The sequence below is a fragment of the Massilia violaceinigra genome, assembly GCF_002752675.1.
In the GTDB taxonomy this organism is placed as follows: Bacteria; Pseudomonadota; Gammaproteobacteria; order Burkholderiales; family Burkholderiaceae_D; genus Telluria_A; species Telluria_A violaceinigra.
Genome location: NZ_CP024608.1, coordinates 6149050 through 6206462 on the forward strand (window position 1 = coordinate 6149050; position 57413 = coordinate 6206462).

Consider the following 57413-nt stretch of genomic DNA (forward strand, 5'->3'; position numbering starts at 1 on the left):
CCGGCCCGCTGATGACTTCGATGCGTTCGATGTCTTCCATCACCACGTCCTGGGTGTCCCAGAACACGCCGGAAAACAGCGGCGAGTACACGCTGCGCCCGTCGATCATCACCAGCAGCTTGTTTTCGATGGTGGAGGCAAAGCCGCGCGCGGCGATCGCGTAGGTGCCGCCATCGCTGCGCGCCACCTGCAGATTGGGCGCCAGGCGCAGCGCTTCGGGCAGGCTGCGCGCGCCGGCGCGGGCGATGTCGGCGCCGGCGATCACATACAGCGACACCGGCGCATCGGCCAGGCGGGCCGGCTGGCGCGACACCGAGCTGACCACGATGTCGGAGAGCTGTTCCAGCGAAAAATCGAGCAGGGACGTCTGATCCACATTTGCACGCGCGCCGGCGCCATGCAACAGGCCCGCGCATGCGATGAATTGGATCAGAAATAGCTGTTTACGCATGCTTGCTATCGTAGAACATTTTCTGTCATGAACAAAGCAGCGCACGTTAACAGCTATTTGCAAGCGTTGGTTTATTGTTGGTCGTGGCAGTTTGCCTACAACAAGTTGCGCCAGCGCGACGCAAAGCGCCTGCTAGACGCTAATGGCGTTATGTTAAGCCGTTTTCTAACCACAAACTTCAAAACCGTCATTCCCGCGCCAAGGCGGCACTCGGCGGGAATCCAATTCCGTAGCGCAGTCACAGGCGGCTCGACGAACTTGGATTCCCGCCTGCGCGGGAATGACGGAGCTTAAGTTAGCGGCATTACATGCTAGACGCCGAATTCGGCCGCGGCCTTGGCGGCCCACAAGGCTTCCTGATAGCTCGGGTAGGGAATGTCATAACTGTCGATCACCCCATCCTCGCCGATGAAACTGGTCCACCAGCCGTCGGCCGCCGCAGCGATGGCGATATCGCCCGGCTTGCAATGCTCGCCGATGGCTTCATCCTGTGCGAGCACGACGATGTTGACCTTCCTGTGCTTGACAATACTTGCCATGAATCACTCCTTGTTTATTATGAGCTATAAATAAAATAGATAACTGACATCACAAACATCAATTAGATTTATTTTCCGCGGTGCAGCATACTGCATCTGTCTCCTCTATTCTCCTCCAAGAAAATAGATTCAGCCCGCTCTCTGAGCGGGCTTTTTTTTGCCTGGAGACTCGAACCGATCGACCATTCCTGCCCTTCCCAACAGCGCCCAAGGACCGGCACAGCGTGCCACCAGGCCCATCCTATTGGTAAATTAGTGACGCTGGGCTAGTGACGCTGGGCGCGACGCGATCGACGCGCTCTCGCCAGGGTAGCCCTGCAAAAAGGCCGATTCCCGCCTGTTTGGTGTACGATTCGCTCATGTTTTCGTTTCCACAACTTCGCATCGTCAATTTTTCATGAAACAGGCTTCTCATGCACGAAACTGGTAACGCCGCCGGAGTGGCCAGCGCCGACTGGAGCACCACCGAGCTGGGCGATCCGCTCGCCTGGCCCGGCACCCTGCGCCTGTGCGTCGACATCGTCCTCAATACCCCGCTGCCGATGCTGCTGCTGTGGGGTCCGCGCCGCATCGTGGTATTCAATAATGCCTACGCCGACCTGGCCGGTCCGCGCCACCCGCGCGCTCCGGGCGGCCGGGTTCCCGCGGTCTGGCCCGCCCCGCTCGCGGCCAGTGCGGCGGCGCTCGAACGCGCGCTCGGCGGCGACGTGGTCCGGCTCGAGCGCCAGCGCCTGAGCTTTTTGCGCAACAGCGCCATGGAAAGCGCCGACTACGACCTGTTCTACACTCCTGTGCGCGATGGCGGCGCGGTCGGCGGCGTGCTGTGCGCGGTGGCGCCGAGCGCGCCCCCGGCCAGCATGCCGGCGCCCGCCGACGGCTTGCGCATCCTGGTGGTCGAGGACAATCTGGACTCGCAATACCTGGTGGTCGAGATGCTGCGCGCCTTCGGCCACGAAGCCGACGGCGTGGGCGACGCCGAAAACGCGCTGGCGCTGATGGCGCAGAACAGCTACAACGTGCTGTTCTCCGACGTCAGCCTGCCCGGCATGTCCGGGGTCGACATGGCGCGCGAAGCGCTGCGCCTGCAAGGCGGCCTGAACGTCATCTTCGCGTCCGGTTACGGCGATGCCCTGCTGCGCCACGTGGAGTTCGCCCACCAGTCGCTGCAAAAGCCCTATGAACTTGAACAGCTGCAAGCTGCACTCGCCGCAGTTTCCAAGCAGCTCGGTAGCGGAGTATGATCGGTTCAAGTGTGTGGTTCGATGCGGCGCCGGTCGGCTAGAATCGTCGTCGCGCCGCCCGCCGCAGTAGTGCGCAGGAGACGTCGCGGGGCTGTCCCCGCCCATTCCTTCACGATTGCCCAAAGCCAGATGATGATTCCCACCGAGCCAATCGGCAGCATTCCGCGCCCCCCAGCCCTGATGGCCGCGGTCGAAAACGGCAACCTCAGCGACAGCGAGCTCGACGCGCTGTACGAGGACGCCGTGCGCGATACCGTCGCCCGCATGGAAGCGACCGGCTCGACCGTCATCAGCGATGGCGAGCAGCGCAAGTACCATAACTTCCTGACCTACTGCGTGCACGGTTCGCACAATACCGCGCCGGACGGCTTCCAGATCCCGTTCGCTGACGGCCATATGCGCCGCATGCCGCGCCTGATGCGCGCTCCGTTCCACTACGAACGCTACGCCGACAGCTACCTGGCCGTGGCCCAGCGCTATGCCACGGTGGCGGTCAAGCAGGCCGTCATTTCGCCCTCGGCCCTGTCGCTCATGTACCCGCCCGAAGGTTTGCCCGGCTACTCGCGCGACCAGTTCATCGACGACCTGCTGGCCGAGCACGAAACCGAAATCCGGCGCTGCCTCGCGCAAGGGGCGCACAAGGTGCAGGTCGATTTCACCGAAGGCCGGCTGGCCGTCAAGCTCGACCCCAGCGGCGAGCTGCTGTCGAGCTTCATCGACCTGAACAATCTGGCCCTGAACCGCTTTTCCAGCGCCGAACGCGCGCTGATCGGCGTGCATACCTGCCCCGGCGCCGACCGCGATTCGACCCACAGCCTCGACGTCGACTACGCCGAGCTTCTGCCCAGCCTGTTTGAACTGCAGGTCGGCCATTTCTACATCGCGCTCGCGAGCGAACCGGACCCGGCGCGCGTACTGAAGATCATCGCCAGGCACCTCAAGCCCGGACAGCGCGTGTTCGTCGGCGTGATCGACCCCATCGATCCGGTCATCGAAACGCCGGAACTGGTGCGCGACCGGATCCTGCATGCGGCCCGGTTCATCGCCCCCGGCCAGCTCGGCAGCACCGACGATTGCGGCTTTTCGCCGTTCTGCGACGACCGCTCGACCAGCCGCGACACCGCCTTTGCCAAGATCGCCGCGCGCGTGGCCGGCACCGCGCTGGCCAGCGCCATTCTGCGGGAGCGTGCGTGAGCGAAGAACACGATGAAACAGAACTGATGCGCGCGGTGGCCCTGCGCAACGCCAACAGCGTGCTGGCGGCGCGCCAGCGCGCCCAGCAGGAACTGATGGAAACCAAGGATGCCTTGCGCCACGCCAACACGCGCATGGAAAACATGCTTGAAAGCCTGACCGATGGCTTTTGCGCGGTCGACCGCAGCTGGCGCATCACCTACATCAACGCGCGCGCGCTGCAACTGCTGTCGGCGCGCGGCAAAACCCGCGAAGCCCTGCTCGGCCGCATCATCTGGGATGAATTCCCCGAACTGCGCAACAGCGCCATGGAAGAGCAGTACCGGCGCGCCATGGATTCGCAGGAAACGGTCAGCTTCGAATTCTTTTACCCCAGCCTGGGCAGCTGGTTCGACCTGCGCGCCTACCCGTCCGACGGCGGCCTGACCGTCTACTTCCAGGACATCAGCAAGCGCAAGGCTGACGAACAGGCCCTGCTCGACGGCAGCAGCCGCCTCCAGGTGGCGCTCTCGGCCGGGCGCCTGGGCGACTGGCGCTGGGACGCCGGCGCCGACCGCGTGACCCTGGGGGCGCGCGCGGCCGAAATTTTCGGCTTGCCGCCTGAGACCCCGCTGCCCTGGGACAGCCTGCGCGAGCGCCTGCACGACGGCGACAAGGACATGGCGCGCACCGAATTCCTGCAGGCGTTCGCCCAGCACACCGACCTGAACATCGAGTGCCGGGTCGACCGGCCCGACGGCGAGCAGTGCTGGATCGGCGTGGTCGGCCGCGCCGATTACGACCGCGACGGCGCCGTGCTCGGCATGACCGGCGTGGTGCAGGACATCAGCACCCGCAAAAGCGCCGAAGACACCCTGCGCGAGAGCGAGGAAGTGCTGCGCGCGCTGGCCAATTCGATTCCCCAGCTGGCCTGGATGGCCCAGGCCGACGGCGCCATCGTCTGGTTCAACAAGCGCTGGTACGAGTACACCGGCACCACGCCCGACCAGATGGTCGGCTGGGGCTGGCAATCGACGCACGACCCGGACGTCCTGCCGCAAATGCTGCTGCGCTGGCATGAATCCATCCGCACCGGCAACCCGTTCGAGATGGAGTTTCCCATCCGCGGCGCCGACGGCGACTACCGCTGGTTCCTCACCCGCGTGAACGCCGTGCGCGACCGGCTCGGCCACGTGGTGCGCTGGTTCGGCACCAATACCGACGTCGACCAGGTCAAGCGCGTGCAGCAAGCCTTGCGCGACGAATCGAACGTGCTCGAATTGCTCAACAGCACCGGCAGCGCGCTCGCTTCCCAGCGCGACCTGCGCTCGCTGCTGCAAACCGTGACCGACGCCGCCACCGGCATCAGCGGCGCCCGCTTCGGCGCCTTCTTTTACCATGGCAAGGATGGCGATGGCGACCTGTTTACCCTGCACACCGTGGCCGGCGCCGCCCCGCCCGAGTTCGAGACCGACGGCGAGCTGCGCACCAGTGCGCTGTTCGGGCCGAATCTGCGCGCCGTCAGCGTGCTGCGCTCGGACGATATCGGCGCCGACCCGCGCTATGCGCCGCTGCACGCGCACGGCGCCACGCCCGACGACCAGAGCGGGGTGCGCAGCTACCTGGCGGTGCCGGTCATCGCGCGTTCCGGCGAAGTGCTGGGCAGCCTGTTCTTCAGCCACCCGGAAACCGGCATTTTCAGCGAACGCACCGAGCGCATCGTGGGCGGCATCGCGGCCCAGGCCGCCGTGGCGATCGACAATACGCGCCTGTACGAAGCGGCCCAGCACGCGGCCGAAGAGCGCAAGGTGCTGCTGGAAAGCGAACGCTCGGCGCGCGCCGAAGCCGAACGCACCAGCCAGATGAAGGATGAATTCCTGGCCACCCTGTCGCACGAACTGCGCACGCCGCTCTCGGCCATCCTGGGCTGGGCCCAGGTGCTGCGCCGCGGCAGCCGCGACCAGGCCGACCTGCAGCGCGGCCTGCAAACCATCGAGCGCAATGCGCGCGCCCAGGCCCAGCTGATCGAAGACTTGCTCGACATGAGCCGCATCACGTCCGGCAAGGTGCTGCTCGACATGCAGACCGTCGCGCCGGCCGGCTTCATCGACGCCGCCATCGAGACGGTGCGTCCGGCCGCCGACGCCAAGAACATCCGCCTCGAGAAATTCTACGCTCCGGGCGTGGGCATGATCGCCGGCGACCCGGCCCGCCTGCAGCAGGTGATCTGGAACCTGCTCTCGAACGCCATCAAGTTCACCGCGCGCGACGGCATGGTCTGCATTGCCCTGCGCAACGTCGACGGCCATGTCGAGATCGCCGTCAACGATACCGGGGTCGGCATCAAGCCCGAATTCATGGCCCACGTGTTCGAACGCTTCCGCCAGGGCGACGCCTCCACCACGCGCAAGCACGGCGGACTGGGGCTGGGGCTGTCGATCGTCAAGCACCTGATCGAGCAGCACGGCGGCACGGTGCGCGCCGACAGCCCCGGCGAGGGCCATGGCGCCACGTTCACGATCGAGCTGCCGGCGGCCAACCGCCAGAGCCAGGCGTCGCGCGCCGGCCGCCCCCCTTCTCTGCAGATGGCGCCGCTGACTCCCGAGATCCTGCTGCGCGACCTGTCGCACCTGAACGTGCTGGTGGTGGACGACGAACCGGACGCGCGCGACCTGATCCGGCGTATATTGTCCGATTGCAACGCCACCGTGCGTACGGCGGCCAGCGCGGCCGATGCCCTGGCCGAGTTCAGGACGGCGCCGCCGGACGTGCTGGTGAGCGACCTGGGCATGCCGGACGTGGACGGTTTCGAGCTGCTGGCGCAGGTGCGCGCGCTCGGCCATGCGGGCGGCGGCGACGTGCCGGCGGTGGCGCTGACGGCCTTTGCGCGCTCGGAAGACCGCCTGCGCGCGCTGGAAGCGGGATTCATGGCGCATATCGCCAAACCGGTCGAGCCTAGCGAGCTGATCGCTACGGTGGCATCGATGGGGGAGAGCCGGCCGCGCTGACATACAATGGGATTCCTACCGCCGCACGCGGCGCTGTCCTACAAGAAATGTTCGATACACTGTTACACTAGCAACACATTAAAATCGCGCGTGCGCTCTTTGCCGCACGCCCCTCCGCCTTGACCGAGACAACGCATGCCAAGCCGAGAAGACATACTGAACGCAAAAATCCTCGTCGTCGATGATTCGTCAGACAATATCGAACTGATGGAAGAGATATTGCGCGAAGAAGGCTACAACTGCGTCAGCTCGACCATGCTCCCGGAACAAGTCTGTCCGCTGCACCGCCAGCACTGCTACGACCTGATCCTGCTCGACCTGCAAATGCCCGGCATGAACGGCTTCCAAGTCATGAAGGGCCTGAAGGAAATTGAACAGGGTGGCTATCTGCCGGTGCTGGCGCTCACGGCCCAGCCGAGTTTCAAGATCGCCGCGCTCGAAGCCGGCGCGCGCGACTTCATCAGCAAACCGTTCGACCTGCTCGAAGTACACAAGCGCATCCATAACATGCTGGAAGTGCGCCTGCTGTACAAGGAGCTGGCGCAGTACAGCAAGGCCCAGCAAGAGCTGGCGCTGCACGATCCGCTGACCGGGCTGCCGAACCGGCGCCTGCTGGAAGACCGCATCGAAACCACCTTGCAGCACGCCAACCGGAATCACCACAAGGCCGCGATCATGTATCTCGACCTCGATGGCTTCAAGGCGATCAACGATACCTATGGCCATTCCTACGGCGACGAGGTGCTCAAGATTGTGGCGCAGCGCCTGGTGGCATCCTCGCGCAAGGAAGATACCGTGGCGCGCCTGGGTGGCGACGAATTCATGGTGGTGCTGGGAGAAGTGTCGGGCCTGGCCGATGCGCACGGGCCGGCGGCCAAGCTGGTCGAGGCCGTGTCCGAACCGTTTTTCATCAACGACCTGACCTTGCGGCTGTCGACCAGTATCGGCATCAGCATCTATCCGGATGACGCCGAGACGGTGGAAGCGCTGATCAGCATTGCCGATTACGCGCTGTACGAGGCCAAGCGCGGCGGTAAAAACCGCTTCTGCGCAACCTCGGCCACGCCAGCCGCACCGCTGGCGCAAGATGCGCTGGTCGTGGCGCCGCGGCGTTGAGATTGCATATTCATATGCAATCCCCAGGAAACCTCAGAGCCTGAAAAAAACCGTCGTTCACGCGCAGGCGGGAACGACGGCTTGGAACGACGGGTTCAGGTTACGAGCTACAAACCCGCACGAGGAAGGCGTCATGCCCTCCTCCGTGCCCTAATTACTTGGCGCCCTTGCCCGCCTGCTTGGTACTGGCCTCGATCGACTTCGCATGCTGGTGATCGGTGCTGGCGTTGACCATATCAGGCGGCACTTCAATGCGCGTGATGCCCGCATCGACCGAGATCGGATCGCTGGCCGGGAACGTCATCTCGACTGCATCGTCGAGCAAGGTTTCCTTGGCGGTCTGTTCGTCGGTATCGCACTCTTCGTCGGCCAGCACGTTGATCGCGCTGGCCCACTTGACGAACTTGAGGTTCGCCAGATCGCCGATGGTGGTGATATTAAAGGCTTCGTGCAGTGCCTTGGCGTCCTTGGTGCTCAGGCCACGCATGGCCGAAAGCGGCGCGTTGCGCAGGTCACGGAAGCATTTGCCGGTAAATTCGGCGTCGACGATGGTGTTGATATTCATGGCTTACCCTTTCAATGTGCCACGCCACGATGGTGGCGATGAACCGTGCCGCATAGACTTGCCATTCGGCAGCGGTTGTCCTGATGTCACTATCGCATACGCCCCCACTCAAGTATGTGCGTTAGCGTACCTTGTATTCTGAATGCCACCTATCCGCTTGCTTTTTGACATTGGATTACCCGATTGATATGATGAACACCGCCCCCTCAAGACAGCCGCGTTCGCTATTACCAGGGGCAAATTTCCGGTTCTGCTATCCTGTCGGCAGTAATGCTCCAGACGTGCTTCAACCACCACCGCAGCGCAGGAATGACGTGACAACAATAGAAAAACCGAAGATTCTCGTCGTTAACGATGACCCGGCCAGCCTGCTTGCATTGACCAGTCTGCTGGACCAGTGGGCCGACGAATCGGGCTATTCCGTCCTGTCGGCCCGCTCGGGCCAGGAAGCCTTGCGCCAGGTCCTCCTGCATGACTTCGCCGTGATCCTTCTCGACGTCAACATGCCCGGCATGGATGGCTTTGAAACGGCCGAAGCCATCCATCAGCGCGCGCGCTCGGCCGACATTCCGATCATCTTCGTCACCGCCTTCCTGGCCGACGAAATCGACCGCCTGAAAGCCTACCAGCGCGGCGCCGCCGATTTCCTGTTCACCCCGGTCATCCCGCAGATCCTGCATGCCAAGGTCCAGGTGTTCGTGGCGCTGGCCACCAAGAACGAGGAACTCAAGCGCCAGACGCACAAGCTGAGCCAGCGCACCACCGAGCTGACCGCCACCAACAAGCGCCTCACCCGCGAAATGGAAGAGCGCCAGGCGGCCGAAGCGAAAAGCCACGCCAAGGATGAATTCCTGGCCATGCTCGGGCACGAACTGCGCAACCCGCTGAGCGCCATCAGCAGCGCCGCCTCGCTGATCGGCCTGCCGGGCGCGCCCGCCGACACCGTCGGCCGCGCCAAGCAGATCATCCAGCGCCAGAGCCAGCACCTCTCGCGCATCGTCGACGACCTGCTCGACCTGTCGCGTGCCATGTCCGGCAAGATCTTGCTCGACAAGCAAACCCTGGACGTCTCCGCCCTCGTCTCCGCCTGCCTGGAAACGTTCAAGGCCACCGGCCGCACCGGCAATTACCTGGTCAATGTCGACATGGAACCGGGCTGGGTCGACGGCGACCCGACCCGCCTCGAACAGATCGCCACCAACCTGATCGACAACGCCCTCAAGTACACCCCGCCCGGCGGCACCATCGACATTGCGGTGACCGACAGCGGCCAGGAAATCGTGCTCGAAGTGCGCGATACGGGGGTGGGCATTTCGGCCGAACTGCTGCCCCATGTGTTCGACGTCTTCGTACAGGGCAGCATCACGCTCGACCGCGCGCAAGGCGGCCTGGGCATCGGCCTGGCCCTGGTGCGGCGCCTGGTCGAGCTGCACGGCGGCAAGGTTTCAGCCCACAGCGAGGGCGCCAGCGCCGGCTCCACCTTCGTCATCCGCCTGCCGCGCGCGGCTCCCGTGGCGCCAAGCGCCAGTCCGGCCCCGGCCGCCTTGCCGCTTGACAGCAAGCCCGCCATCCTGTTGATCGAAGACAACGACGACGGCCGCGAAATGATGGCCACCATGCTCGGCGCCTACGGCTACCCGGTGCGCCATGCGGCCGACGGCGTGCAGGGCGTGCAGATGGCGCGCAGCTTCCTGCCCGACGTCGCCCTGGTCGACATCGGCCTGCCCGGCATCGATGGCTATGAAGTGGCACGCCGCCTGCGCCAGGGCAGCGACACCCGCCACATCAAGCTGATCGCGCTGACCGGCTACGGCCTGGCCGACGACCAGCGGCGCGTGCTCGAAGCGGGCTTCGACAAGCACCTCGTCAAGCCGGTCGACATCGCCCACCTGCTCGACGCCATCGGCCAGTGCGCGGCCACTGCGGCCGAATAAATTCCGGCCAGGCGCGGCGGCAGCCCTACATGGTTGCCGCCACCTCATCCTCGCGCAGCGCCATTTCCTCGGCCAGGGCGGCCAGGTCCAGCTTGTTTTTCTTCGCCTTCGGAAACATTTCCTTCTCCTCTTCCTGGACGTGGTGCGCGATCTGTTCCGACAGCACCTTCACCTTGGCGTCGTACAGTTCGTCTTCCGGGTCCATTTCCTGCAGCTGCGCGATCAGGTCTTTCGCGCTGGCATGCTCGACGATGGCCTCATCGACCAGTTCTTCATTGTCGCCGCTGGCCTCGCGTACGGCCGGATAGAAAATCTCTTCCTCGATCGTGGCGTGCAGGGTCAGCGCGGTGCAAATCTGGTCGGCAATCTTTTTCTTGCGGTCATTGTCGTCCTCGCCCAGTGCCTCGTACTGCTTGAACAATTCTTCCACCTCGCGATGATCCTCGGTCAGCATTGCGATGGCATCCTTCTTTGTCGTGTTCATGGAAAACTCCCTCATCTGATGAAAAAAGTGGCAGACAACCGAAGCGCCAGATTGTCTAAAAAGCCGGGCCCCGTATGTGCGGCACTTCACCGTCCGGGCCCGCGCGACGCCGCGACAAGCGCGCGCAAGCTGTTGTATGATTTGGGAAACATTCTTAGAGCCCAGCATGACCTTACCGCCCTCCCCCCAGACCGACACCGGACCGGACCCCCAGCCTGACCGGCGCAGTGCCGACCTGACCGAACTGCTCGGCCACCTGACGACTTGCTGGGATGACGAACGACGCCTGCTGGCGCGCAAGCTGCACGACAGCCTGGGCTCATCGATGACGGCCCTGACCATGCACCTGGCCCTGCTGACCCAGCAACTGCCCAAGGAAAAGGCGCTGCAGGACCGCACCGCCCAGATGAAGCAGCTCCTGATGACCATCATCAACACCAACCGCGACATGCAGTTATCGCTGTGGAACGATAAGCTGGAGTTTCTTGGAATTAAATCGGCCATTGCCGAGCTGGTCAGCGATTTCGGCAAGGAGCACCACCTGGTGGCGCGCTGCAGCCTGCCCGACGACGATGAAACCTATCCGCGCGAGCATGGCGTGGCCCTGCTGCGCGCCCTGGAAGAAGGTTTGCGCAATATTGCCGCGCATGCGAGTGCGACCGAAATCGATGTCATTCTTGACGATGGCGGCGACGAGATCATGCTCACGGTGCGCGACAATGGCGTGGGACTGGGCGATCGCTCGGGCGAGTCGTCCGGCTGCCACGGACTGCGCCTGCTGCGCGAGCGGGCCGCCTATCTGGGTGGCGCGCTGTCGGTGATGCCGGCCCAGCAGCGCGGCACGGTCATGACCCTGACCCTGCCCAAGGCGCCGGTTCCGCAAACGGCCGTCAGCCGATGATGCCGTCAATTTGAGACGTGTCATTTTCGCCAGTGGCGGGAATGACAGGAACCGATGTTTAAACGCGTTCTTTTTGCGGGCGATAACCCTGTTACGCCTTGCGCGAGCGCCGACGTTTCGCCGCACCGAGCAGTGCAATGCCGGCGCCCATCATCAGCCAGGTTTGCGGTTCCGGAACGGCGCTGATGGCAAACTTGGTCTCAGGGGTAAAGTGATACGTGTACACGGCCCCTCCCTGCGACGACCAATCGTTTTCATACACGGAATAGAACGAGCCGCCAGCCCGGTACGAATGCGTCGTCCGCGACCACCCACTGCCGTATTGCCCATATTCAGTCACACTATAGGTGTCGAAAGCCAGTGCGGAACCGGGCGTAAAGGACACGTTGCTCAATCCACAGCGGCGAGCGCCTGTGCAATTCATGAAGGAACTGCCGTCAATGGTAAAGGAGGTCACTTCATTGCCGGAAAAGGTCCCGTTATGATCCAGATCCTCGGCGTAGAAGCGTCCCTTGAGCACGCGGTCTGGATCGAAGTCACCATATTGCGGATAGGGATTCATCTCGGTGGCGTAGGATGGCAGAAACCCCGAATACGCCCAGTCGAATCCCTGCACTTCGGCGTTAGCCGACAGCGCGCACCCCATCAAAGCCAACCCACACATCATTTTCTGAATCATTGCGTCGCTCTTTCTTCAGTTATTTTACAAGTTGCAATATTATTATTGAACAACGGAGACGTATTGACGTTTTTGCAGCAATGGTGCGGCAAGCCGGCAGAGGTAAGTTGCGGGAAGAAGGCTTGCACAATACGGCCACGCTCGCCGGCGCGACCGACATCAACCTGAGCCGATACTACCGTTGGCTTGAGACGTGTCATTTTCGCCACTGGCAGAAATGACGGGGAGCCGACCTGTAAACGGGACCTTTGTTGCGGCGTCTGCCCGATTATGCGTTACGGGAGCGGCGGCGTTTGGCCGCGCCGAGCAGCGCAATGCCGGCGCCCAGCATCAGCCAGGTTTGCGGTTCCGGAACAGCGCTGATGGCAAACTTGGTCTCGGACGTAAAGTTATGCCTGTAGACGGATCCTCCGTTCGGATTCCAATCGGTTTCGTACACAGAATAGAACGAATCGTTAGCGCGGTACGAATGCACCGTCTGTTCCCACCATCCGGTGCCCCATTGCCCGGTTTGAGTCACACTATAGGTGTCGAAATTCAACACGGAACCGGGCGTATACGAAAAGCCGCTCATTCCACAGCGGACCGAGCCTGTGCAGTTCAAGAAGGAGTTACCGTAAATGGTAAAGGAGATCAGTTCAGAGCCGGAAAAAGTTCCGTTGTGATCCCGATCCTCGGCGTAAAAGCGTCCCTTGAGCACGTAGTCCGGATCGAAAGGGCCATATTGTGGCTGAGGGCTACTCGCGGTAGAGAAAACCGGCACAAATCCCGAGTAGGACCAGTCGAATCCCTGCACTTGGGCGTGACTCGACAGGGCGCACCCCATCAGTGCCAAACCACACATCATTTTCTTCATCATTTCCATCCCTTGACATTTATTTTACAAATAGAAATCGTATCAATAAAAGAAAAGGCTGTAATGGCTTTTTTTGTAACATTGCAATGATGTGCGCGATGGACAGCCACGCCGCCCCCCCATGTTGGTACAGGACGATAACGCGCAGGCGCGCTTCGCGCCGCCTGGGGCCTGCCGCATGGCGGCGCCAGGCGCGACTTGCTGTATTACGCCTTGCGCGAGCGGCGTTTGGCCGCGCCGAGCAGCGCAATGCCCGCGCCCATCATCAGCCAGGTTTGCGGTTCCGGAACAGCGCTGATGGCAAACTTGGTCTGGGCGGTGACGCCATAGTCTTGCACCCTCCCGACAGACCAGTCGCTTTCGTAGGAAGTATAGAAGCGGCGGCCTGCCTCGAATCCGCGCGACGTACGCGACCAGCCCTCGCGCCATACGCCGTACTCGACGGAGTCGTAGGCGTAAAAGCTCAACGCGCCACCCGGCGTGAACGAAAACTCGCTCAGCCCACAGCGGCGCACACCCGTGCAGTTCATGAACGATTCACCGTAAATGGTGAAGGAGGTCACTTCCGCGGCGGAAAACACGCCATTCAGATCGCGGTCCTCGGCGAAGAAACGCCCCTTGAGCACGTGGTCGGGATTGAATTCGCCATACTTGGGCTCAGGATTCGTCTCCGACCCCCACGACGGTAAAAATCCGGTATACGCCCAGTCGAAGCCCTGCACCTCGGCATGGCTCGACAGCGCGCATCCCATCAGTGCCAGCCCACACATCAGTTTCTTGATCATTTGCATCCCTCGTTTGATTGATTTTACAAAATTGCAAGCGTATCAATAAAGCAAGGTGACTGCAATGGCTTTTCATGTGATAGTGCGACGCCCGTACGACAGCGCTTCAGGGCAGCGTTAGCTGGGGCGGTGGCAGGGACGGCATCAGGCCGACATTGCGCGAGAACGACCTGGGGCCTGGGGAAGAACCGGGCGCACCGTCCGGCCGCCACGGCCTGCACCTGCTGCGCGAGCGCGCCCGCGACTTGAGCGGGGCGCTGTCGGCGATGCCGGGCAGCCACGTGGCACGGCAATGACGCCCGGCCCGAGACGCGCCCGGCGGCAGGCAGGTCCGTTGACCTGCCCAGGAACGCAACTACCCGGTCACGCCTTGCGCGAGCGGCGCCGCTTTGCCGCGCCGAGCAGCGCAATGCCGGCACCCATCATCAGCCAGGTTTGCGGCTCCGGAACGGCGCTGATGGCACTGATGGCAAACTTGGTCTCGGGTTTAAACACATAGCTGTACGAGCGCGCCCCGGACATCGACCAATCGTTTTCGGTCACGGAATAGAATTCGGATCCAGTCCGGTACGAATTCGTATATCGCGACCACCCGCTGCCCCATTGCCCATATTCAGAGGTGTCAAAGGCATCGAAATTCAATACCGAACCGGGGGTATACGAAAACGTGGTCAGTCCGCAGCGTTCTGGCGCTTTGCAGTCCAGCTTGGATTGCCCGCCGATCGAAAAGGACGTCACTTCCGACAGTGAAAAACTGCCGTTCTTGTCGAGATCCTCGGCAAAGAAGCGCCCAGTGAACGTGGTGCTCGGATCAAAGTCGCCATCTTCTCCCCAAGGAGTCATCTCGCTGGACCAGTGCGGCGTAAAGCCCGAAAACGTCCAGTCGAATCCCTGCACCGCGGCCTGGCTCGACATCGCACATCCCATCAACGCCAGCCCGCACATCAGTTTCTTCACCATTTTCATCCCTATATCTACCGTTATTTTACAAAGTTGTAATTATATCAATATAAGAGAAAAGATACAATGGCGCTTTTTTTAACAGCGGCGCGCTGCGCCGCCACGGCTTCAGCGCCGCTTCCCGTGAGGCGCTGGGCGCAACGACATCATGCCGGGACCTTGCGCGGCAACGGCAGGCGCTACCGGCGATGCCGGCCCGGCAAGACCCTGTCAAACCTTGCGCGAGCGGCGGCGTTTTACCGCACCGAGCAGCGCAATGCCGGCACCGAGCATCAGCCAGGTTTGCGGTTCCGGAACCGCGCTGATGGCAAATTTGGTCTGCTCGGTGATGTGATGGGAGTACCCGTCCGCGCCCGACCCGCTTTCGCGGTAGGTGTAGAAGCCTCTAGCTGTCCGGAAACCGCGCGTGGTGATGCTTCGTACGCCGTTGTCGTGCCGGTAGTCAACGGTGTCGAAGGCCGAAAAGGTCAACGCGCCACCAAGGGTGAACGAAAAATTGTCGACGAAACATGTGCGCTCACCCGTGCAGTCCATGAACGATTGACCGTCAATGGTAAAGGAAGTAAGTTCCGCGACCGAAAAAACGCCATTCTTATCGCGGTCGTCGGCGAGGAATCGGCCCTTGAGCACGAGATTGGGATCGAATTCGCCATACTCGGGCTGAGGATTGGACGACGACGAATACGATGGCAAGAAGCCGGTATACGACCAGTCGAATCCCTGTACTTCGGCCTGGCTCGACAGCGCGCATCCCATGAGCGCAAGTCCACACATCATTTTCTTGATCATTTGCATTCCTTTATTTTCAACGATTTAACAAAGTTACAAACATATCAACCAAACAATGGCGGCGCCATGGCTTTTCGCACAATGTTACGGGCGTTATGCCGCAGCGCTTCAGTGCAGCTTGACTTGAGGCGTGCTGCGCTTGATCAGGAAGCGCGCCAGCGCCAGCACGCCGGTCCGCACATGACCGAGCACGGCTGCGTGATGCATCAGGTGCAGGCTCACATACATCATGCGCGCAAAAAAGCCTTCGACGAACCAGCTCAAGCCCTTGAGCGAGCCCATCAGACTGCCCACGGTGGTGGTCTGGCCGAACGACACCAGCGAGCCGTAATCCTTGTATTCGTAGGGCTTCGTTTGCGGCGCCTTGCCGGCCTGCTGGCGCAGGAAAGTCGCGAGCAGATAGTCGGCCTGCTGGTGCGCTGCCTGCGCGCGCGGCGGCACCATCTTGCCCTCGGCATCGACGCAGGCGGCGCAGTCGCCCATGGCGTAGATGCCGGGCGCATCCTTCACGCGCAGGAAGCCGTCGACCTCGATCTGCCCGCCCTTGGCCAGCGGCAAGCCGAGCGTGGCCAGGAATTCCGGCGCGCGGATGCCGGCCGCCCACACGCACAGGTCGGACGGGTACACATTGCCGTTCTTGTCGGTCACCTGGCCGGGCGCGATGCCCGTCACGCGGCATTCGTTGACCACCTTGATGCCGCGTTCGTGCAGCAGCTTGAGGGCCGCGCTGGACACCCTTTCGGGCAGCGGAGCGAGAATGCGCGGCGCGCCTTCGAGCAAGGTGATGCGCACGTCCTGCTGCGGTTTGAGGTGCTGGAAGCCGTAAGTGGTGTACACCGCGCTCGCTTCGCGCAGCTCGGCCGCCAGTTCGACGCCGGTGGCGCCGCCGCCGATGATGACGATATCGACCCCGGCCGCCGGCTCGACTGCCTTGCGCGCGTCGGCCCGGGCCAGCAGTTTGAGCAACTGCAGGCGGAAGCGCTCGGCGTCTTCGGTCGCGTTCAGGGAAATCGTGTATTCCTTGGCCCCGGGCACGCCGAAATAATTCGAGGTGCTGCCGACGGCGATCACCAGCGAGCCGAACTCGAGCGTGCGCTCGGGCAGGACTTCCTCGTCCTGGGGCGTGCGGATGGGGCCGATGGTCAGGCGCCTGGCGGCGGCATCGAGTCCGGTCAGGGCGCCGTAGACGAAGCTGAAGCCGTTATCGTGGGCCAGCATCTGGTAGGACAAGCCTTCCTGGTGGATATCGAGGGTGCCGGCGGCGACTTCATGCAGCGAGGGCTTCCAGATGTGCGACAAGCGGCTATCGACGAGAAAGACCTTGGACGGGCCCAGCTTGCGGCCCAGTTTGCTGGCCAGTTCCAGGCCGCCCGCCCCACCACCGACAATCACTATTTCGCCGCGCAAGAGTACCTCCCTGGATTAATTGACACCGCCAGTTTACCGCGATCCGGCGTGGCATGCCCACGCGGCATGGCTGGTGACCGGCGCGTCGCAGAAAACCAGGCGCGTGCTGCTTGAGGCTCGGTGGCGCTTATTGAGGCTTATTGGTGCCTATTTGTGTTTGTCGTGCTTGTCGTGCTTACTGTGTTTCTCGTGCTTATCGTGCTTGTCATGTTTCTCGTGCTTGTCATGTTTCTCGTGCTTATCGCGCCCGTGACCATTGCCATGCTCGCGCTCCTGCCCGTGCTCCCGCTCGCGCCCGCCGCCGCGCATCTCGCGGTAACGCGGCGCATAGGTATTGGTGTACCAGTCGTCGCGCACGAAATACACCTGGCGTCCGCATGCGTCGTAGCGCGCGCAATGCTTGCTCCATTTTTTCATGTGCCCTGGCGGCACCCGCAAATACATCGGCTCCGGCGCCGCGCGCACATGCCGTTCGACCAGCACCGGCTGCGTATAGACCACGGGCGGCCGACCGAAATCGCCCAGCTCGATGCGTCCGTAATACGCCGGTTGCCCGATATGGATGCTGATATTGGTCTGGGCCTGCCCGGACAGGCTCGCGCCCAGCAGGACGGCGGCGATGATCACGCTTTTCATGGTTGCCTCGCAAAGAAAGTCAACGCGCCCGGCAGGCGCGCCGTCAGCCGCCGGCGCCGCGCGCCTTGCTGCTCACATCCATGAGTTTAACAAAAGCAACAGCCAGGTCGGTACGCAAACGCACACAGCCTGGCTCACATGGCCCGGAACAAGGCCATGAACGGCTGGCTCACGGCCAGCGTCTCGGGCCGGGTGCGCAGGCGCAGCACCCCGCGCCCGGTCTCGTCGCGCGCCACCGAGGCGATCGCCTTGAGGTTGACGATGGTCGAGCGGTGAATCTGGCGGAACATGGCCGGATCGAGCACCTCGAGCAGTTCGCGGATGGGTTTGCGCAGCAGCGCCTCGCCCTGGGCCGTCATCACCACCGTGTACTTGCTGTCGGCTTGAAAATACGCGACATCCTCGACCATGATCAGGCGCGTTTCCGCTCCCGTGCTGGCGGTCAGCCATACCAGCGGCTCCGGCCTGGCCGGCTGCGGCAGCGCGCGCCCCAGCTGGCGCAGCAGGGCCGCCAGCATGCCGGCGTCCGCGGTGCCGCTGGCCAGGCGCGCCTTGACCCGCTGCACCGTGGCGGCCAGGCGCGCCGGCGCCACCGGCTTGAGCAGGTAGTCGACCGCACCGCGCTCGAACGCATCGATCGCGTACTGGTCGTAGGCGGTCACGAACACCACTTGCGTGGCCGGGCTGACCTCGGCCAGCACGCCGGCCACGTCCAGCCCGCTCAGCCCCGGCATGCGGATGTCGAGGAATGCCACCTGCGGCTGGTGCGCGGCAATCGCTTCGAGCGCGCTGCCGCCATCGTCGCAGGCGGCCACGATGCGCAGCTCCGGCCAGGCGCTGGCGAGCAGCTGCACCAGCGCATCGCGCAGCAGCGGCTCATCTTCGGCAATGACGCAATCAGCCATGCAGCTTCTCCTCCACCAGTGCCGTGCCTGCGGCGCGGTACGGCACGCTGATCGTCGCCGCCACCCCGCACGGATAGTTCGACACGATGGTAAAGGCCGCGCCGCTGCCGTACGCCAGGCGCAGCCGCTCGCGCACATTGCGCAGGCCGATCCCGGTGCCGCCTCCTTCGGCGGAAAAGCCGCGTCCATCGTCGGCCACCGTCACTGTCAGCGCGCCGTCGTGCACGCGCGCGATGATCCATACCGTGCCGCCGCCCGGTTTCGGCTCCAATCCGTGCTTGATGGCGTTTTCGACCAGGGTCTGCAGCATCATGGCGGGAAACGGCGCCCCGTGCAATGGCGCCGCCACCTCGACCTGCAGGCGCAGGCGCGGCCCCATGCGGATGGCCAGGATGTCGAGATAGGCGCGCACGCGCTCGAGTTCATGGCCCAGGGTCGCGAGCGCATCGTCGGTGCGCGGCAGCGAGTTGCGCAGGTAGGTGATCAGGTTGCCCAGCATCTCGTCGGCGCGGGCCGGATCGCTGCGGGTCAGCAATTGCGCATTGGCCAGCGTGTTGTATAGAAAATGCGGTTCGACCTGCGCATGCAGCAAGCTCAGCTTGGCGACGGTCAGTTCCTTCTCGGTCGCCGTCTGGATCGCCGCCGCCTGCTCGCTGCGGCGCCGCTCGGCCACCCGGCGCGCCACGGCGCGGCCGATGGCGTCGGCGTTTTCGAGGTTGGCGCCGGCGTCGAGCAGGAACCAGTCGGTCCAGGCCCACCGTTCCGGCTCGCAGATCAGGGTCACGCTGCCGGCGTCGCCGTTTGGCGTGACGGTGACGATGACCTGGTTGCCGCTCGGCCCGCTGTGGCCGGTCATTTGAAACAGCAAGCCGCCGCGGTAAGGATGCAGATAACGGATCTTGGCGCGCACCTGCAGGCTGTCGCGCGCGCTGTCGACCTGCTCGGCGCCGGGCAATTCGCGGATCGCGGCATCGATGATGTCGAACGTCTCGCCGGCCTCGAACGGCACTTCGATCTGGCGCCGCTGGCGGCTGGCCAGGGTGCCGGGATTGACCTCGCCGGTGAGCAGGCGCACCCGCCGCACATGCGAAAACGCGGTCACCGCGGCCAATCCCGCCGCGCCCAGCACCAGCAGCAACAGGCCGCCACCGCTGTCGCGGTCGTGCAGCAGCGTTTGCGCCACCGTGATCGCCAGTATCGTATTGGCGATAGTCCACGCCAGGGTCACGCGGAAGATAAAAAAGAAACTCGTCATTATGAGCAATTCCAGTCAGGGAGGGGTGAAACGACTATAGCAAGCGCTCCCTGGCGGGCGGGACCGAATCCGACGAAACCGCGCCGGCGCCGACGAACGCCCGCTTTACGTGTCCGTTCGCCAGTGTTTGCGGAACGCAAGATAGCACACCGGACAAGCTTGTCTCAAGCCGCCCTATCTGTACCACCCACGCCACCACCGCGCGGCAATTGCGCAACATCCGCAAGCCAATCGGCACAGGGCTTTAGATGCATATCAAGCTTTGCTCCAAGGCGCGGCGGGCGCTGTTTTTCCATGAAAAATCGCAGGTACTATTCCCTTGCAGAAAGAGCTTCTGCAAAGAAAAACCCCAACCGAAGAAACTAAGGAGCTGGAATGAACACAACGATCAAGCAGCAGCGCACCCTGTCCACCCTGGCCGTACTCGCCGTCGTCGCCGCCGGCCTGGGCCTGGGCGCGCCAGCGTACGCCGCGCAAGCGACGGCCACCGCCGGCGGCACCGTGGTCACCCCGATCGCCGTCGTCGTCGGCACCAACCTGGCGTTCGGCACCTTTGCCGCCGCGGCCGGCGGCACCATCACCGTCAGCACCAGCGGCGTGCGCGCCGTCAGCGGCGTGGTGGCGATGGGCGCGTCGGCCACCTCGGCGGCCAAGTTCGACATCACGGGCGAGCCGGGCAGCACCTACGCCATCACCCACTCCGGCACGGCCGTGCTGACCAACACCGGCGGTGGCGGCGAAACGATGGCCCTGGCCAAATTCAGCGACCTGACCGGCGCCAACGCCACCTCGGGCGATGTCTCCACCGGCACCCTGTCGGCCGGCGGCACCCAGTCGCTGTATGTGGGCGGCACCCTGACCGTGGCCGCCAACCAGGCTCCTGGCACCTATGCCGGCAATGTCATCGCCACCGTTGAATACAACTGACGCGTGTCTGCGCTGCGCCCGCTTGCTGCGGCGCAGCGGCACGCTCGGCGTGATTGCCTGCCTGCTGGCAGCCATGCCGGCGCGCGCCCAGCTGAAGGCGGTGGCCGCCGGCGATCTCGCCTTCGGCCGCTTCGCCGCCATCTCCACCGGCTTTGTCAGCGTCGGCACGAACGGGGCAAGATCGTCCGGCGGCGGCGTGGTGCTGCTGACATCGGCGGGCGCGCCGGCCAGGTTCACCATCAGCGACAAAAAGCCGGCCAACGCCAACCTGGTCTACATCGTCAGCCTGCCGGCCAGCGCCACCATCAGCAACGGCGCCTCAAGCATGACCCTGACCGATTTCGTCAGCTCCCCGGCCGGCGGCGGCGTGCTCTCCGGCGGCACCCAGGTGCTCGCGGTCGGCGCCACGCTGCAGGTCGCGGCGGGCCAGAGACGCGGCAACTACAACGGCAACTTCAACATCACCATCGAATATCAATAGCCGATCATCATCCCGCGAGGCCCATCATGCACTCCACCTTCTCCTTCACGCGCACCGTACGGCTGCTTACGGCAGCGATCCTGATGGCCGCCCTGCCCTTGCAGGCGCTGGCCGGCCTGATGCTCAACCCGACCCGCGTCGTATTCACCAAGAACCAGCGCGCCGCCCAGGTCGAACTGATCAACAGCGACAGCACGCCCGCCACCTACCGTATCAGCCTGGTCAACCGGCGCATGACCGAGAACGGCGAATTCACCGGCGCCGACACGGCCGGGCCGGACGACCGCTTCGCCGATACGATGCTGAGCTTCTCGCCGCGCCAGGTCACCCTGCTGCCCAGCACCGCGCAAGTGGTGCGCGTCATGCTGCGCAAACCGGCCACCCTGGCCGCCGGCGAATACCGCTCGCACCTGCACTTCGAAAAACTGGCCGACACCGGCGCCGCCAGCAGCGTGGAGACGCAAGCAGCCAGCGCCCAGCAAATCGGAGTGGTCCTCAACACCCTGATCGGCGCCTCGATTCCCGTCATCGTGCGACACCAGACCGAGGGCGCCAGCGTCACCCTGAGCGCGCTCGACGTGCAGCGCGGCGCCAAGGGCGCGCAGCTGTCGTTCCAGATCGGGCGCAGCGGCGACAGCTCGGTGTACGGCGACGTCAGCGCCACCTTCGTGCCGCAGGGCGGCTCCGAGCAGGTGCTGGCCAAGGCCGCCGGCGTGGCCATCTACACCCCCAACCCCATGCGCAAGGCCAGCCTGAACCTGACCATGCCGCCCGGCGTGACGCTGGCGCGCGGCACCCTGCACCTACGCTTTCGCGAGCGTGCCGAAGCCGGCGGCGCCGTACTGGCCGAAGCCACGCTCGCCCTGCCCTGACCGGTGCGCGGCCGAGCGCGTCGCCATGCGCCCCCACCGCCTCTGCCTGCGCACCTGCCGGCTCTGCATGCTGCTGTTGCTGCCCGTGCTGGCACTGCTGGCGCCCGCGCGCGCGGCCGACGCCGACGGGCCCGACCTGGTGCTCGAAGTGCGGCTCGGCGAGCATCTGGTGTCCGACGCGCTGGGCGCCTACCAGCATGGCGACGACGTCTACCTGCCGCTCGGCGAACTGGCGCGCATGCTCACCATTGCGATCCGCACCGACGCGGCCGAGGGCCTGGCCAGCGGCTACATCCTCGACGAACAGCGCGGCTTCCGGCTCGACCTGGCGCAACGCCTCGTGATCGAAGGCGAGCGGCGCGCCACGTTCGACCCGGCGCGGGTAAAACGCCAGGCCGACGACCTGTACGTCGCCAGCCGCCTGCTGGCCCAATGGCTGCCGGTCGACCTCGACATCGACATGGCCAGCCTGGTGCTGCGCGTGCGCGCGCGCGAAAAACTGCCGCTGCAGGCGCGCCTGGAACGCCAGTCGCGCGGCGGCACGGCGCAGCACCATGACGGCGGCCCGGCGAGCGTCTACGCGCGCCACGACACCCCCTACGCCCTGGCCGGCATGCCCTTCATCGACCAGACCGTGGCCCTCGACGCGCGCCGCCGCGGCACCACGCTCGACTACACCGCCTACCTCACGGCCGACCTGGCGGGCATGGAGGCCGCGCTCTACCTCAACGCCGGCAAGGCTGCCGGCGGCGCCACCGCGCGCCTGACCCTGGCGCGCAACGATCCGGACGCCGGCCTGCTCGGCCCCCTGCGCGCGCGCACCCTGCAAATCGGCAGCGTGCTTGCGCCGGGCGTGGGCGACATCGCGCTGGCCAGCACCAACGGCACCGGCGTGGCCGTCTCCAACCGCGCGCTCGGCCAGCCGGCGCGTACCGACCGCCACACGCTGCAAGGCGACCTGCCGCCCGGCTGGGATGTGGAACTGTACTTCAACGACGCACTGATCGGCTTCCAGCAGGCGCGCCCCGATGGCCGCTACCGCTTCGACGACCAGCCGCTCATCTACGGCAGCAACGAATTTCGCCTGGTGTTCCATGGCCCGCTGGGGCAATTGCGCATCGAGCGCCACAGCTTCCTGATCGACCAGGCCGTGCTGGCCCCGGGCGCCGTCGCCTACAGCGCCAGCCTCCAGGGCGACCAGCGTGGCGGCGCGCGCGCACTGGTCCAGGCCGAAGTGGGCCTGGCGTCCCAGCTCAGCGCCAGCGGCGGGGTGGTGCGCCTGGCGCTGGACGGCCAGGACAAGCGCTACGCCAACCTCGGCCTGCACGGCTACTGGCGCGCCCTGCTGGTCGACGCCGCCCTGGCGCGCGCCGACGACGGCGGCAAGCTGGCCCGCATCGGCCTCAAGACCCGGGTCGGCGGCATGGCCCTCGGCGCCAGCCACGCGCGCCTGGACGGCTTTGTCAGCGAACTGTTTTTGCCGGGGGCCGACCCGCTGCGCAGCCGCGACGAACTGCGCCTGGACGGGCTGCTGCCCGGCGGCGGTCCGGTGCCCATGCCGCTGTCGCTACAGGTGCGGCGCGAGCGGCTGGTGTCCGGCGCCACCCGGCACGAAGCCGGCGCGCGCCTGTCGGCCTACCGCCAGGGCACGGCGGTGAGCGCCGGCGCGCTGTGGCGCGAAGTGGACGGCGTGCGGCGTGCCGACGGCAGCGTGCAGGCCAGCCGGCGCGTGGCCGGCATCGGCGTGAGCGGGCAGCTGCAAGTGGCGATCGTGCCCGATGCCGCCGTCTCGGCGCTGGCGCTGGCGGCCGACAAATTCGTCGGCGACGGCTATCTCCTCAACGCCGCCGTTACCCGCACCTTCGCCGACCGGGAACTGCGCTGGAGCGCGTCCCTCAACAAGGGCGTCGGCAGCGTCGGCGTCGGCCTGAATGCGTTCTACACCAGCCGCGGCGACTACGGTGCCGGGGTGCAGCTGTTCATGGCGATCGGCCAGGAACCGAGGAGCGGGCGCTGGCTGCACGACGCCGTGCCGATGGCGGCCACCGGTGCCGCCTCGGTGCGCGTCTTTCTCGACAAGAACCGCAATGGCGTCATGGATGGCGACGACGAACCGATCAAGGGAGCCGGCTTCGCCGTCAACGGCGGCACCCACCTGGCGCGCAGCGGCGCCGACGGCGTGGTCTACCTTAACCGCCTGCCGGCGCACCAGCACGTCGCCATCGCGGTCGATCCCGCCACGCTGGAAGACCCGCAATGGCAGGCGCGCGAACCGGGACGGCGGCTGGTGCCGCGCCCGGGCAAGGTCAGCCGGCTGGAAATCGCGATCGGCATCACCGGCGAAATCGACGGCACCACCTATCTGATGGGTGCGGGCGGCAAGCGCGGCATGGGCGACTTCGAGCTCGAACTGCTCGACCGGCGCGGCACGCTCGTGGGCAAGACCACCAGCACGGCCGATGGCTACTACGTGCTGGGCGGCGTGGCGCCGGGCGACTACCTGCTGCGCCTTGCCCCGGCCCAACTGGCCAGGCTTGGCCTGCAAGACAGCGGCATGCACCTGATCACCATCGACCCGGCCGGCAACATCGTCAACGGCAAAGACTTCCACGTCACCAAATAATGCTCAACCGGGGTCAGAGCTCCGACTCGAAACATTTCCGTCCCCCCAAACCGGGGTCAGAGCTTTAATTAGCAACATTTAACAAATAACGCGCAAATCAATATCACCCCGGCTGTTTCTTTCTGACGGACTAGCGCTCCCGATGTCCGCCAAGCGGACGGGCGATGGCGCTCAAGCCGGCCTCGGTCAGGCCAGCCTCCCAGGATTTAACAATGTTTCGAGTCAGAGCTCTGACCCCGGTTGTGGGGGGTGACTGGCCCCGATTAGGAAAAGTTCAGGTCGCGGCGGGCTTGGATTGGTCGGCGATCCATTGGTCGATTATCTTGCCGAGCACGTCCAGCGGCACCGAGCCGTTCTTGAGGATGACGTCGTGGAACGCCGGCAAGGTGAAGCGCTCGCCCAGCGCCAGCCGCGCTTTCTCGCGCAGTTCGAGGATGCGCAGCATGCCCAGCATGTAGGCGCAGGCCTGGCCCGGCCACACCACGTAGCGCTCCACCTCGGCCGCGCCAATGCCGTAGTCGATCGCTTGTTGGCGCGTCCAGCCCTTGCTGTGCAAGCCGGTGTCGACCACCAGCCGGCGCGCGCGGAACAGTTCCGAACCGAGCGCCCCCAGCAAACCCGGCACGTCGCCTTCGTACCAGCCCTGCTCCACCGCCAGCCGCTCGGTGTACAGCGCCCACCCTTCGGAGTGCGCGCTGCCGCCGCCAAAAATGCGCTGCCTGCGCCAGGCCGGCAGGCCGCTCAGTTCCTGCTGGATGGCGAGCTGGAAGTGGTGCCCCGGCACCGCTTCGTGATACGCCAGGCTGCGCATGCGGATCATGTCGAACGCCGGCCCGCGCAGCGGCACCCAGAAGATGCCGGGCAGGCTGCCGTCCGGCGCCGGCACGCTGTAGTGCGCCGAGGCGCTGCCCTCGGTCAGCGGCGGTTCGCGCCGCACCTCGACCGGCGCGCGCGGCTTGAGGTTGAACAGCCTGGCGCTGCGCTGTTCGGCGTCGCGCACCATGGCCGCGTAACCGGCCAGGATCGCCGCGCGCGGATCGGGTTCGGCCGCCGGCTGGAAGGTTTTGTCGAGCGCTTTCATGCGCGCGTCGATGCTGCCGTCGGTGAATCCCAGTTGGCGCAGGTGGCGGTCCATCTCGCCCTCGATGCGCGCCACTTCACGCAGGCCGATCGCGTGGATATGGGCCGCGTTCAGGGTGGTGCCGGTGAAGCTGGCCAGCGCATGGCTGTACGCGGCGGCGCCGTCGGGCAGGCGCGCAATGCCGGCGGCGTCGCCGGTCTTGGGGTGCAGCTCGGCCAGCAGCGCCTGGCTCCTGGCGTAGGCCGGCAGGACGCTCTTGCCGACGATGGCCGCCGCTTTGTCGATGGCGGCGGCGCGCGCCGCCGGCGTCAGGTCGGCCAGGGCGGCGCTGCGCTCGGCCAGCGCGAGCACCAGCACGTTCTTGTCGGCGGCCGGCTTGAGGAAGGCGTCGACCTGCCCCTGCGCGCGTTCGAGGATGAAGCGCGGCGGCAGCAGGCCGCGCGCGGCGGCGGCGCGGGTGCGCGCGTTGGCCTGGTCCATGCGTTCGCCAATCTGCGCCAGGCGCGCCAGGTAGCTGTCGACATCGGCCGCGCGCCGCATCGGGTGCGCCGCGCTCATGAAGCTGACCAGCGCGATGTGGGTGCCGCCAAATTGCGAGAACACGAAGGCGTGGTCTTCGAAACGCTCGCCGGCCAGGTGGTTGGCCAGCGACCAGCGCATGGTCTCGGCCGACACGCGCTGGGTGCTGTCGAGGGACCCGGCCAGGAAGCGGTCGAGCCGCGCGACACCAGCCCTGGCCAGCGCCGCATACCTGGCGCGGTGCGCCACAGTGATGGGCGTGAGCTGGCGGTCCAGCGCTTGCTGTTCGGCGCCGCGGAAATACTGGTCGACCGTGGCGCGCTGGGGCGACAGCCGCACCCAGTCGGCGGCAAAGCCATCGGCCCATTTGTCGAAGGCGGCGTCGCGCTTGTCCACCGCGGCCGCGGCACCGGCACCGGCGCCAGGCGTGGCAGCGAGCACCGGCACGGCGGCGCCGCCAAGCGACAAGGCCACCAGGGCGGCGATCAGACGGGGCGCGACGGCGCGCTGGAACGGGGTAGGCATGCGGGAATCTCCGGAAAATCGGTTGGTGGGGCGTGTTGCGGACGATCTGCAGCCGGCCGCCACAGAATTTATCATGGATCGGGCCCGGAAACCACCATCCCGGCACGCAACGGCGCCCGTCAATACAGGCGAAACGCCATTCCCAGGCGATCCGCGCCGGGCCGGCCGGGCGACAAAAAACGACAATTGCTTACCTTTCGGGACTGGCTTGGCAGCCCCGACTGGAGTAGCATGGCGGGCCACGATGCCAGAGCATGTCGCCGGCGGCCTGAGCCGGTACAATGCCGCCATCCCCCAGTCATTCGTCAAAGGTCATTGCATGTACATCAAGAATACCGTCCTGGCGGCCGCCGCCCTGTTGCTGGCCGCCAGCGCGCAAGCCCAGATCGCCGTTACCGCAGAAGTCGGCACCACGGGCGTCGGCGCCCATCTGATTTTCCCAATGGAAAAAACGCTGAATGCCCGTTTCGGCGCCAGCTATTTCCAGTACAAGTACAACGATACCGCCAGCACCGTCCACTACACGATGAAGGCCAAGCTGCAAAACATCGACGTGCTGTTCGACTGGCACCTGATCGATAACAGCCCGTTCCGCCTGACCGGCGGCGTGGTGTACAACGGCAACAAGGTCAGCATGGTGGCGCGCCAGGATTCCAACGGCAACTACAACATCAACGGCAAGACTTACGCGGCGAGCCAGGTCGGCATCCTCAACGGCGGCATCGAGTACAACAAGGGCGCGCCCTACCTCGGCGTGGGCTGGGGCAATGCCTTGAGCACCGACAAGAAGTGGCAATTCAGCGCCGATGTGGGCGCTCTGTGGCAGGGCCATCCGAACGGCCGTCTGGTGCAGTCGGGCTGCACGGCCACCAGCGCCGCCTGCACCCAGCTGGCGCGCGACGTGGCGGTCGAGCGCGTGAAGATGGAAGCCGACGTCCAGGCCTACAAGGTGTATCCGGTGCTGCGCGCCGGCGTGAGCTACCGCTTCTGACAGCGCGTCGCGATAGCGCGTCGCGATAGCGCGTTGCAATAGCGCGCCGTCCGGGCGTGGTTTTGGGTAGCATTGGCTTTTTAACAGGGGTGCGCCATGAAACCACGCTTTCACCCGCTCGCGGCCCTTGCCGCCTGCTGCATGCTCGTGCTCTCCGTGGCCGCCTGCGGCGACAAGCACGAGCCGACCAAGCCGACCGTCTCGGCAGCTGTGAGCGCCACGCGCTAGGGGTTTTGCGCCCCGGCCGGCGCCGGACAGAGTAAACTACGCCCTTGTTCTTTTGCTGCAAGGTCGCTTCCCCATGTCTTTTGATTCCCTCGGTCTGATCGATCCCCTCGTGCGCACACTGGACGCGCTCGGCTACAGCACCCCCACCCCGGTGCAGGCGCAAGCCATTCCGGCCGTGCTGGCCGGACGCGACATGATGGCGGCCGCCCAGACCGGCACCGGCAAGACCGCCGGCTTCGCCCTGCCCCTGCTGCAGCGCCTGACCCTGCAGGGCCAGGTCGGCGCCAACGCGGTGCGCGTGCTGGTGCTGGTGCCCACCCGCGAGCTGGCCGAACAGGTGCACGAAAGTTTCCGTGCCTACGGGGCCGGCTTGCCGCTGCGGACCCACGTCGCCTACGGCGGCGTCAGCATCAATCCGCAGATGATGAAGCTGCGCAAGGGCCTCGATGTGCTGGTGGCCACGCCCGGCCGCCTGCTCGACCTGTACCGCCAGAACGCGGTCAAGTTCGACCAGCTCGAAACGCTGGTGCTCGATGAAGCGGACCGCATGCTGGACCTGGGCTTTTCGCGCGAGCTCGACGCCGTGTTCGCCGCGCTCCCGAAAAAACGCCAGACCCTGCTGTTTTCGGCCACCTTTTCGGACGAGATCCGCGCGCTGGCCGGCAAGCTGCTGATCGACCCGCTGAGCATCGAGGTCAGTCCGCGCAACAGCACCGTCAAGCGCATCCGCCAGTGGGTGGTGCCGGTCGACAAGAAGCGCAAGCCGGAACTGTTCCTGTATCTGCTGAAAAAGCACCGCTGGGGCCAGGTGCTGGTGTTCGTCAAGACGCGCAAGGGCGTGGACCAGCTGGTCGAGACCCTGCAGGCGCAGGGCATCGCGGCCGATTCGATCCATGGCGACAAGCCGCAGCCGGCCAGATTGCGCGCGCTCGACCGTTTCAAGGCGGGCGAAGCGAAGATCCTGGTGGCCACCGACGTGGCCGCGCGCGGACTGGACATCGACGACTTGCCGCAGGTGGTCAATTTCGACCTGCCGATCGTGGCCGAGGATTATATTCACCGCACCGGCCGCACCGGCCGCGCGGGCGCCTCGGGCGAGGCGGTGTCGCTGGTGTGCGCGGACGAAGTGCAGTTGCTTGCCGCCATCGAAATCCTCACCAAACAGACCCTGGAGCGGATCGAGGAGCCTGGTTTCTCGCCCGAACACCGGGTGCCGGTGACCAACACCGCCGGCGAGGTGCTGAAAAAGCCCAAGAAGCCGAAGAAAGCCAAGATCACGGGCGAGGTCTCGACCGTCGACGTGCGTTTCCGCCCGCGCTAAGTAGCCGATCCCGGCACGCTCGTGCCACATCAAGCCTTGCTGGTAAGTCATTGATATCTTGAACGATCCGCCTCGCCGCGGACGGCCCCAACGCGCTGCCGGCCGCCTGCCGCCCTGGCCTTCTCCAACGGGCATGGAACGCCGCGCGCCAACCCATGTTCCTGCTGCCGCCTCGCCGCCCCGACGCGCCCCTCATCGGCGGCGCCGGCCCAACCGGGTGCGGTGGATGATCGCCGCGAACGCCCTCGCCGCGCTGCTGGTCGTGATCTGCGTGCCCGGGCTGGCGGCCGTGTTTCATTTCACGCCATTAAGTGCCGCACAACTGGTATCGGCGGGCGCTATTGGTCTTTCCCTTGTTCTTTGGTCGGCGCTGTTGGGACTTGCACAACGCCTGCGCAGATAATGCAACGCCACCATGGCCATTCGGGCATCTGTACTGGGGAAAATGCCGCAGCTGCGCCGCTATTAGCCTGCCTGCCATGGTTCCACTGGGGTATCATACGGCTCAAGCCACAAACCGTCAGACCCCTATGCCCCAGCCTCTTCCATTCGTTCCCGCAGCCATTTTGAACGTCGCCGCGCTCAAGGCCAGCTGCGCGGGATGCAGCATGCACCAGCTGTGCCTGCCGATGGGACTCGAAAACGACGATATCACCCGACTCGACAACATCATCGGCAAGCGTCGCCGCGTCTTGCGCGACGAGCGCCTGTACCAGATGGACGAGCCGTTCCGCAACCTGTACGCCATCCGCTTCGGCCACTTCAAGACCTACCAGGTCAATGCGGGCGGCGAGCAGCAGATCACGGGTTTCCAGATGGCCGGCGAACTGCTGGGCATGGACGCCATCAGCGGCGACCGCCACCATTGCGACGCGGTCGCGCTCGAAGACAGCGAAGTGTGCGAGATTCCATTCGAACGCCTGGAAGAACTGTTCGGCGAGGTGCCCACCCTGCTGCGCCATTTCCACCGCATCATGAGCCAGGAAATCACGCGCGAGCAAAATGTGATGCTGTTGCTGGGAAATATGCGGGCCGAGCAGCGCTTTGCGGTGTTCCTGGTCAACCTGTCGGCACGCTACGCGGCGCGCGGCTACTCGGCCACCAGTTTCCAGCTGCGCATGTCGCGCGAAGATATCGGCAACTACCTCGGCCTGACCATCGAAAGCATCAGCCGCCTGCTGTCGCGCTTCAAGAAACAGGGCTGGATCGGCGTCGACAAGCGCGAAATGACCCTGCTCGACCCGGCCATGCTCAAGGCGCTGGCCGCCGGCACCGAGCAGTGCAGCCCGATGGCGTAAGTCGCAACAAGCCTGCGGGAATCAGTTTTCCAACAGGCGATAATAATGTTCACAGGTAATTATCAGGACATAATTACGGGCTTTCCTCTTCCCCGCGCGCCACATCCTGCTACCTGCCTTATCCTTCCGGCCTGTACGCCGCCGCGCACGCGTGAGGCAGCGCAAAGGCGGGGCATGGGCGCTCGCCACAATGCGCGATGCCCGCCCTCACGACCTCGGATACCGCTCGCTGTTCGCCCACCCGGAACGGGTGCGCGAACTGGTCACGGATTTCACTTCCTTCAAGCTGCTCGATGAAGTCGCCCTGTCGGCCTTCGAGCGGGTGCTGGCGCTGCTGTTCCGGCTTGAACTTTCACTCTTGCCCGAGGTCTCAACAGACGTCTTGCCGGCGCTGACGACGTGGTTCAAGGAATCACCCCAGGCCAGCCTGCGGCGCTCGATTCAGGTATGGGTAAACGGTTTGCTGGCACGCGGAACCGGCAATTCGGAATTGTTTATGGTTGATAGCGCGGAGGAGGATGCCGACATGGGAGGCAAACTTGCAACGTGCGCCGAGCAGATCGAGGAGATCGGCTTTCAAAACGGGTGTGCGGAAGGTAAGGCGGAAGGACAAGTCATTGCCCTACGCGGGGCGCTGGGCAGCCTGTTGCGCAAGCGGTTCGGCGAATTGCCGGGGCCGGCAACGCAACGCATCGGTCAGGCCACTCAGGCAGAGCTTGAACAGTGGTTCGAGCGCAGCCTCAACGCGCCCAGCCTGCAGGCGGTGTTTGACGATGGCGCGGCATCCACTTGACCCGAACTCTCTCGCGCTCCTTGGCACGGCGCACAAAATATCCAGGCTAAAACGGCGGATGCGGATCGTCCGGCACCACGACCAGATAGTAGGTCAGCATGCTGGCCAGCGCGCAAAAAGTCCAGAAGAAGAAAAAGCCGATGGTGTACGCCGCCATCGGCGAGAGCGTGATGTCGCCCACATGCAGCGCCTCGCGCGGATCGAACAGCGCAAAAAAGCAGCCTTCGGCCAGCATCGCCGCCAGGAAGGCGGGCCACAACACTTTCATCGCAAGTCGCATCTGCACTCCCCCGGTCAGTGAGCAAGGTCCGCAGCGTCGGCCTTGATCGCCAGCGCCTGCTCGCGCGGCCAGTGCCAGGCCGCAGCCAGACGCCAGTCACGCTTACCGCCTTCAACCACCACCTGCCAGCGCGCCCGTTCCAGCAGCGGCAACGCCACCGAAAAACGCCCAGCCGCATCCGGAATCACGTCCAGCTTGCGGTCCTTCTGCGGCTGGGTGGCGTGCGCCAGGTGGATGCTGAACGGCGCGCTCAAGGCCTGTCCGCCGCTGGTCAGGGTACCGGCCAGCCTTTCCGTGGCCGGATCATAGCGCGCGTCGAACCCCAGGCGCATGGCGCTGGCCACGCGGTCGCGCCGCAAGTCCTGGTTGATCGCCTTGCCCTTCGTGTAGTAGTCGTCGACCACCATCGCATCCTGGCCGCGGTAGGCGACGAAACCAAGGTTCACGCCGGCCACCACCACGATGGCGGGGCCGAGCATCAGGAGCCATGGCCAGCGGTGCTTGTACCACGGGCCGATGGAGGGAATCAGAGGTGAGGCGGTTTGCATGCGGGTCTCCTTGTTTGCTTTATTTTGGCACGATGAACACGGCTTTTTCACGCACGCTGAGCGACGGGTCGTCCACCGCCGTCAGTTCGAACTCGATGTGGTTCGATCCGGGCGCCGCCGCGCCGCGCGCCGCCGCGCTGCGTTCGACCTGCACCCGCACCGGCACCGCGCGCGTGCTGGCGCCATCGAGCACGGCCTGGTCGGTCGTGGCCAGGCGCACCGAATCGATGCCCGACACCTTGATGCGGAAGGTATGCCCGGTTTCGGCGGTATTCATGATCTGCAGGCGGTACACGTTTTCGATCATGCCGTCGCCCACTTCGCGCCCCATCGAGCCGCGGTCACGGATCACATCGAGCTTGAGCGGCGTGCGCAGCGCCAGCGCGGTGCCGAAACCGGCCACGATCAGCACCAGCAGCGCGGTGTAGATCAGCACCCGGGTGCGCAAGATGCGCTGGCCGATGCGCCTGGCCGACCACTTGTTGTCCATTGCGTTGTCGGTCGAGTAGCGAATCAGCCCGCGCGACAGGTCGATCTTGTCCATCACGCCGTTGCAGGCGTCCACGCATGCGGCGCAGCCGATGCATTCGTACTGCAAGCCCTTGCGGATGTCGATCCCGGTCGGGCACACCTGCACGCACATATTGCAGTCGATGCAATCGCCCTTCTTTTTCGCGTCCTGCGGCGTGGCCTTGGGATTGAGCGCGCCGCGCGGTTCGCCCCGTTCCTGGTCGTAGGTGACGATCAGGGTGTCCTTGTCGAACATGGCGCTCTGGAAGCGCGCGTACGGACACATATATTTGCACACCTGCTCGCGCAGCCAGCCGGCGTTGCCGTAGGTGGCGAACGCGTAGAAGCCGATCCAGAACCATTCCCACGGTCCCAGCGCAAAGGCGCCGATATTCGACAGGAGCGAACGCACCGGGGCAAAGTACGCCACGAAACTAAAGCCCGTAAACAGCGCCACCACACCCCAGGCCAGATGCTTGGCGGTTTTGCGTGCCAGCTTGTCGGCGGTCCAGGGCTGGCGGTCGAGGCGGATGCGGGCGCTGCGCGCGCCTTCGATTTTGCGCTCGATCCACATGAAGATCTCGGTGTAGACCGTCTGCGGACAGGCAAAGCCGCACCACACCCGCCCCGCGATGGCGGTGACGAGAAACAGAAGGTAGGCGGCGATGATCAGCAGCGCCGCCAGGTAGATGAAGTCCTGCGGCCACAACACCATGCCGAAGATGTAGAACTTGCGCGCCCCGAGGTCGAACAGGACGGCCTGGCGGCCGTTCCAGTTCAGCCAGGGCAAGCCGTAGAACACCAACTGGGTGATCCACACGCACGCCCAGCGCAAGCTGGCATAGCGCCCCTTCGCTTCGCGCGGATAGATTTCCTCGCGCGCGGCATACATCCGGATCACAACCGGCTTGGCGGCGGCCTCTGTCATTTTTGCGCCACCCCGGGCGCCGCCGCCAGGCTCGCCGGCGCCGGATCGTTGGACAGGCTCCATACATAGGCGGCCAGCACGTGGACCTTGGATTCGCCCAGGAACTCGTGGAAGGACGGCATGGTGTTGGTGCGGCCCTTGCGGATCGTTTCCATGATCGTCTCGGCGCTGCCGCCGTACAGCCAGACCTTGTCGGACAGGTTGGGCGCGCCCAGTGCCTGGTTGCCGACGCCGCCGGCGCCGTGGCAGGCGATGCAGGCGCCGAACTTCGTCTTGCCGAAGGAGACCTTGATCGGATCGGCGGTCAGCCCGGACAGGCTCTTGACGTAGTGCGCCACGTTCTCGATATCGGCTTCCGAGCCGACCGCCGCGCCCATCGGCGGCATCATGCCGTTACGGCCCTTCATGATGGTCGCCTTGATCACCGAAGGCTCGCCGCCGTACAGCCAGTCCTTGTCGGTCAGGTCGGGATAGCCCTTGTTGCCGCGCGCGTCGGAGCCGTGGCACTGCGCGCAGTAGGTCAGGAACATGCGCTCGCCGATCGCGTGCGCCTGCGGGTCGGCCGCCACCGCTTTCAGATCCTGGCTGGCGTATTTGGCGAACAGGGGACCGTAGTCGGCATCGGCCTTGACCAGTTCTTCCTGGTAGGCGCCGCTCGACTTCCAGCCCAATTTGCCGGCGTAGCTGCCCAGCCCCGGGTACAGCACCAGGTACACCAGCGCGAACACGATGGTGATGTAGAACAGCCACATCCACCAGCGCGGCAGCGGCGTATTGAGTTCGGTCAGGTCTTCGTCCCACACGTGGCCGGTGGTGCCGTCGCTGCCCGGTTCGACCTTGTGGGTCGACTGGGACCACAGCAGCACGCCGCAGCCAAGGATTGCCAGCACCGTGATGACGATGATGTACAGGTCCCAGAAACCGCTGGTGAAATCAGCCATGACCGCTCTCCCCCGCGTTGTCGCCGGCATCGCCCGCAAACGGCAGCGCCGCCTGCGTCTCGAAGTCCTTGCCGCCCTTGAGGACGAAGGTCCACAGCAAGATGCCGAGGAAGGTGGTGAAGCTGATGACGGTCATGATGCTGCTCGCGCTGTCAAAAATATGTTCGATTGCCATGTCAGTTCCTCGTCTTGATCTGGATGCCGAGGCCCTGCAAATAGGCGATCAGGGCATCCTGCTCGGTCTTGTCGGCCAGCGTGGCCGGGGCCTGGGCGATGTCTTGTTCCGAGTACGGCGTCGACAGACGCTGCAGGGCGCGCATTTTCGGAATCACCTCGGCCGGCACCAGCCGGGTCTTGGCCAGCCACGGATAGCCGGGCATGTTTGACTCCGGCACCACGTCGCGCGGGTTGTCCAGGTGGGTGCGGTGCCATTCGTCGCTGTAGCGGCCACCGACGCGCGCCAGGTCGGGACCGGTGCGCTTGGAACCCCACTGGAACGGCCGGTCGTAGACGAATTCGCCGGCCACCGAGTAGTGGCCATAGCGCTCGGTCTCGGCGCGGAACGGACGGATCATCTGCGAGTGGCAGTTGTAGCAGCCTTCGCGCACGTAGATGTCGCGGCCCACCAGGCGCAGCGCCGAATACGGTTTCAGTCCGGCCACCGGCTCGGTGGTCGATTTCTGGAAGAACAGGGGAACGATTTCCACCAGGCCGCCGAAGGAAACGACCAGTAAAACCAGTCCGATCAGCAGCCAGGGATTCTTCTCGATCAATTCATGTGAAAATTTCATTGCAAGCTCCGGATTCAGGCGTGTGCAGGTAAAAGGGTGGGAATGCGCGCGTCTTCGCTGACGGTATTGCGCATCGTCCGGTACGTGTTATAGGCCATCAGCAGCATGCCGGTCAGGTACAGCAGGCCGCCGCCGACGCGGATCACGTAGTACGGATAGGTCGCCTTGACCCCTTCGACGAAGGTGTACGTCAAGGTGCCGTCGCTATTGACCGCGCGCCACATCAGGCCCTGCATCACGCCGGCGATCCACATCGAGGAGATGTACAGCACGATGCCGATGGTCGCGACCCAGAAGTGGGTGTCGATCAGGCGCACGCTCCACATTTCCGTCTTGCCGGCCAGGCGCGGGATCAGGTAGTAGATCGAACCCATGGTGATGAATCCGACCCAGCCCAGGGCGCCGGCGTGCACGTGGGCGACGGTCCAGTCGGTGTAGTGCGACAGCGCGTTGATGGTCTTGATCGACATCATCGGGCCTTCGAAGGTGGCGATACCGTAGAACGACAGCGACACGATCAGGAATTTGAGGATCGGGTCCGAGCGCAGCTTGTGCCAGGCGCCCGACAGGGTCATGATCCCGTTGATCATTCCGCCCCACGATGGCGCCAACAGGATCAGCGAGAACACCATGCCGATCGACTGGGTCCAGTCGGGCAGCGCGGTGTAGTGCAGGTGGTGCGGTCCCGCCCACATATAGGTGAAGATCAGGGCCCAGAAGTGGACGATCGACAGGCGGTACGAGTACACCGGGCGCTCGGCCTGTTTCGGAATGAAGTAGTAGACCATGCCCAGGTAGCCGGCGGTGAGGATGAAGCCGACCGCATTGTGGCCGTACCACCATTGAATCATCGCGTCCTGCACGCCGGCGTAGGCCGAGTAGGACTTCCAGAACGAGGCCGGCATGACCGCGCCGTTGACGATGTGGAGAATCGCCACGGCCAGGATATACCCGCCGAAGAACCAGTTGGCCACGTAGATGTGCTTGACCTTGCGCTTGACGATGGTGCCGAAGAAGACGATCGCGTAGATCACCCAGACCACCGTGATCAGCAGCGCGATGGGCCATTCCAGCTCGGCGTATTCCTTGCCGCGCGTGAAACCCATCGGCAGCGTGATGGTGGCCAGCACCAGGATCGCCTGCCAGCCCCAGAAGGTCATCATCGACAGCGTGTCCGAGAACAGGCGCACCTGGCAGGTGCGCTGCACCACCCAGTACGAGGTCGCAAACAAACCGTTGATGCCGAATGCGAAAATGACGGCGTTGGTATGCAGCGGACGCAGACGCCCGTAGCTTAACCAGGCGATGTCGAAATTGAGGGCCGGCCAGGCCAGCTGCGCGGCGATGAACACGCCGACCAGCATGCCGATCACGCCCCAAAAGACGGTGGCGATCGTGAAGTACCTGACGATCTTGTTGTTGTAATTTAAAGCTCTGTCCACAAAGGCTCTCCTGAGAATGCAACGATGACAGCAGAAGAGTAAATTTCTGGAGATCAAAAATCCTTGATGTGAATCAAAAACGCCGGAATCACGCAAGATCGTTGCGTGGCGCTTTCTCAACCGGCTCGTCGTCGTCGAGCAGGATGCGCATGCCGGGACCATCGAGGTCGTCGAACTGGCCGCTGTCGGCCGCGCCAAAAAACACCCACACCGCCAGCACGACGATGAAGACGCTCAGGGGGACCAATAGATACAAGGATTCCATTCAACCGGCTTTCATGCGCCGCAGGCGCAGGGCGTTAATGACGACCACCGCGGAACTGAGCGACATGCCCGCCGCCGACAGCCACGGATTGATCAGGCCAAAGGCGGCCGCGGGGATCGCCACGCAGTTGTAGATGCTGGCCCAGGCCAGGTTCTGGCGGATGATCCTGAGCGCGCGCGCCGCGCCGGTGGCGGCTTCGTCGAGCGCCGATAATCGGCTGGAGAGCAGCACGCAGTCGGCGCTCAGTTGCGCCAGCGCCGCCCCGCCGCCCATGGCGAACGACACATCGGCCGCGCGCAGCACGGCGGCGTCGTTGATGCCGTCGCCAACCATCGCCACCACCGCACCCCGCGCCTGCAACTGCTTCACGAAAGCGAGCTTCTGCTCCGGCAGCTGCTGGCCGATGGCGATATTGATACCGAGCGCCGCGCCGGTACGGCTGACAACACTCTGGTCGTCGCCGCTTAAAAGAATGACAGTCTGGCCACGCGCCTTGAAGCGGCGCACCACGTCAACCGCATCGGCGCGCAGCGCGTCGGCCAGTTCGAAGCGCGCCAGCACGATGCCGTTGGCACCCAGGTAGACGTTGCTGACGTCAGGCCCGGCCGCCGCTGGCGCGGCACCGGCGTAGCCGTCGCGCCCGAGGCGATAACGCACGCCGTCGATCACGCCTTCCACGCCCTGCCCCGCCTCGCTATGCAGCTCCCCGGCGTGCAGTTCCGCGCCAGGTGCCGCATTGCGGATCGCCAGCGCCAGCGGATGGGCGCTGCCCGCCTCCAGTGCCGCCGCCAGTTGCAGGCAACGCTCCCGGTCAAGACTGGCCAGCGGCTCCACGTGGCGCAACAGCGGCCGGCCTTCGGTGAGGGTGCCGGTCTTGTCGAAAACGATATGGGTGGCGCGCTGCAGGGTTTCCAGCACGTGCGGCTGCACCACCAGCACGCCGCGCCGCACCAGCGCGTCGGTGGCGGCGGCCAGCGCGGTCGGCGTGGCCAGCGACAGCGCGCACGGGCACGACACCACCAGCACCGCAATGGCCACCTGCCAGGCGCGCGCCGGGTCGACCATCTGCCAGCCGACGAATACCGCCACCGTCAGCAGCAGCAAGCCCGCCACGAACCAGGCGGCCACCTTGTCGGCCCACTGCGCGATCTGCGGCTTGCCCTGGCCGGCTTTCTCCACCAGCTTGACCAGGCGCGCCAGCGTGCTGTCGCTGGCCACGCGGGTCACGCGCAGCACGATGGCCTGGGTGGTGTTAATCGCCCCGCCGGGCAGTTCGTCGCCCGGCACGCGCGCCTGGGCGCGGCTTTCGCCCGTTAACAGGGCCAGGTCGACATCCGACTGCCCTTCGAGGATGATGCCGTCGGCCGCGACCGCGCTGCCCGGTTCGACCAGGATCACATCGCCCTCGGCCAGGCTGGCGGCGGCGACCATGGTGGCCTGGCGCGAATCGGGCCAGGCGGCCAGGCGCTGCGCCGCCGCCGGCAAGGCGCGCTGCAGGTCTTCCAGTGCGCGCGCCGCTTTGCGGCGCGCCATCAGTTCGAGGTAGCGGCTGGCCAGCAGCAGGAAGATGAACATCGTCACCGAGTCGTAATACACTTCGCCGCTGCCGCGCAGGGTGGCCACGACGCTGGAGCCAAAAGCGGCGCCGATGCCGATGGCGACCGGCAGGTCCATGCCCGGCATGCGTGCGCGCAGGCTGGCCCACGCGCCTTTGAAAAACGGCTGGGCCGAGTACAGCACGGCCGGAATGGTCAGCAGCAGCGAGGCCCACTGCATCAGGGCGGCCATCGGCGCGTCCATGGTGCCGTCTTCGGCAATGTAGGCCGGCAGCGCGTACATCATCACCTGCATCATCGACAGCCCGGCCACGAACAATTGGCGGAACTGCTTCTTGCGGTTGCGTTCGAGCTGGGCGCCATGCTGCGCCGCTTCGTACGGGTAGGCGGTGTAGCCGATGCCGCGCAAGGCCTGGACGATGTCGCTCGGCTTGCAGGCGGCGGCGTCCCACGTCATGTGCAGGCGCTCGGTGGCCACGTTGACCTGGGCCTCGCGCACGCCCGGCAGGCGCGCCAGGCGCCGTTCGATCAGCCACACGCAGGCGGCGCAGCGGATGCCGTCGAGCGAAAACACGCCTTCACGCCCCTCCCCCGCCGTGGCGGGAGCGGCGCTGTCGTACAGCGCCAGTTCGGGCGGCACCAGGTCGACGCCCTCGGCCCGGTCGGCGAACACGCTGCGGGTGCGGTAGTAGTCGGCCAGGCCGCTGTCGACAATGCCTTGCGCGACCGCTTCGCAGCCAGGGCAGCACATCGGACGCGGCTCGCCGTCGATGCGCACCGACCAGCTGGCGCCCAGCGCCACCGGCAGCCCGCAGTGGTAACAGGCGGCGCTGAATGGCTGCGCGCTCAATGCACGCCTCCCGTGATGCACAGCGCGTCGAGCCAGCTGCCCTGGCCACCGGTGGCGGCGCGCACGAGGCCCAGCAGGCCGAATGCCAGCACGATCAAGCCGGCGCCGACGCGCACCGCGCGCGTTTGCAGCGCCGCGCGCAGGCGCTCGCCCGCCATGCCCATGGCCAGCAGCATCGGCAAGGTACCCAGGCCGAAGGCCAGCATGACAATCGCACCCTCGGCTTTGGTCCCGGTGAACATGGCCGTCATCAGCACGCTGTAGACCATCCCGCACGGCAGCCAGCCCCACAGTGCACCCAGCGCCAGCATCTTGAGCGGACGATCGATCGGCACGATGAAGCGCATCAGGGGCCGCGCGCGCTGCCACAGGCCCTGCCCCAGCGCTTCCAGCTTCGCCAGGCCGCGCCAGGCGTCCATCAGGTACAGGCCGAGGATCACCAGCATCAGGTTGGCCAGCCAGTAGCCGCCCGCCTGCACGGCGGTCAGCCCGGCGAGGGTGCGCGCGCCGCCGGCAAGGCCGCCGGCCAGCGCGCCTGCCGTCATGTAGCTGGCGATGCGGCCGGTGTTATAAGCCAGTACGCGCGCCATGCCATCCGTTGCCGCGCGCTGTGTCATGACGGCCACCGGAAACGGCCGCGCCGCCACAGGCGCCGCCGAAAACGCGCTCACGATCCCGCCGCACATGCCGACGCAGTGGACGCTGCCGAGCAGGCCCACCATGAATACCGGGATCAGGTTCAATGCGCTCACCCGTGCCCCATCAGATCGTGCGCGAATATGAGGTCGACCCGCGTGGCGCCGGGGCGGCCTGCTGAAGATAGCGGTCGAACACCATGCACACGTTGCGGATCAGGAGGCGCCCTTTCGGCGTCACGCTCAGCCACTCGGGACCGATGGTCACCAGGCCGTCGCTTTCCAGCACCTTGAGGCGTTCCAGTTCGGGCGCGAAGTAGGCGGCAAAGGCGATCGGGTAGCCCTGCTCGATGGACGGCATCGACAGCTCGAAATGGCACATCAGCGTCTGGATGATGGTGCGGCGCAGGGCGTCGTCCATGCCCAGGCGGATGCCGCGCGCGACCGGCAGCTCGTTCTTGTCGATCAGGTCATAGTAGGCGTCGAGCGTCTTGACGTTCTGGCTGTAGGTGGCCGCCACCGCGCTGATGGCCGACACGCCGCACGACACCAGGTCCATGTCGGCATGGGTCGAATAGCCCTGGAAGTTGCGGTGCAGCCGGCCCTGGCGCTGGGCCACGGCCAGGTCGTCGTCCGGCTTGGCGAAATGGTCCATGCCGATGTAGACATAACCGGCCTGCTCCAGCCGGCGGATGGCCAGGCCCAGCATGTCGAGCCGCTCGTCGGGACTCGGCATGTCCGCCTCGTTGATGCGGCGCTGCGGCTTGAACAGGTGCGGCATGTGGGCATAGTTATAGATGGCGATGCGGTCCGGATCGGCCTTGATCACCTTCTCGATGGTCTGCGCCATCGTAAACACGTTCTGCTTGGGCAGGCCGTAAATGAGGTCGATGCTCACCGAGCGAAAGCCCGCTTCGCGCGCCGCATCGATGACGGCCTGGGTTTCGGCCTCGGGCTGGATGCGGTTGACCGCCGCCTGCACCGCCGGATCGTAATCCTGCACGCCCAGGCTGACCCGGTTGAAGCCCTGGCGCCGCAGGCTGAGCACGCGCTCGCGCGAGACCGTGCGCGGATCGATTTCGATCGAATACTCCCCCGTGCCGTCGGGGGCGAACTGGAACCAGCGGCGCAGGTGCTCCATCAGTTCTTCCATCTGGGCGTCGGTGAAGTAGGTCGGCGTGCCGCCGCCCAGGTGCAGCTGCTCGACCTGGTTCATGCCGGCGAACAGCCTGCCCTGCATTTCGATTTCGCGTTTCAGGTAGCCCAGGTAAGTCACCGCCTTGTCGTGGTTCTTGGTGACGATCTTGTTGCAGGCGCAGTAGTAGCACACCGATTCGCAGAACGGAATGTGCAGGTACAGCGAGAGCGGCTTGAGCGAGCCGCGCGTGCGCAGTCCGGCCACCGCCTGCAGGTAGTCGCGGTAGCCGAAGGCCTCGCTGAAACGGTCGGCGGTCGGATACGAGGTATAGCGCGGGCCGTTCTGGCTCAGTTTGCGGATCAGCGCGGCATCGAAATCGAGGGGACGCGGGTTGGCGATGGGGATAACGGTATGCGGCATGGTGGTAGGCTCCTGGCTATGGGGACCGAGTGTAGGGATCAGGGCTCGCGAAATCCTTGACCTGCATCAAAAACGGCTGAGTCGGCCCGGCTTGGCCGATTCGCACGCACGCCCCTCACCCGGCTCTCGCCACCGAACTTGAACACCGAGATCGCCTGCGCCAGTTGCCCGGCCTGTTCGGCCACGCTGGCGGCGGCGCCGGCCGATTCCTCGACCAGCGCGGCGTTCTGCCGGGTGATCCGGTCCAGCTGCGCCACCGCCTCGTTGACCTGGGCGATGCCGCTCTTTTGCTCCACGCTGGCGCGCGTGATGTCGCTCATGATGGTGGTGGCGCGCCGCACCGATTCGACCACGCCGGCCATGGTGCCGCCGGCTTCCTCGACCAGGCGGTCGCCGTTCCTGACCTTGGCGACCGAGTCCTCGATCAGGTGCTTGATGTCGCTGGCGGCGGCCGCCGAGCGCTGGGCCAGCGCGCGCACCTCGCCCGCCACCACCGCGAAGCCGCGTCCCTGCTCGCCGGCGCGCGCCGCTTCCACCGCGGCGTTCAACGCCAGGATGTTGGTCTGGAAGGCGATCCCGTTAATCAAACTGATGATATCGACAATCCTGGCAGCCGAATCACTGATCTGGCCCATCGTCGCGCCCACCTGGGCCACCGCCTGGCCGCCCTTGCCGGCGACGCTGGACGCCGACAGCACCAGCTGGTCGGCCTGCAGCGCGCGCTCGGCGTTGTCGCCCACGGTGACGGCGAACTGCTCCATGCTGGAGGCGGTTTGTTCCAGGCTGGACGCCTGCGACCCGGTGCGCGCGGCCAGATCGGCGTTGCCGGCCGCGATGTCGCGCGTGGCCGTGCCGATCGAAGCCACGTTGGTGCGCACGTCGCCGATGATGGCGCGCAGGTTGAGCGTCACCTGGCGCAGGCCGCGCAGCAGCTGGCCCATGTCGTCGGTGCGCTCGTTGGCGCAGGCGAACGACAGGTCGCCCCCGGCCAGCGCCTGCACCGCCTCGGCGGCCTGCCGCATCGGTACCACGATGGCGCGCCGCAGGGCCACCCAGCCGCCCAGCGCCAGCAGCGCGCCGAACGCGCCCAGGCCGGCCAGCATGACGCTGCCGGACGCCGCGCCCAGGCCCGCTAGCAGCATCGCCAGAGACGCCATCAGGATGCCGATCCGAACGCCGATCGGCAGATGGAAGGCGGCGCGCACGCGCGCGGCGATGCCGGTGCGCGCCGCGGCGCCGTCGACAATGGCCAGGCCATCGGCACGCCCTTCCTTGAAGCGCTGGTACAACTCGCCGGCGCCCTCGATCTGCGCGCGCGTGGGACGCGTGCGCACCGACATGAAGCCGGCCACCTGGCCGTTTTCCTTGACCGGGGTGACATTTGCCACCACCCAGTAAAAGTCGCCGTTCTTGCGCCGGTTTTTCACCACGCCGGTCCAGGGACGGCCTGCCTTCATGCTGCGCCAAAGGTCGGCGAAGGCGTCGGCCGGCATGTCGGGATGGCGCACCAGGTTATGCGGCTTGCCCAGCAATTCGTCCCCGGCGAAGCCGCTGACCTCGATGAAGGACGCATTGACGTAGGTGATGATGCCCTTGGTGTCCGTTTTCGAGACGATGGACTGGCCTTCGCGCAGCGCGTATTCGATCCCTGTCACCGGCAGATTATTGCGCATGGAGATACTCCTTTTGCCCTGAAGCATTAATTCGACAGGGGGAGTCTAGAGAGCTTGGTGACCGAAATCCTTGATTTGCATCAAAAACGCCCGGGCGGCCGGGGTACCGGCAGTCTACAAGGGTAGCCGCATATGCACCGAGCCATCTTCGGCCGCCTTGCTGATCTCGAACCCGAGCTTGCGCGCCAGTTTGGTGATGCGGGTGTTTTGCGGCAGCGCCTCGCCCACGATCTCGCGCGTGCCGCGGCTGCGGCAGTAGGCGATCAGTTTTTCCATCAGCGCCCGGCCCAGTCCCTGCCCTTTCAGGTCGGAGCGCACCGTCACCGCGAATTCGGCGGCGACGTTATCGGGGTCGCACACCACGCGCGCCACGCCGAGCGTTTCGTTCACCCCATCCGGCCCCGGGCGCGTGGCGATGAACGCCATCTCGCGGTCGTAGTCGATCTGGGTGAAGCGCGCCAGCTGCGAGGCATTGAGTTCGCGCACGCGCACGAACATGCGGTAGCGCACATCGTCGTCGCTCAGGGCATTGAAGAAGCTCACGTGGGCCGGGCCATCCTCGGGCTGGATGGGGCGCAGCAGCAGCGGCGCGCCCTGCCAGTCGATGCGCTCTTCCAGCTCGTGCGGATAGGGCCGGATCGCCAGCCGGTCCAGGGTGCTGGCCGACTGGCCGGCAATCGCCACCCGCATGCGCGCGTCGAGCGCCAGCGCGCCGTCGCTGTCGACCAGCAGCGGATTGATGTCCAGCTCCACCAGCTCGGGCAGGTCGGCCACCATGTGCGAAATGCGCATCAGGGTGGCGATGATGGCGTCCATGTTGGCGGGCGGGCGGTTGCGGTAGCCGGCCAGCAGCCTGGCCACGCGGGTGCGCGAAATCAGGTCGCGCGCCAGCACCACGTTCAGCGGCGGCAGCGCCACCGCATGGTCGGCCGTCACCTCCACCGCGATGCCGCCCTGCCCGAACAGGATCACGGGGCCGAACACCGGGTCGGTGGCCACGCCGATGATCAATTCGTGGGCTTCGGGACGGCGCGCCATCTGCTGCACCGAAAAGCCTTCCAGGCGCGCCTGCGGCTGCAGTTCGGCCAGGCGCTTGTTCATGCGCTGCGCCACCGCGCGCACCGCGTCGGCGTCTTCCAGGTCGAGCGCCACGCCGCCCATGTCGCTCTTGTGGGTGATGTCGGGCGAGAGGATCTTGAGCGCGACCGGAAAGCCGATCTCGCACGCCGCCGCCATCGCTTCCTCGACCGAGGCCGTGCTGCGCGTCTGCACCACGGCCACGCCGTAGGCGGCCAGCACCGCCTTGGTTTCCGGCTCGCTGAGCAAGGTGCGCCCGGCCGCCAGCGCGGCGCGCACCAGCGCGCGCGCCGAAGTCGGATCGGCCGCGCCATCGGCCACCGCGTCGTCGCAGGCGGCCGGCGGCACCTGCATCAGCAGGTTCTGGTTGCGCCGGTACTGCACGATCTGCAGATAGGCGCTGACCGCTTCCTCCGGCGTGCCGAAGCTGGGAATGCCGGCCTCGGTGAAAATCGCGCGCGCTTCTGCCACGGCATCGCCGCCCAGCCAGCACGCCAGGATGTTGCGCGACGATGCCTTGGCCAGCGGCGCGATCGCGCGCGCGATGTCGGCACTGGGCACGATCGCCGTCGGCGCGTGAATGAACAGGATGGCGTCGGCCTGCGGGTCCTGCAGCACGATGTTCAGGGCGTCGACGTAGCGCTGGGCCGGGGCGTCGCCGATGATGTCGACCGGGTTGGCGCCCGACCAGGTGGACGGCAGCACGGCGTCCAGCCTGGCGACGGTGTCCGGCGCGAGCTGCGCCATGCTGCCTTTGCCGCTCACCACGGCGTCGGTCGCCATCACGCCGGGGCCGCCGCCATTGGTGAGGATCACCAGGCGCTCGCCGAACAGCGGCCGCGCGTGCGCCAGCGTCGCCACGGCGGCGAACAGGTCTTCGGTAGTGAGCACGCGCAGCATGCCGGCGCGGCGGATGGCGGCGTCGTACACGTCGTCGGAGCCGGCCAGCGCGCCGGTGTGCGAGGCGGCAGCCTTGGCGCCCTCGGCCACCCGGCCCGCCTTGAGCACCAGGGTCGGTTTGCTGCGCGCGGCGGCGCGCGCGGCCGACATGAACTTGCGCGCATGGCGCACGTCTTCCATGTACAGCAGGATGGCGCTGGTGTGCGGGTCGCTGGCCAGGTAGTCGAGCAGGTCGCCGAAATCGATGTCGGCGCTGTCGCCCAGCGAAATGAACTTGGAAAAGCCGATCCCGCGCGACTTGGCCCAATCGAGCACGCCCGTCACCAGCGCCCCCGATTGCGACACGAAGGCGATTTTTCCGGGCAGCGCGCCGGTATGCGCGAAGCTGGCATTGAGGCCAATGCCAGGCACCAGCAGGCCGACGCAGTTCGGCCCCAGGAGGCGCAAGGTGTAGGGCCGGGCCGCGTCCAGCGCGGCCTGCCTGAGCGTGCGCCCCTGGCTGTCGTGCAGCGCGCTCAGGCCCGCGGTCAGGATGATGGCAGCGCGCGTGCCCGCTTCGCCCAGCTGGCGCACCAGGCCCGGCACGGTGGCCGGCGGCGTGCAGATGATGGCCAGGTCCGGCGCCGCGGGCAAGGCCGACACGCGCGCGTACACGGGCAGCCCGGAGAGGGTGTCGTACTTGGGATTGACCGGATAGACCGCGCCGGTAAAGCCGCCCTCGATGACGTTGCGCAGCACGGTCGCGCCCACGCTGTTCGGGCGCGCCGAGGCGCCGATGATGGCCACCGACCGCGGTGCGAACAAGTGCTGCAGATTCCTGACGCTCATGGCGATCCCTTTTGATTGAGCCTGACGATGGGCGCACAGCGTAGACGGCCACGCCGGGGCCGCGCTTGATGTGCATCAAATATAACAAAACAAAGGTTTGCGCAGGCCGAACAACGCTGGACTGCGGCCGTGGCAGGGCCTACGCTGAAGTTTCCAAGCCAACAGGAGCTGCCATGCCGTACAAGACCATCCTCGTTCACGCCGATCATTCGCGCCACGCCGAAGCGCGCCTGCAGGCCGCCACCGCGGTGGCGGCGGACTGCAACGCCCATCTGGTGGGCGCGGCCATGAGCGGCGTCTCGCGCTATATCTACCAGGATGGCGGCACGGACCTGATGCAGACGGTGCTGGCCACTCACATGGAAGAACTGAACCGGCGCGCCAACGCCGCCCTCGACCACTTCGAGCGGGTCGCCGCCGGCGCCGCCGTGCGCTCGTTCGAGCGGCGCCTGGTCGACGACGAACCGGGCGCCGCGCTGGCGCTGCAGGCGCGCTATGCCGACCTGGTGGTGATGAGCCAGTCCGACCCGGACGATCCGGTCGCCCGCATGACGCCCGGCCTGCCCGAATACGTCATGCTGGCCAGCGCCCGCCCGGTGCTGGTGGTGCCGCACGCCGGCCGCTTTCCCGTCATCGGCAGCGAAGTGCTGGTGGCGTGGGACGCCAGCACCGCGGCCACACGCGCGCTGGCCAACGCCCTGCCGCTGCTCAAGCGCGCGCGCCGCGTCACGGTGGCGGTGTTCAATCCCGACGAAGCGCACGGCCAGCAGCCCGGCGCCGACATCGCCCTGTACCTGGCGCGCCACGCCATCAACGCCGAGGTCATGGCCCAGCACACCAGCATCGATGTCGGCGAAGCGCTGCTGTCGCTGGCGGCCGATGTCGACGCCAACCTGATCGTCATGGGCTGCTATGGCCATGCGCGGGTGCGCGAACTGCTGCTGGGCGGGGTGACCGCCACCATCCTCAAGTCGATGACGGCGCCGGTGCTGATGTCGCACTAGCACCAGCGGCGGCATCCTGCTGCGCCAGCCACTCGCGGGCCGCGTCCACCGCCGCATCGAGTTCGCGCGCGGCGCACAGGAACAGGGCCGCGGTGTCGCCGGCCGGCTCGCCCTTGAGCGACTGCTCCAGCTCCAGCGAGGCAGCCGCAAAGCGCTTGGCGCCGACGCTGCCGATCCCGCCGCGCAGCGAATGGAGCGCCATGGCCGCATCAAGGTCGCGCCCGGCGTCCCAGTGCACCCGCGCCTGGTCGAACTGATGGTGGCCCTCGCCCACCACGCGCCGCACCAGGCTGGCGACCGCCGCCAGGTGCTCCGGATTGCCTCTGGCGATCTCGATCAGTGGGCCGAGGCGCAGCACCGGCAAGGCAGGCGTCGCCGGCGCCGCCACCACCACCGCCGCTGCCGGCGCGCCCCCGCGCTCCAGCCCGGGCAGGTGGCGCACGATCGCCCTGAGCATCTCGTCGACCTCGATCGGCTTGGCGATGACGTCGTTCATGCCGGCGTCGGCGCAGGCGCGCCGCTCCGACTCGGTCACGCCGGCCGTCAATGCCAGCACCGGCAAGGTCAGGCGCAGGCCGGCGCGGATGCGGCGCGCCGCCGCGAAGCCATCCATCACCGGCATCTGGATATCCATCAGCACCAGGTCGTAGGCGCCCGGATTGGCGGCCAGCCGCGCCAGCGCCAGCTGGCCGTTGCCGACGATGTCGAGGCGCGCGCCCACGCTCTCGAGAATGCCGCGCGCGACCACCTGGTTCAGTTCATTGTCTTCGGCCAGCAGCAGGCGCACGCCATCGAGGCGCACCGTGCTGCCGGCGCCGTGCAGGGCCGTCAGCGCGCCGGCCGGACGCGCCGCGGCCTGGGCGCGCTGCACCAGCACTTCGTGCACGGTATCGAACAGGCTCGACCCGGTCACCGGTTTGCTGAGGATGGCGTCGGCCTGGCCGGCGGCGCCGCTGTCCATCAGCTTGCCGCGCCCGTAGGCGTTGACCATCAGGGCGATCGGCAGGCGCGCGGCCGGCATGCGTTCGCGCAGCGCGCGCATGGTGGCCGCGCCGTCCATGTCGGGCATCTGCCAGTCGAGCAGCACCACGTCGTAGTGGCGCTGCACGGCGGCGGCGCGCGCCACCATCTCGAGCGCTTCGGCGCCCGAGCCGGCCACCTCGGCTTCCCAGCGCCAGCCGGCGATGGTCTTGGACAGGTAGTCGCGGCTGGTGGCATTGTCGTCCACCACCAGCAGGCGCAGGCTGCCCAGCGGCGCCTCGGGGGCGCTGGCGTCATCCTGGTCGGGCGCCACGCGCAGCGGCAGGCTGACGGTGAATTCGCTGCCGCGCCCCGCCGCGCTATCGAGTTCGATGGTCCCTTTCATCATTTCGGCCAGGTGCTTGGAAATGGTCAGCCCCAGGCCGGTGCCGCCGAAACGCCGCGTGGTCGACGAATCGCCCTGGGTGAACGGCGAAAACAGGCGCGCCTGCTGCGCTTGATCCATGCCGATGCCGGTGTCGCGCACGCGGATGCGCAGGGTCAGGCGGTCGTCCTCGCGCGCGCTGGCGTCGACCAGCACGCTCACTTCGCCGTGCTCGGTGAATTTGATGGCGTTGCCGGCCAGGTTGACCAGCACCTGCTGCAGGCGCAGCGCGTCGCCCACCAGCGCGCGCGGCACGTCCGGCTCGACCCCGATCGCCAGGTCCAGGTCCTTGTCGCCGGCCGACACGCTCATGATGTCGGCCACCGCCGCCAGCACGTCGCCCAGGTCGAAGCGCGCTTCGGCCAGTTCCATGCGCCCGCCTTCGATCTTGGAAAAGTCGAGGATGTCGTTCATGATCCCCATCAGCGACTGGCCCGAGCTGCGGATCATGTCGAGGTATTTGCGCTGCTCGGGCTTGAGGTCCGTGTGCCCCAGCAGGTAGGTCATGCCGAGCACCGCGTTCATCGGGGTGCGCAGTTCGTGGCTCATGTTGGCCACGAATTCGCCCTTGGCGCGGCTGGCGGCCTGGGCGCGGTCGCGCTCGTGTTCGAGTTCGGTGGCGCGTGCCGCAATCTCGCCGGCCAGGCGGCGCCGCTCGCTGATGTCGCGCACGAACGCGTTGGCCACGTAGCCGTCGGCGGTATGGAAGGCGGCCACCGACATTTCGATCGGGATTTCACGCCCGTCGCGGCACAGGGCGGTCACTTCGAGCCGGTTGTTGATGACCGGTCCGGTGCCGCTGCGGGTGAACTGCAGGAAGCCCGCTTCGTGGGCGGCGCGCTGGGCCGGCGGGATGATCAGTTCCGACAGGCGGCGGCCGATGGCCTCGGCCGCGCTCCATCCGAAGGTGCGCTCGGCCTCGGTATTCCAGTCGGTGATGCAGCCATCGACGCCGATCGCGATGAAGGCGTCGTTCGAGTTCTCCAGAATCACCTTGATGCGGCGCTGCTCGCGCACCAGCTGGGCCAGCAGCGGACGCACCTGGATCAGCAGCATCGACGCGCCCAGCCCCACCAGCGCGATGAGCATGAGCATCAGGGTGTTGGCCTTGTTGCGCAGCGGCAGGTAGACGGTATCGAGGTTGCTCTTGACCACCACGCCCAGGCCGAACTCGCGGATCGGGGTGTAGGCGGCGAACACGGCCACGCCGCGCAGGTCGCGCGTGACCGTCACCCCCGTATTGCCCAGCAGCGCGTGATTGATCGGCAGGTTGACCTTGCCGTCGGGCTTGAGCATGGGAATGCGGAAGGTGTTCGGGTAAAAACGGGTGGGCGCGCACAGCGCATCCTTGCCGTCCAGGCTGCACAGCAGCACGTCGGACGAGGGACTGCTGGCGCGGATACCGGCCAGCAGGCGGTCCACGATCGGCAATTGCTGTTCGGCCAGCATGCGCCCGACCACGCGCCCGCCGTCGCGCACCTCGTTCTCGGTGGCCAGCACGTAGTGGCCGGGCCACAGCAGGCGGGCGCGCTGGCCGCCGGTGAGCAGCGGCTGCCCCGCACCCGTGCCAGGGTCGGTGAACACGCCGATGGAGGCGAGCACCCTGCCGTCGAGGCTCTCGAAACGCAGCGCGCTGATGCCGGCGTTCATGAAACTGCCGGCCGCCTGCAGCAGGGCGGCGCGCGCGGGGGCATCGTCGGCGCCGGCGGCCAGGCGCGCCACCGGCCCCGTGACCGGGGGCCGGCTGGCGATGGTGCGCGGGAACCACAGGCTGGTTTCGAGCGAGTTGCCGACGGTGGCGGCGCTGCTGACGGCCGACAGGCGCATATTGTCGGCAATCGATTCTTCGTAGCTATCGCGCATGGCGGCAAAACCGGCCGCGCCGGCGCTCACGGCCACCAGCGCCACCACCGCGATGGCGCGTGCGGTGATGCGGTTTTCCTTGTCCAGGACGTCGCCGCGCACGGTGACGGAATTGCGCAGCGACCACAGGCCCAGCCCCAGCACGCTCATCCCGACGGCGGTGGGCGTGACCATGGCGTTGTAGGCGGCCATCCGGTACAGCACTTCGAGCTTGAGGAAGTAGCCGGCCAGGGCCGCCAGGCCGAGCCCGGTCACGCCGGCCGCGCAGAAAGTCAGCAGGCCGGCCTGGCGCCGGCTGCGCCGCGGCAGGCGGATCAGGCGCAGGGCAATCCCGGCCAGCAGGAAGCCGATGCAGGTGTTCGGCGCCATGCGCCCGGGATGCGGGGTGCTGGCGGTGGGCGCGGTGGGCACGCGCACGAAGTCGATTCCCAGGTTCAGGCCGGTGATGTGCTCGACCAGCACCAGCGCGGGCAGCACCAGCAGCAGCAGCGCACAGGCGTGCCACAGCGGCCCGTGCCAGCGCTTCGGGCGGACCCGCGGCAGCACCAGGCAGCAGCACACGCCGGCGGCGATGAACAGAATCGGGCTGTTGATGCCCATCTGGGCCGAACCGGGGATCAGGGTGCCGATGGTGTTGCTGTTGAAAATCCAGCGCACCGCCACAAGCGTGCCCAGCAGGCCGACAAACAGGCCGGCGGTTTGTTCGGCCGAGAAGACGAATTTTTTCATGGGGAAGCCAGGGTGCGGACTGGTAAAGGTTACCACAGGAAAATGAGCGTAGCCACCGGCTCCGAGCGTTGTATTCCAGCCACGCGTATTGATGAGATCGTACTGTCGAGCTTGGTGGTTGTCTCTGGGCATCACGCCGGCGCCGGAACCCGGTTAAACTGATGCTTATGAACAATTCTCGAAAAGTCGCCGGCGTGGCCGGCATCGTCAGCGTGCTGTGGGTGGGCGTGACGGCGGCCATTGCCGCCAGCCAGCGCCGGCTGGTCTTCAATCCGACCGTCAAGCGCGAAGTCGACAATCCGCGCAGCAGCGGCCACCGCACGCGCGCCATCGTGCTGCGCGCGCGCGACGGCACCAAGCTGTCGGGCTGGCTGATGACGCCCCAGATTCCGGGTCCGCACCCGGCCGTGGTGTATTTCGGCGGCCGCTCGGAAGAAGTGTCCTGGGTGGTGCGCGATGCCGGCAAGCTGTTTCCCGGCATGGCAGTGCTGGCCGTCAATTATCGCGGTTACGGCAATTCGCATGGCGAGCCGGCCGAAGCCCACATGGTCGAAGATGGCCGCCTGCTGTTCGACTGGCTGGCCGAGCGCCCCCACGTCGATCCGCAGCGGGTGGCGGTGGTCGGGCGCAGCCTCGGTTCCGGGGTGGCGGTGCAGGTGGCGCTGGAGCGCCCGGCGCATTCGCTGGTGCTGATCACGCCCTACGATTCCATTCTGGCCATTGCCAAGCGCAAGTTCCGCGCGGTGCCGGTCGAGTACGTACTGCGCCACCGTTTCGAGTCGGTCAAGTACGCGTCCTCGCTGACCGCACCGACCTATGTGCTGCGCGCCGCCTTCGACGACATCGTGCCGCATTCGCATACCGACCTGCTGGTGGCCCAGCTGGGCAAGCTGCACCTGGACGAAACCGTGCCCGACTCGGACCACATGAACATTCCCTACCTGGAAGCGACCCAGGAGCGCATCGCCGCGTTCCTGAGCACCCGATTTGCCCAGCCGATCGGGGACATTCCACTGGCTACCGCCCTGCCCGCGCAAGCCGTCAGCGCCGGCAAGACGCTGTAAGGCGCGTCCGCTTCAGCGCTGGCGGCGCCGCGCCAGTACCAGTCCCAGCACCGCGGTCCCGGCCAGGGTCAGGGTCAGGCTGCCCGGTTCCGGCACCGGGCTGGGCGGAACGACATTTTCGAAGCGCAGATTGTCGAGCGCCAGCGCACCGTTGACGACCGGCAGGGTGCGAAACACCACGCGGTCGAAGCCGGACAAAAATTCGATGCCGATGAAGGACCCATCGATACCGTCGCCACCGGTGTCGAAGAAGGTGCTGCCGACCAGGGTATTGCCGAGGTAGGCGTCGACGAAGGTGTCATCCTCCGGATTGGTGCTCGCGTCCGCGCCGAGCCGCGTGATCACCGACGAAAACACGATGCTGCCGTCGATCTCGGGCGAGCCGTCGATGAACTTGATCGCCACCCGGCTCGGCGGCGCCGGCGAGGTCGCATACACGTCGAGGTCGAAATTGACGAAGGTCGCGCCGAGCGCCGCGTACTGGCTGCCGATCGGACCGGCAACGGCATCCTCGAAATCGATCAGGGTCGGTGCGGTGAAGCCGCCGGCGCCGATCACGCCGGCCTGCGCCGTTCCGGCCAGCAATAGCGCCGCGCAAGCCGCGGCGGTCATTTTACCTATCATATATTCTCCTTATTCTGATGAGCAAACCTGTAACCATGCGAAGCAATATGCGTACCCGCAACAAGTAGTCAATCTTTTCAGCGACTTAGCGCAACACAAACGGTTTCTCTTAGCTCGGCTGTAAAGAATGCCGACATGGCCGGTGATATAATCTTGTCTTCCGGACAGCTTCCCCAGCCGCCGGATTCGACAACCTACTCCCAGCGCCCATGCCTGTCCTGCTCAACGACCTGCCCCGGCAACGCATCCTGTCGGTCGACGCCTTTCGTGGCCTCACCTTCGTTCTCATGCTTTTCGTCAATTACCTGGCCGGTGCGCGCGGCGTGCCGGCCTGGCTGCTGCACGTGGACGGCGCGGCCGACGGCATGGGCCTGGCCGATATCGTGTTTCCCGGCTTCCTGTTTGCCGTGGGCATGTCGATTCCCTTCGGCGTGAACAGCCGCATCGCGCGCGGCGACGCCGCGCTGCGGGTGTTCGGCCATACGGCTTATCGCGCGCTGGCGCTGATCGTGATGGGCGTGTTCATGGTCAATGCCGAGTCCGGTTATAGCGAGCAAGCCATGCGCATGCCGATCGCGGCCTGGTCGCTGGCGTTCTACGCGGCCGTGCTGCTGGTGTGGGGCGTGTACCGTTTCGACCACGCCCTGCTCAACCGCTGCCTGCGCGCGCTCGGCGTGGCGCTGCTGGCGGCGCTGGCCCTCGTCTGGCGCGGCGCCGACGGCACCAGCATGATGACGCCGCAGTGGTGGGGCATCCTCGGCCTGATCGGCTGGGCCTACCTGGCCGGCGCCGTGCTGTACCAGCTGGCGCGCGGGCAACTGACGCTGCTGCTGGGCGCCATGCTGGCCTGCCTGAGCCTGTACATGCTCACCACCCGCAGCGGGGTCGGCACGGCGCTGGCCGGCCATGCCATCCACAGCCTCATCGTGCTGGCCGGGCTGGTATGCGCGCTGCTGTTTTTCGACGGCCAACGCCCTGCCGCGCCGCGCCTGCGCCATGGCGCCGCCTTCGCGGCCGTGCTGGCGGCGGCGGCCTGGGTGCTGCACCGCTGGTACCCGGTCTCGAAGATCGGCGCCACCCCGCCCTGGGCTTTGTATTGCGGCGCACTGTGCGTGGCGCTGTTCGCGCTGCTCTACTGGCTGGTGGAAGTGCGCGCGGCGCGGCGCTGGACGGTGCTGGTCGAACCGGCCGCGACCAGTCCGCTGATCACCTATCTGCTGCCGTTCGCCATCGGCGCCGTCATCAGCCTGGCCGGAGCCCACTTCCGGCCCGCCCTGGTCGAAGGCAACAGCGCATTGCTGGCCGCGGCCGTGTTTACAGCCACGATGGTGCTGGTGGTTGCGCGCCTGAACATACATAATTGCAAGCTCAAGATTTAAGCATGGAGGAACGATGTCGCACACAATCCGCATGAACAAGCTCAGCCGGGCCCTGGCCCTGGCGGCGGCCGTCGGCGCCGGCGCGGCGCATGCCGCCGGACCGGTCCAGGTCGGCTCGTACTACACGGCCTGGAGCACCGAACAAGGCTTTCGCCTGAAACAGCTCGACCAGGCCGGCGTGGCCGCCCGCTTCACGTTCCTGAACTACGCCTTCGCCAATCTGTACAAGATGCCGGACGACACCTACCGCTGCGACAGCGGGCGCGACATCAAGGATGCGGCCGACGGCGCCGGCATGCGCGCCACGCTCGACTACGCGCACCACTTCAGCGCCAGCGAATCGGTCGACGGCAGCGCCGACGGTCCATCCCAGCCGCTGGCGGGCAACTTCAACCAGTTGCGCCAGCTCAAGGCCAAGCATCCCAAGCTGAAAGTGATGCTGGCCATCGGCGGCGCCGAATGGTCGCGCTGGTTCTCGGCCGGCGCCGCCACCGCGCCGCTGCGGCGCGCGCTGGTATCGTCCTGCATCGACATGTACATCAAGGGCGACTTGCCGCTGCTCAACGGCCATGGCGGCAAGGGCGCCGCGGCCGGCCTGTTCGACGGCTTCGACATCGACTGGGAGTACCCGGGCGTGCCGCTGATGGCGTACAACACCATCAGCCCGGCGGACAAGCAGAATTTCACGCTGCTGCTGGCGGAGTTCCGCAGCCAGCTCAATGCGCTGGGCAAGAAGCAGCGCAAGAAATACTACCTGACGGCGGCCGTCAACAGCGGCGCGAAAACCACCGATGCCGCCGAGCCGGACAAGTACAGCAAGTCGCTCGACTGGATCAACCTGATGACCTACGACTTCACCGGCGGCTGGAACAAGCAGGGCCCGACCGGCTTTCACTCGAACCTGTACGCCGACCCGGGCAGCCCCGACACCGACAAGCAGAGCGTCCACACCGGCGTGCAGCGCTTTTTGAAGGCTGGCGTGCCGGCCAAAAAACTGGTCATCGGCGTGCCCTTCTACGCGCGCGGCTGGAGCGGCGTGCCGCCGGCGCGCTACGGCCTGTACCAGAGCGCGGGCGCCCCGGCGCGGGGATTCGAGGAAGGCACCGAGAAATACTCGACCCTGGCCCCGCGCAAGACGCCCAAGTTCTACCATCCGATCAGCAAGCAGCTGTGGACCTACGATAACGGCATTTTCTGGACCTATGACGATCCGCTGGTGATCAAGGAAAAGGCCGCCTACGTGCGCGACAACCGCCTGGGCGGCATGATGTCGTGGGCGCTGGACCAGGACGACACCGAGTTTTCGCTGTCCAAAGCCATGCTCGAGGCGCAGTGACGGCCGGCCCTCCGGCGCGCGTGCGCGAGGTCGTGGTCCTGTTCGCGCACGCGGCGCCGCAGCGCTCGCGCGTGAACCGCCGCCTGGCCGAGGCCGCGCGCAGCGTGCCCGGGGTCGAACTGGTCGACCTGTACGGCACCTACCCCGACTTTTACATCGACGTGGCGGCCGAGCAGGACAACCTGGCCGATGCCAGCGCCCTGGTGTTCCTGCAGCCGATCCAGTGGTACGGCATGCCGGCCCTGCTCAAGGAATGGGTCGACATGGTGCTGGTGCCCGGCTGGGCCTACGGCGCCGGCGCCAGCGCGCTGCAGGGCAAGGGTTTCTGGCTGGTGGCCTCGACCGGCAGCCCGCTTGATGCCTACGCGCCGGGCGCCACCCACGGCTACCCGTTCGAGGCGTTCCTGCCCCCCTATCGCCAGATTGCCGCCCTGTGCGGCATGGACTGGATCGACCCGCACATCCTGCACGCCGCGCACCGGGTCAGCGACGAGGCGCTGGACGCCCACGTCGACGCCTTTACCGCCCGCCTGACGGCGCTGGCCAGCGCCTGAATCCCCCTTAGAAAGCTTTGCGACGATGGAACACGGTTTGCTGCTTAACGCACTGATCTACCTGGCGGCGGCGGTGATTGCCGTACCGATCGCCAAAAAACTTGGCCTGGGCGCCGTCCTCGGCTACCTGCTGGCCGGCATCGCCATCGGCCCATGGGGGCTGGGCCTGATCGGCGAGGTCGAAGACATCCTGCACATTTCCGAATTCGGCGTGGTGCTGCTGCTGTTCGTGATCGGCCTCGAACTCGAACCGAAGCGCCTGTGGGCCATGCGGCGCGCCATTTTCGGACGCGGCGCGGCCCAGGTGCTGGGCGTGAGCGGCGCCCTGTGCGCGGCCGCCATGCTGGCCGGCATCGACTGGAAGGTGGCGCTGATTGCCTCCCTCGGGCTGTCGCTGTCGTCGACCGCGATCGCGCTGGCCACCCTGGACGAGCGCAACCTGATGACCACCCCGACCGGCTCGGCCAGCTTCGCCATTTTGCTGTTCCAGGACATGGCCGCCATTCCCATGATCGCCGTGGTGCCGCTCCTGGGCGTGGCCGCCGCCGAAGGGTCCGAACAGGGCTGGCTGGGCGCGCTCAAGGTGGTCGCCGTCATCGGCGGCCTGATCTTCGCCGGACGCCACCTGGTGCGTCCGCTGCTGCGCATCATCGTCAAGACCGGCCTGCGCGAGATCTTTACCGCGTTTGCGCTGCTGCTGGTCATTGCCATTGCGCTCCTGATGCAGTGGGTCGGCATGTCGATGGCGCTGGGCGCCTTCATGGCCGGCATGCTGCTGGCCGACTCCGAATACCGCCACGCGCTCGAGACCGACCTGGAGCCGTTCAAGGGCTTGCTGCTGGGGCTGTTTTTCATCGCGGTCGGCATGTCGGTCGACTTCGGCGTGTTCATGGCGCAGCCATGGCTGATCCTGGGGCTGGTGGCGGCCTTCTTGTGCATCAAGATCGCGGTGCTGTACGGGATCAGCAAGCTGGCCGAGATTCCGCGCAGCCAGCAGGCGCTGTTCGCCTTCATCTTGTCGCAGGGCGGGGAGTTTGCCTTCGTCGTGTTCGGCGCGGCCGAGGCGGCCAAGGTATTCAGCGCCGAGGTGGCGTCCATCCTGGTGGTCGTGGTGGCGCTGTCGATGGTGGTCACGCCGCTGCTGCTGATCGCGCACGACCGCCTGATCGCGCCGCGCTACCGCGCCGACAAGAAGCGCCAGGCCGACAAGATCGTCCCCAACGACGAGCATGTGATCATTGCCGGCTTCGGGCGCTTCGGCCAGATCGTCGGGCGCCTGCTGACCGCCAACGGCGTCAAGCTGACCGTGCTCGACCACGACCCGGACCAG

The 57413-nt window shown here is 66.1% G+C and carries 52 protein-coding genes (2 of these 52 only partly in view); 23 read left to right on the plus strand and 29 right to left on the minus strand.

Going from position 1 to position 57413, the window contains the following annotated elements:
- A protein-coding gene (locus CR152_RS26405) for a TOL_0244 family TonB-dependent receptor (RefSeq protein ID WP_099879977.1) crosses the window boundary here: on the minus strand, positions 1-451 show its start. Its footprint begins 1469 nt before the window's first position; 451 of the gene's 1920 nt are visible here — the first part of the coding sequence; its start codon is at positions 449-451; its stop codon lies off the left edge, out of view.
- Between the two features lie 311 nt (positions 452-762).
- Positions 763-990, minus strand: coding sequence for a hypothetical protein (locus tag CR152_RS26410; RefSeq protein ID WP_099879979.1), 228 nt, complete (start codon positions 988-990; stop codon positions 763-765).
- A 413-nt stretch (positions 991-1403) separates the two neighbouring features.
- Here CR152_RS26410 and CR152_RS26415 point away from each other — a divergent pair, with 413 nt between their 5' ends.
- From CR152_RS26415 to CR152_RS26430, 4 genes are all read left to right on the plus strand, one after another.
- On the plus strand, positions 1404-2231 hold the full coding sequence (locus tag CR152_RS26415; protein ID WP_099879981.1) for a response regulator: 828 nt from the start codon (positions 1404-1406) through the stop codon (positions 2229-2231).
- Positions 2232-2360: 129 nt separating this feature from the next.
- Entirely contained in the window at positions 2361-3425 is a 1065-nt protein-coding gene (locus CR152_RS26420) for a uroporphyrinogen decarboxylase/cobalamine-independent methonine synthase family protein (protein WP_099879983.1), read from the plus strand.
- A complete protein-coding gene (locus tag CR152_RS26425) occupies positions 3422-6412 on the plus strand; it encodes a hybrid sensor histidine kinase/response regulator (RefSeq protein WP_229413601.1) in 2991 nt (996 codons plus the stop codon). The genes CR152_RS26420 and CR152_RS26425 overlap by 4 nt, the downstream gene beginning before the upstream one ends.
- Positions 6413-6547: 135 nt before the next feature.
- Positions 6548-7528, plus strand: coding sequence for a GGDEF domain-containing response regulator (locus CR152_RS26430; protein WP_099879985.1), 981 nt, complete (start codon positions 6548-6550; stop codon positions 7526-7528).
- A 154-nt stretch (positions 7529-7682) separates the two neighbouring features.
- Here the strand turns inward: CR152_RS26430 and CR152_RS26435 are convergent, their stop codons facing one another.
- Positions 7683-8093 carry a hypothetical protein gene (locus CR152_RS26435; RefSeq protein WP_099879986.1) on the minus strand — a complete coding sequence of 137 codons (411 nt, stop codon included), beginning with the start codon at positions 8091-8093 and terminating at the stop codon, positions 7683-7685.
- A 314-nt stretch (positions 8094-8407) separates the two neighbouring features.
- Here CR152_RS26435 and CR152_RS26440 point away from each other — a divergent pair, with 314 nt between their 5' ends.
- Positions 8408-10027: a response regulator gene (locus tag CR152_RS26440; protein WP_099879988.1), complete on the plus strand. Its 1620-nt coding sequence runs from the start codon at positions 8408-8410 to the stop codon at positions 10025-10027.
- Positions 10028-10052: 25 nt separating this feature from the next.
- Here the strand turns inward: CR152_RS26440 and CR152_RS26445 are convergent, their stop codons facing one another.
- Positions 10053-10511, minus strand: a complete 459-nt coding sequence (locus CR152_RS26445; RefSeq protein WP_099879990.1) for a hemerythrin domain-containing protein — start codon at positions 10509-10511, stop codon at positions 10053-10055.
- 166 nt (positions 10512-10677) lie between these two features.
- Here CR152_RS26445 and CR152_RS26450 point away from each other — a divergent pair, with 166 nt between their 5' ends.
- Positions 10678-11412: a sensor histidine kinase gene (locus CR152_RS26450; RefSeq protein WP_099879992.1), complete on the plus strand. Its 735-nt coding sequence runs from the start codon at positions 10678-10680 to the stop codon at positions 11410-11412.
- A 91-nt stretch (positions 11413-11503) separates the two neighbouring features.
- Here CR152_RS26450 and CR152_RS26455 read toward each other — a convergent pair whose 3' ends face one another.
- From CR152_RS26455 to CR152_RS26465, 3 genes are all read right to left on the minus strand, one after another.
- On the minus strand, positions 11504-12091 hold the full coding sequence (locus tag CR152_RS26455; RefSeq protein WP_099879994.1) for a PEP-CTERM sorting domain-containing protein: 588 nt from the start codon (positions 12089-12091) through the stop codon (positions 11504-11506).
- 268 nt (positions 12092-12359) lie between these two features.
- Entirely contained in the window at positions 12360-12950 is a 591-nt protein-coding gene (locus CR152_RS26460) for a PEP-CTERM sorting domain-containing protein (protein ID WP_229413603.1), read from the minus strand.
- Positions 12951-13153: 203 nt separating this feature from the next.
- Positions 13154-13732 (minus strand): PEP-CTERM sorting domain-containing protein, encoded by a 579-nt coding sequence (locus CR152_RS26465; protein ID WP_229413605.1) that lies wholly within the window; start codon positions 13730-13732, stop codon positions 13154-13156.
- A gap of 155 nt (positions 13733-13887) precedes the next feature.
- Between CR152_RS26465 and CR152_RS33290 the strand changes: the two genes are divergently transcribed.
- Complete coding sequence (locus CR152_RS33290) at positions 13888-14028, plus strand: hypothetical protein (protein ID WP_157778746.1); 141 nt, start codon at positions 13888-13890, stop codon at positions 14026-14028.
- Positions 14029-14095: 67 nt separating this feature from the next.
- Here CR152_RS33290 and CR152_RS26470 read toward each other — a convergent pair whose 3' ends face one another.
- From CR152_RS26470 to CR152_RS26495, 6 genes are all read right to left on the minus strand, one after another.
- A complete protein-coding gene (locus CR152_RS26470; protein ID WP_229413607.1) occupies positions 14096-14692 on the minus strand; it encodes a PEP-CTERM sorting domain-containing protein in 597 nt (198 codons plus the stop codon).
- Positions 14693-14902: 210 nt separating this feature from the next.
- Positions 14903-15481: a PEP-CTERM sorting domain-containing protein gene (locus CR152_RS26475; protein WP_229413609.1), complete on the minus strand. Its 579-nt coding sequence runs from the start codon at positions 15479-15481 to the stop codon at positions 14903-14905.
- A gap of 108 nt (positions 15482-15589) precedes the next feature.
- Complete coding sequence (locus CR152_RS26480) at positions 15590-16888, minus strand: NAD(P)/FAD-dependent oxidoreductase (protein WP_099880004.1); 1299 nt, start codon at positions 16886-16888, stop codon at positions 15590-15592.
- Positions 16889-17035: 147 nt separating this feature from the next.
- Positions 17036-17524 (minus strand): hypothetical protein, encoded by a 489-nt coding sequence (locus CR152_RS26485; RefSeq protein ID WP_099880005.1) that lies wholly within the window; start codon positions 17522-17524, stop codon positions 17036-17038.
- A 134-nt stretch (positions 17525-17658) separates the two neighbouring features.
- Entirely contained in the window at positions 17659-18429 is a 771-nt protein-coding gene (locus CR152_RS26490; protein WP_099880007.1) for a LytR/AlgR family response regulator transcription factor, read from the minus strand.
- The gene (locus tag CR152_RS26495; RefSeq protein WP_099880008.1) at positions 18422-19684 is read right to left on the minus strand and encodes a histidine kinase; all 1263 of its coding nucleotides are present in this window, start codon (positions 19682-19684) and stop codon (positions 18422-18424) included. The genes CR152_RS26490 and CR152_RS26495 overlap by 8 nt, the downstream gene beginning before the upstream one ends.
- Positions 19685-20059: 375 nt before the next feature.
- Here CR152_RS26495 and CR152_RS26500 point away from each other — a divergent pair, with 375 nt between their 5' ends.
- From CR152_RS26500 to CR152_RS26515, 4 genes are read left to right on the plus strand one after another with little or no spacing between them, the layout of a single operon-like run.
- Entirely contained in the window at positions 20060-20611 is a 552-nt protein-coding gene (locus CR152_RS26500; protein WP_099880009.1) for a DUF4402 domain-containing protein, read from the plus strand.
- Entirely contained in the window at positions 20598-21092 is a 495-nt protein-coding gene (locus CR152_RS26505) for a DUF4402 domain-containing protein (RefSeq protein WP_157778747.1), read from the plus strand. The genes CR152_RS26500 and CR152_RS26505 overlap by 14 nt, the downstream gene beginning before the upstream one ends.
- A gap of 26 nt (positions 21093-21118) precedes the next feature.
- Complete coding sequence (locus tag CR152_RS26510; protein WP_099880011.1) at positions 21119-21964, plus strand: fimbrial biogenesis chaperone; 846 nt, start codon at positions 21119-21121, stop codon at positions 21962-21964.
- 25 nt (positions 21965-21989) lie between these two features.
- Positions 21990-24587 carry a hypothetical protein gene (locus tag CR152_RS26515; RefSeq protein WP_157778748.1) on the plus strand — a complete coding sequence of 866 codons (2598 nt, stop codon included), beginning with the start codon at positions 21990-21992 and terminating at the stop codon, positions 24585-24587.
- A gap of 274 nt (positions 24588-24861) precedes the next feature.
- Here the strand turns inward: CR152_RS26515 and CR152_RS26520 are convergent, their stop codons facing one another.
- The gene (locus CR152_RS26520) at positions 24862-26712 is read right to left on the minus strand and encodes a DUF885 domain-containing protein (protein WP_099880015.1); all 1851 of its coding nucleotides are present in this window, start codon (positions 26710-26712) and stop codon (positions 24862-24864) included.
- 244 nt (positions 26713-26956) lie between these two features.
- Between CR152_RS26520 and CR152_RS26525 the strand changes: the two genes are divergently transcribed.
- From CR152_RS26525 to CR152_RS26540, 6 genes are all read left to right on the plus strand, one after another.
- The gene (locus CR152_RS26525; protein WP_229413611.1) at positions 26957-27703 is read left to right on the plus strand and encodes a hypothetical protein; all 747 of its coding nucleotides are present in this window, start codon (positions 26957-26959) and stop codon (positions 27701-27703) included.
- A gap of 96 nt (positions 27704-27799) precedes the next feature.
- A complete protein-coding gene (locus CR152_RS34730) occupies positions 27800-27931 on the plus strand; it encodes a hypothetical protein (protein ID WP_267876251.1) in 132 nt (43 codons plus the stop codon).
- A 73-nt stretch (positions 27932-28004) separates the two neighbouring features.
- Positions 28005-29252: an RNA helicase RhlE1 gene (rhlE1, locus tag CR152_RS26530; RefSeq protein WP_099880017.1), complete on the plus strand. Its 1248-nt coding sequence runs from the start codon at positions 28005-28007 to the stop codon at positions 29250-29252.
- Positions 29253-29385: 133 nt separating this feature from the next.
- Entirely contained in the window at positions 29386-29655 is a 270-nt protein-coding gene (locus tag CR152_RS33295) for a cation transporting ATPase C-terminal domain-containing protein (protein ID WP_370663833.1), read from the plus strand.
- A gap of 127 nt (positions 29656-29782) precedes the next feature.
- The gene (fnr, locus tag CR152_RS26535) at positions 29783-30550 is read left to right on the plus strand and encodes a fumarate/nitrate reduction transcriptional regulator Fnr (protein WP_099880019.1); all 768 of its coding nucleotides are present in this window, start codon (positions 29783-29785) and stop codon (positions 30548-30550) included.
- Between the two features lie 190 nt (positions 30551-30740).
- Positions 30741-31343, plus strand: coding sequence for a hypothetical protein (locus CR152_RS26540; protein WP_099880021.1), 603 nt, complete (start codon positions 30741-30743; stop codon positions 31341-31343).
- A 46-nt stretch (positions 31344-31389) separates the two neighbouring features.
- On the opposite strand, the gene CR152_RS26545 is transcribed toward CR152_RS26540, so the two are convergent.
- The 13 genes from CR152_RS26545 to CR152_RS26605 all read right to left on the minus strand — a co-directional run bounded on the left by CR152_RS26545 (position 31390) and on the right by CR152_RS26605 (position 46125).
- The gene (locus CR152_RS26545) at positions 31390-31623 is read right to left on the minus strand and encodes a hypothetical protein (RefSeq protein WP_229413613.1); all 234 of its coding nucleotides are present in this window, start codon (positions 31621-31623) and stop codon (positions 31390-31392) included.
- A 14-nt stretch (positions 31624-31637) separates the two neighbouring features.
- Positions 31638-32171, minus strand: a complete 534-nt coding sequence (locus tag CR152_RS26550; RefSeq protein ID WP_099880025.1) for a FixH family protein — start codon at positions 32169-32171, stop codon at positions 31638-31640.
- Positions 32172-32190: 19 nt separating this feature from the next.
- Positions 32191-33609: a cytochrome c oxidase accessory protein CcoG gene (ccoG, locus tag CR152_RS26555; RefSeq protein WP_099880027.1), complete on the minus strand. Its 1419-nt coding sequence runs from the start codon at positions 33607-33609 to the stop codon at positions 32191-32193.
- Positions 33606-34550 carry a cytochrome-c oxidase, cbb3-type subunit III gene (gene ccoP / locus CR152_RS26560; RefSeq protein ID WP_099880029.1) on the minus strand — a complete coding sequence of 315 codons (945 nt, stop codon included), beginning with the start codon at positions 34548-34550 and terminating at the stop codon, positions 33606-33608. Before ccoP ends, ccoG begins: the two co-directional genes overlap by 4 nt.
- Positions 34543-34725 (minus strand): cbb3-type cytochrome oxidase subunit 3, encoded by a 183-nt coding sequence (locus CR152_RS26565; protein ID WP_099880031.1) that lies wholly within the window; start codon positions 34723-34725, stop codon positions 34543-34545. Before CR152_RS26565 ends, ccoP begins: the two co-directional genes overlap by 8 nt.
- A gap of 1 nt (position 34726) precedes the next feature.
- Positions 34727-35341 (minus strand): cytochrome-c oxidase, cbb3-type subunit II, encoded by a 615-nt coding sequence (gene ccoO / locus CR152_RS26570; protein WP_099880033.1) that lies wholly within the window; start codon positions 35339-35341, stop codon positions 34727-34729.
- A 14-nt stretch (positions 35342-35355) separates the two neighbouring features.
- Positions 35356-36783, minus strand: coding sequence for a cytochrome-c oxidase, cbb3-type subunit I (ccoN, locus tag CR152_RS26575; RefSeq protein ID WP_099880035.1), 1428 nt, complete (start codon positions 36781-36783; stop codon positions 35356-35358).
- An 88-nt stretch (positions 36784-36871) separates the two neighbouring features.
- Positions 36872-37048: a cbb3-type cytochrome oxidase assembly protein CcoS gene (gene ccoS / locus CR152_RS26580; RefSeq protein ID WP_099880037.1), complete on the minus strand. Its 177-nt coding sequence runs from the start codon at positions 37046-37048 to the stop codon at positions 36872-36874.
- Positions 37049-39454: a heavy metal translocating P-type ATPase gene (locus CR152_RS26585; protein ID WP_229413615.1), complete on the minus strand. Its 2406-nt coding sequence runs from the start codon at positions 39452-39454 to the stop codon at positions 37049-37051.
- Positions 39451-40206: a sulfite exporter TauE/SafE family protein gene (locus tag CR152_RS26590; RefSeq protein WP_099880039.1), complete on the minus strand. Its 756-nt coding sequence runs from the start codon at positions 40204-40206 to the stop codon at positions 39451-39453. Before CR152_RS26590 ends, CR152_RS26585 begins: the two co-directional genes overlap by 4 nt.
- 10 nt (positions 40207-40216) lie before the next feature.
- Positions 40217-41647 carry an oxygen-independent coproporphyrinogen III oxidase gene (gene hemN / locus CR152_RS26595; protein WP_099880041.1) on the minus strand — a complete coding sequence of 477 codons (1431 nt, stop codon included), beginning with the start codon at positions 41645-41647 and terminating at the stop codon, positions 40217-40219.
- A gap of 38 nt (positions 41648-41685) precedes the next feature.
- Positions 41686-43320: a methyl-accepting chemotaxis protein gene (locus CR152_RS26600; RefSeq protein WP_099880043.1), complete on the minus strand. Its 1635-nt coding sequence runs from the start codon at positions 43318-43320 to the stop codon at positions 41686-41688.
- 114 nt (positions 43321-43434) lie between these two features.
- Positions 43435-46125 (minus strand): bifunctional acetate--CoA ligase family protein/GNAT family N-acetyltransferase, encoded by a 2691-nt coding sequence (locus CR152_RS26605; protein ID WP_099880044.1) that lies wholly within the window; start codon positions 46123-46125, stop codon positions 43435-43437.
- A 173-nt stretch (positions 46126-46298) separates the two neighbouring features.
- Here CR152_RS26605 and CR152_RS26610 point away from each other — a divergent pair, with 173 nt between their 5' ends.
- On the plus strand, positions 46299-47129 hold the full coding sequence (locus CR152_RS26610; RefSeq protein ID WP_099880046.1) for a universal stress protein: 831 nt from the start codon (positions 46299-46301) through the stop codon (positions 47127-47129).
- Here the strand turns inward: CR152_RS26610 and CR152_RS26615 are convergent.
- On the minus strand, positions 47092-51126 hold the full coding sequence (locus tag CR152_RS26615; protein WP_099880048.1) for a response regulator: 4035 nt from the start codon (positions 51124-51126) through the stop codon (positions 47092-47094). The genes CR152_RS26610 and CR152_RS26615 overlap by 38 nt on opposite strands.
- A 167-nt stretch (positions 51127-51293) precedes the next feature.
- On the opposite strand from CR152_RS26615, the gene CR152_RS26620 reads away from it, so the two are divergent.
- Positions 51294-52190: an alpha/beta hydrolase gene (locus tag CR152_RS26620; protein WP_099880050.1), complete on the plus strand. Its 897-nt coding sequence runs from the start codon at positions 51294-51296 to the stop codon at positions 52188-52190.
- Positions 52191-52202: 12 nt separating this feature from the next.
- Here the strand turns inward: CR152_RS26620 and CR152_RS26625 are convergent, their stop codons facing one another.
- Complete coding sequence (locus CR152_RS26625; protein ID WP_099880051.1) at positions 52203-52814, minus strand: PEP-CTERM sorting domain-containing protein; 612 nt, start codon at positions 52812-52814, stop codon at positions 52203-52205.
- Between the two features lie 209 nt (positions 52815-53023).
- On the opposite strand from CR152_RS26625, the gene CR152_RS26630 reads away from it, so the two are divergent.
- The 4 genes in view from CR152_RS26630 to kefC are tightly spaced (at most 25 nt apart) and all read left to right on the plus strand, a layout consistent with a single transcriptional unit that may run on beyond the window.
- Positions 53024-54193: a DUF5009 domain-containing protein gene (locus CR152_RS26630; protein WP_099880054.1), complete on the plus strand. Its 1170-nt coding sequence runs from the start codon at positions 53024-53026 to the stop codon at positions 54191-54193.
- Between the two features lie 13 nt (positions 54194-54206).
- Entirely contained in the window at positions 54207-55529 is a 1323-nt protein-coding gene (locus CR152_RS26635; RefSeq protein ID WP_099880056.1) for a glycoside hydrolase family 18 protein, read from the plus strand.
- Positions 55526-56083 carry a glutathione-regulated potassium-efflux system oxidoreductase KefF gene (gene kefF, locus CR152_RS26640; RefSeq protein ID WP_229413617.1) on the plus strand — a complete coding sequence of 186 codons (558 nt, stop codon included), beginning with the start codon at positions 55526-55528 and terminating at the stop codon, positions 56081-56083. The genes CR152_RS26635 and kefF overlap by 4 nt, the downstream gene beginning before the upstream one ends.
- Positions 56084-56108: 25 nt before the next feature.
- Positions 56109-57413 carry the 5' portion of a glutathione-regulated potassium-efflux system protein KefC gene (kefC, locus tag CR152_RS26645; protein WP_099880058.1) on the plus strand. Its footprint extends 504 nt past the window's final position, so the window shows 1305 of its 1809 coding nt (coding positions 1-1305); it begins with the start codon at positions 56109-56111; its stop codon lies off the right edge, out of view.

Bases quoted from the DNA above. Each gene is read 5' to 3' on its own strand.
- CR152_RS26620 (WP_099880050.1), top strand. From the start codon at position 51,294: ATGAACAATTCTCGAAAAGTCGCCGGCGTGGCCGGCATCGTCAGCGTG.
- CR152_RS26490 (WP_099880007.1), bottom strand. From the start codon at position 18,429: ATGGCTGATTGCGTCATTGCCGAAGATGAGCCGCTGCTGCGCGATGCG.
- fnr (WP_099880019.1), top strand. From the start codon at position 29,783: ATGCCCCAGCCTCTTCCATTCGTTCCCGCAGCCATTTTGAACGTCGCC.
- CR152_RS26525 (WP_229413611.1), top strand. From the start codon at position 26,957: ATGCCAGAGCATGTCGCCGGCGGCCTGAGCCGGTACAATGCCGCCATC.
- CR152_RS26435 (WP_099879986.1), bottom strand. From the start codon at position 8,093: ATGAATATCAACACCATCGTCGACGCCGAATTTACCGGCAAATGCTTC.
- CR152_RS26450 (WP_099879992.1), top strand. From the start codon at position 10,678: ATGACCTTACCGCCCTCCCCCCAGACCGACACCGGACCGGACCCCCAG.
- CR152_RS26600 (WP_099880043.1), bottom strand. From the start codon at position 43,320: ATGCGCAATAATCTGCCGGTGACAGGGATCGAATACGCGCTGCGCGAA.
- CR152_RS34730 (WP_267876251.1), top strand. From the start codon at position 27,800: ATGAAACCACGCTTTCACCCGCTCGCGGCCCTTGCCGCCTGCTGCATG.
- CR152_RS26495 (WP_099880008.1), bottom strand. From the start codon at position 19,684: ATGACGAGTTTCTTTTTTATCTTCCGCGTGACCCTGGCGTGGACTATC.
- CR152_RS26430 (WP_099879985.1), top strand. From the start codon at position 6,548: ATGCCAAGCCGAGAAGACATACTGAACGCAAAAATCCTCGTCGTCGAT.
- CR152_RS26455 (WP_099879994.1), bottom strand. From the start codon at position 12,091: ATGATTCAGAAAATGATGTGTGGGTTGGCTTTGATGGGGTGCGCGCTG.
- CR152_RS26420 (WP_099879983.1), top strand. From the start codon at position 2,361: ATGATGATTCCCACCGAGCCAATCGGCAGCATTCCGCGCCCCCCAGCC.
- rhlE1 (WP_099880017.1), top strand. From the start codon at position 28,005: ATGTCTTTTGATTCCCTCGGTCTGATCGATCCCCTCGTGCGCACACTG.
- ccoS (WP_099880037.1), bottom strand. From the start codon at position 37,048: ATGGAATCCTTGTATCTATTGGTCCCCCTGAGCGTCTTCATCGTCGTG.
- ccoP (WP_099880029.1), bottom strand. From the start codon at position 34,550: ATGGCTGATTTCACCAGCGGTTTCTGGGACCTGTACATCATCGTCATC.
- CR152_RS26540 (WP_099880021.1), top strand. From the start codon at position 30,741: ATGCGCGATGCCCGCCCTCACGACCTCGGATACCGCTCGCTGTTCGCC.
- CR152_RS26550 (WP_099880025.1), bottom strand. From the start codon at position 32,171: ATGCAAACCGCCTCACCTCTGATTCCCTCCATCGGCCCGTGGTACAAG.
- CR152_RS26630 (WP_099880054.1), top strand. From the start codon at position 53,024: ATGCCTGTCCTGCTCAACGACCTGCCCCGGCAACGCATCCTGTCGGTC.
- CR152_RS26545 (WP_229413613.1), bottom strand. From the start codon at position 31,623: ATGCGACTTGCGATGAAAGTGTTGTGGCCCGCCTTCCTGGCGGCGATG.
- hemN (WP_099880041.1), bottom strand. From the start codon at position 41,647: ATGCCGCATACCGTTATCCCCATCGCCAACCCGCGTCCCCTCGATTTC.
- CR152_RS26635 (WP_099880056.1), top strand. From the start codon at position 54,207: ATGTCGCACACAATCCGCATGAACAAGCTCAGCCGGGCCCTGGCCCTG.
- CR152_RS26460 (WP_229413603.1), bottom strand. From the start codon at position 12,950: ATGATGAAGAAAATGATGTGTGGTTTGGCACTGATGGGGTGCGCCCTG.
- CR152_RS26445 (WP_099879990.1), bottom strand. From the start codon at position 10,511: ATGAACACGACAAAGAAGGATGCCATCGCAATGCTGACCGAGGATCAT.
- CR152_RS26500 (WP_099880009.1), top strand. From the start codon at position 20,060: ATGAACACAACGATCAAGCAGCAGCGCACCCTGTCCACCCTGGCCGTA.
- CR152_RS26410 (WP_099879979.1), bottom strand. From the start codon at position 990: ATGGCAAGTATTGTCAAGCACAGGAAGGTCAACATCGTCGTGCTCGCA.
- CR152_RS26605 (WP_099880044.1), bottom strand. From the start codon at position 46,125: ATGAGCGTCAGGAATCTGCAGCACTTGTTCGCACCGCGGTCGGTGGCC.
- CR152_RS26475 (WP_229413609.1), bottom strand. From the start codon at position 15,481: ATGATCAAGAAAATGATGTGTGGACTTGCGCTCATGGGATGCGCGCTG.
- ccoO (WP_099880033.1), bottom strand. From the start codon at position 35,341: ATGAAATTTTCACATGAATTGATCGAGAAGAATCCCTGGCTGCTGATC.
- CR152_RS26520 (WP_099880015.1), bottom strand. From the start codon at position 26,712: ATGCCTACCCCGTTCCAGCGCGCCGTCGCGCCCCGTCTGATCGCCGCC.
- CR152_RS26515 (WP_157778748.1), top strand. From the start codon at position 21,990: ATGCGCCCCCACCGCCTCTGCCTGCGCACCTGCCGGCTCTGCATGCTG.
- CR152_RS26465 (WP_229413605.1), bottom strand. From the start codon at position 13,732: ATGATCAAGAAACTGATGTGTGGGCTGGCACTGATGGGATGCGCGCTG.
- CR152_RS26610 (WP_099880046.1), top strand. From the start codon at position 46,299: ATGCCGTACAAGACCATCCTCGTTCACGCCGATCATTCGCGCCACGCC.
- CR152_RS26510 (WP_099880011.1), top strand. From the start codon at position 21,119: ATGCACTCCACCTTCTCCTTCACGCGCACCGTACGGCTGCTTACGGCA.
- ccoG (WP_099880027.1), bottom strand. From the start codon at position 33,609: ATGACAGAGGCCGCCGCCAAGCCGGTTGTGATCCGGATGTATGCCGCG.
- CR152_RS26565 (WP_099880031.1), bottom strand. From the start codon at position 34,725: ATGGCAATCGAACATATTTTTGACAGCGCGAGCAGCATCATGACCGTC.
- CR152_RS26470 (WP_229413607.1), bottom strand. From the start codon at position 14,692: ATGGTGAAGAAACTGATGTGCGGGCTGGCGTTGATGGGATGTGCGATG.
- CR152_RS26615 (WP_099880048.1), bottom strand. From the start codon at position 51,126: ATGAAAAAATTCGTCTTCTCGGCCGAACAAACCGCCGGCCTGTTTGTC.
- CR152_RS33295 (WP_370663833.1), top strand. From the start codon at position 29,386: ATGGAACGCCGCGCGCCAACCCATGTTCCTGCTGCCGCCTCGCCGCCC.
- CR152_RS26625 (WP_099880051.1), bottom strand. From the start codon at position 52,814: ATGATAGGTAAAATGACCGCCGCGGCTTGCGCGGCGCTATTGCTGGCC.
- CR152_RS26485 (WP_099880005.1), bottom strand. From the start codon at position 17,524: ATGAAAAGCGTGATCATCGCCGCCGTCCTGCTGGGCGCGAGCCTGTCC.
- CR152_RS26415 (WP_099879981.1), top strand. From the start codon at position 1,404: ATGCACGAAACTGGTAACGCCGCCGGAGTGGCCAGCGCCGACTGGAGC.